At 59.6% G+C, this 56,994-nt stretch carries 51 protein-coding genes and 2 pseudogenes (2 of these 53 only partly in view); 23 read left to right on the forward strand and 30 right to left on the reverse strand.

From position 1 onward, the window contains the following. The 3 genes and pseudogenes from holA to RHP74_RS27365 form a co-directional block, all read left to right on the forward strand. Positions 1-476: the 3' portion of a DNA polymerase III subunit delta gene (holA, locus tag RHP74_RS27355; protein WP_077749946.1), read on the forward strand. 562 nt of this gene lie to the left of the window's left edge; the window shows 476 of its 1,038 coding nt (coding positions 563-1,038); its start codon lies off the left edge, out of view; the stop codon is at positions 474-476. Between the two features lie 205 nt (positions 477-681). Continuing rightward, positions 682-846: an alternative ribosome rescue factor ArfA gene (gene arfA / locus RHP74_RS27360; protein ID WP_003176285.1), complete on the forward strand. Its 165-nt coding sequence runs from the start codon at positions 682-684 to the stop codon at positions 844-846. Positions 847-908: 62 nt separating this feature from the next. After that, a pseudogene (locus RHP74_RS27365) lies at positions 909-2,230 on the forward strand (lytic murein transglycosylase). Positions 2,231-2,323: 93 nt separating this feature from the next. On the opposite strand, the gene RHP74_RS27370 reads toward RHP74_RS27365, so the two are convergent. The 13 genes from RHP74_RS27370 to RHP74_RS27430 all read right to left on the reverse strand — a co-directional run bounded on the left by RHP74_RS27370 (position 2,324) and on the right by RHP74_RS27430 (position 14,892). Then, on the reverse strand, positions 2,324-3,274 hold the full coding sequence (locus RHP74_RS27370) for an LD-carboxypeptidase (protein ID WP_311096731.1): 951 nt from the start codon (positions 3,272-3,274) through the stop codon (positions 2,324-2,326). A gap of 162 nt (positions 3,275-3,436) precedes the next feature. Next, positions 3,437-4,462: a lipoyl synthase gene (gene lipA / locus RHP74_RS27375; protein ID WP_010467371.1), complete on the reverse strand. Its 1,026-nt coding sequence runs from the start codon at positions 4,460-4,462 to the stop codon at positions 3,437-3,439. A 1-nt stretch (position 4,463) separates the two neighbouring features. Next, entirely contained in the window at positions 4,464-5,111 is a 648-nt protein-coding gene (lipB, locus tag RHP74_RS27380; RefSeq protein WP_010467370.1) for a lipoyl(octanoyl) transferase LipB, read from the reverse strand. Then, complete coding sequence (locus tag RHP74_RS27385; RefSeq protein ID WP_010467369.1) at positions 5,111-5,386, reverse strand: DUF493 domain-containing protein; 276 nt, start codon at positions 5,384-5,386, stop codon at positions 5,111-5,113. The genes lipB and RHP74_RS27385 overlap by 1 nt, the downstream gene beginning before the upstream one ends. Positions 5,387-5,466: 80 nt before the next feature. After that, positions 5,467-6,624, reverse strand: coding sequence for a D-alanyl-D-alanine carboxypeptidase family protein (locus RHP74_RS27390; protein ID WP_010467368.1), 1,158 nt, complete (start codon positions 6,622-6,624; stop codon positions 5,467-5,469). A gap of 181 nt (positions 6,625-6,805) precedes the next feature. Next, positions 6,806-7,816: a septal ring lytic transglycosylase RlpA family protein gene (locus RHP74_RS27395; RefSeq protein ID WP_311096732.1), complete on the reverse strand. Its 1,011-nt coding sequence runs from the start codon at positions 7,814-7,816 to the stop codon at positions 6,806-6,808. Continuing rightward, the gene (gene mltB / locus RHP74_RS27400; protein WP_010467366.1) at positions 7,816-8,826 is read right to left on the reverse strand and encodes a lytic murein transglycosylase B; all 1,011 of its coding nucleotides are present in this window, start codon (positions 8,824-8,826) and stop codon (positions 7,816-7,818) included. Before mltB ends, RHP74_RS27395 begins: the two co-directional genes overlap by 1 nt. Before the next feature lie 17 nt (positions 8,827-8,843). Continuing rightward, entirely contained in the window at positions 8,844-9,947 is a 1,104-nt protein-coding gene (gene rodA, locus RHP74_RS27405; RefSeq protein WP_049870746.1) for a rod shape-determining protein RodA, read from the reverse strand. A gap of 31 nt (positions 9,948-9,978) precedes the next feature. Then, entirely contained in the window at positions 9,979-11,874 is a 1,896-nt protein-coding gene (mrdA, locus tag RHP74_RS27410) for a penicillin-binding protein 2 (RefSeq protein ID WP_010467364.1), read from the reverse strand. A gap of 10 nt (positions 11,875-11,884) precedes the next feature. Next, a complete protein-coding gene (gene rlmH, locus RHP74_RS27415; protein ID WP_007937439.1) occupies positions 11,885-12,352 on the reverse strand; it encodes a 23S rRNA (pseudouridine(1915)-N(3))-methyltransferase RlmH in 468 nt (155 codons plus the stop codon). A 9-nt stretch (positions 12,353-12,361) separates the two neighbouring features. Further along, positions 12,362-12,856, reverse strand: coding sequence for a ribosome silencing factor (gene rsfS, locus RHP74_RS27420; RefSeq protein ID WP_010467363.1), 495 nt, complete (start codon positions 12,854-12,856; stop codon positions 12,362-12,364). Between the two features lie 73 nt (positions 12,857-12,929). Beyond that, a complete protein-coding gene (gene nadD / locus RHP74_RS27425) occupies positions 12,930-13,619 on the reverse strand; it encodes a nicotinate-nucleotide adenylyltransferase (protein ID WP_162179689.1) in 690 nt (229 codons plus the stop codon). A 1-nt stretch (position 13,620) separates the two neighbouring features. After that, the gene (locus tag RHP74_RS27430; protein WP_311096733.1) at positions 13,621-14,892 is read right to left on the reverse strand and encodes a glutamate-5-semialdehyde dehydrogenase; all 1,272 of its coding nucleotides are present in this window, start codon (positions 14,890-14,892) and stop codon (positions 13,621-13,623) included. 189 nt (positions 14,893-15,081) lie between these two features. On the opposite strand from RHP74_RS27430, the gene RHP74_RS27435 reads away from it, so the two are divergent. Together RHP74_RS27435 and RHP74_RS27440 are read left to right on the forward strand one after the other, a co-directional pair. Then, the gene (locus RHP74_RS27435; RefSeq protein ID WP_311096734.1) at positions 15,082-15,780 is read left to right on the forward strand and encodes a DNA-3-methyladenine glycosylase; all 699 of its coding nucleotides are present in this window, start codon (positions 15,082-15,084) and stop codon (positions 15,778-15,780) included. A 176-nt stretch (positions 15,781-15,956) separates the two neighbouring features. Next, positions 15,957-17,273, forward strand: a complete 1,317-nt coding sequence (locus tag RHP74_RS27440; protein WP_010467359.1) for a bifunctional DedA family/phosphatase PAP2 family protein — start codon at positions 15,957-15,959, stop codon at positions 17,271-17,273. Between the two features lie 53 nt (positions 17,274-17,326). Here RHP74_RS27440 and RHP74_RS27445 read toward each other — a convergent pair whose 3' ends face one another. The 5 genes from RHP74_RS27445 to RHP74_RS27465 form a co-directional block, all read right to left on the reverse strand. After that, the gene (locus RHP74_RS27445) at positions 17,327-17,905 is read right to left on the reverse strand and encodes a hypothetical protein (RefSeq protein WP_172791772.1); all 579 of its coding nucleotides are present in this window, start codon (positions 17,903-17,905) and stop codon (positions 17,327-17,329) included. Between the two features lie 87 nt (positions 17,906-17,992). Beyond that, positions 17,993-18,208, reverse strand: a complete 216-nt coding sequence (locus tag RHP74_RS27450; protein WP_229801704.1) for a hypothetical protein — start codon at positions 18,206-18,208, stop codon at positions 17,993-17,995. 112 nt (positions 18,209-18,320) lie between these two features. After that, a complete protein-coding gene (locus tag RHP74_RS27455) occupies positions 18,321-18,911 on the reverse strand; it encodes an LON peptidase substrate-binding domain-containing protein (RefSeq protein ID WP_010467356.1) in 591 nt (196 codons plus the stop codon). Positions 18,912-18,921: 10 nt separating this feature from the next. Next, the gene (locus RHP74_RS27460) at positions 18,922-19,638 is read right to left on the reverse strand and encodes an LrgB family protein (RefSeq protein WP_010467355.1); all 717 of its coding nucleotides are present in this window, start codon (positions 19,636-19,638) and stop codon (positions 18,922-18,924) included. Then, on the reverse strand, positions 19,635-19,997 hold the full coding sequence (locus RHP74_RS27465; protein ID WP_311096735.1) for a CidA/LrgA family protein: 363 nt from the start codon (positions 19,995-19,997) through the stop codon (positions 19,635-19,637). Before RHP74_RS27465 ends, RHP74_RS27460 begins: the two co-directional genes overlap by 4 nt. Before the next feature lie 197 nt (positions 19,998-20,194). On the opposite strand from RHP74_RS27465, the gene RHP74_RS27470 reads away from it, so the two are divergent. The 3 genes from RHP74_RS27470 to RHP74_RS27480 all read left to right on the forward strand — a co-directional run bounded on the left by RHP74_RS27470 (position 20,195) and on the right by RHP74_RS27480 (position 23,153). Then, complete coding sequence (locus tag RHP74_RS27470) at positions 20,195-20,650, forward strand: MaoC family dehydratase (RefSeq protein ID WP_010467353.1); 456 nt, start codon at positions 20,195-20,197, stop codon at positions 20,648-20,650. Positions 20,651-20,765: 115 nt separating this feature from the next. Then, positions 20,766-22,484: a C13 family peptidase gene (locus RHP74_RS27475; RefSeq protein WP_077749937.1), complete on the forward strand. Its 1,719-nt coding sequence runs from the start codon at positions 20,766-20,768 to the stop codon at positions 22,482-22,484. A gap of 27 nt (positions 22,485-22,511) precedes the next feature. Then, a complete protein-coding gene (locus tag RHP74_RS27480; RefSeq protein ID WP_010467351.1) occupies positions 22,512-23,153 on the forward strand; it encodes an oxidoreductase in 642 nt (213 codons plus the stop codon). Positions 23,154-23,270: 117 nt separating this feature from the next. Here RHP74_RS27480 and RHP74_RS27485 read toward each other — a convergent pair whose 3' ends face one another. The 4 genes from RHP74_RS27485 to RHP74_RS27500 all read right to left on the reverse strand — a co-directional run bounded on the left by RHP74_RS27485 (position 23,271) and on the right by RHP74_RS27500 (position 27,623). Next, positions 23,271-23,555, reverse strand: coding sequence for a YceK/YidQ family lipoprotein (locus RHP74_RS27485; protein WP_010467350.1), 285 nt, complete (start codon positions 23,553-23,555; stop codon positions 23,271-23,273). Beyond that, the gene (gene ubiX, locus RHP74_RS27490; protein WP_010467349.1) at positions 23,548-24,180 is read right to left on the reverse strand and encodes a flavin prenyltransferase UbiX; all 633 of its coding nucleotides are present in this window, start codon (positions 24,178-24,180) and stop codon (positions 23,548-23,550) included. Before ubiX ends, RHP74_RS27485 begins: the two co-directional genes overlap by 8 nt. Then, positions 24,177-25,526: a UDP-N-acetylmuramate:L-alanyl-gamma-D-glutamyl-meso-diaminopimelate ligase gene (gene mpl / locus RHP74_RS27495; RefSeq protein WP_083375679.1), complete on the reverse strand. Its 1,350-nt coding sequence runs from the start codon at positions 25,524-25,526 to the stop codon at positions 24,177-24,179. Before mpl ends, ubiX begins: the two co-directional genes overlap by 4 nt. 183 nt (positions 25,527-25,709) lie before the next feature. Then, entirely contained in the window at positions 25,710-27,623 is a 1,914-nt protein-coding gene (locus RHP74_RS27500; protein ID WP_010467347.1) for a sigma-54-dependent Fis family transcriptional regulator, read from the reverse strand. A gap of 316 nt (positions 27,624-27,939) precedes the next feature. Between RHP74_RS27500 and RHP74_RS27505 the strand changes: the two genes are divergently transcribed. The 12 genes and pseudogenes from RHP74_RS27505 (at position 27,940) to RHP74_RS27560 (ending at position 40,343) form a co-directional block, all read left to right on the forward strand. Beyond that, positions 27,940-29,460 carry an aldehyde dehydrogenase family protein gene (locus RHP74_RS27505; RefSeq protein WP_010467346.1) on the forward strand — a complete coding sequence of 507 codons (1,521 nt, stop codon included), beginning with the start codon at positions 27,940-27,942 and terminating at the stop codon, positions 29,458-29,460. 115 nt (positions 29,461-29,575) lie between these two features. Further along, positions 29,576-31,024 carry an ethanolamine permease gene (gene eat, locus RHP74_RS27510; RefSeq protein WP_077749222.1) on the forward strand — a complete coding sequence of 483 codons (1,449 nt, stop codon included), beginning with the start codon at positions 29,576-29,578 and terminating at the stop codon, positions 31,022-31,024. Between the two features lie 51 nt (positions 31,025-31,075). Next, entirely contained in the window at positions 31,076-32,470 is a 1,395-nt protein-coding gene (locus RHP74_RS27515; protein WP_311096736.1) for an ethanolamine ammonia-lyase subunit EutB, read from the forward strand. A gap of 8 nt (positions 32,471-32,478) precedes the next feature. Further along, positions 32,479-33,303, forward strand: coding sequence for an ethanolamine ammonia-lyase subunit EutC (gene eutC / locus RHP74_RS27520; RefSeq protein WP_195842058.1), 825 nt, complete (start codon positions 32,479-32,481; stop codon positions 33,301-33,303). Positions 33,304-33,423: 120 nt separating this feature from the next. Then, positions 33,424-33,882, forward strand: coding sequence for an N-acetyltransferase (locus tag RHP74_RS27525; protein ID WP_010467342.1), 459 nt, complete (start codon positions 33,424-33,426; stop codon positions 33,880-33,882). A 238-nt stretch (positions 33,883-34,120) separates the two neighbouring features. Then, positions 34,121-34,777, forward strand: a complete 657-nt coding sequence (locus tag RHP74_RS27530) for a DedA family protein (RefSeq protein ID WP_010467341.1) — start codon at positions 34,121-34,123, stop codon at positions 34,775-34,777. A 6-nt stretch (positions 34,778-34,783) separates the two neighbouring features. Beyond that, on the forward strand, positions 34,784-35,596 hold the full coding sequence (locus RHP74_RS27535; protein ID WP_010467340.1) for a zinc-dependent peptidase: 813 nt from the start codon (positions 34,784-34,786) through the stop codon (positions 35,594-35,596). Positions 35,597-35,869: 273 nt separating this feature from the next. Beyond that, entirely contained in the window at positions 35,870-36,397 is a 528-nt protein-coding gene (ppa, locus tag RHP74_RS27540) for an inorganic diphosphatase (protein WP_008052339.1), read from the forward strand. 230 nt (positions 36,398-36,627) lie between these two features. Beyond that, a complete protein-coding gene (locus tag RHP74_RS27545) occupies positions 36,628-37,374 on the forward strand; it encodes a S24 family peptidase (protein WP_102593823.1) in 747 nt (248 codons plus the stop codon). Between the two features lie 440 nt (positions 37,375-37,814). Next, a pseudogene (locus RHP74_RS27550) lies at positions 37,815-37,997 on the forward strand (type II toxin-antitoxin system RelB/DinJ family antitoxin). 314 nt (positions 37,998-38,311) lie between these two features. After that, a complete protein-coding gene (locus RHP74_RS27555) occupies positions 38,312-39,193 on the forward strand; it encodes a restriction endonuclease (protein WP_311100577.1) in 882 nt (293 codons plus the stop codon). A 49-nt stretch (positions 39,194-39,242) separates the two neighbouring features. Next, positions 39,243-40,343, forward strand: a complete 1,101-nt coding sequence (locus RHP74_RS27560) for a macro domain-containing protein (RefSeq protein ID WP_311096737.1) — start codon at positions 39,243-39,245, stop codon at positions 40,341-40,343. A 34-nt stretch (positions 40,344-40,377) separates the two neighbouring features. Here the strand turns inward: RHP74_RS27560 and RHP74_RS27565 are convergent, their stop codons facing one another. From RHP74_RS27565 to RHP74_RS27600, 8 genes are all read right to left on the reverse strand, one after another. Further along, positions 40,378-41,742: a DNA-processing protein DprA gene (locus RHP74_RS27565; RefSeq protein WP_409201942.1), complete on the reverse strand. Its 1,365-nt coding sequence runs from the start codon at positions 41,740-41,742 to the stop codon at positions 40,378-40,380. Next, a complete protein-coding gene (locus RHP74_RS27570) occupies positions 41,742-43,829 on the reverse strand; it encodes a RecQ family ATP-dependent DNA helicase (protein WP_311096739.1) in 2,088 nt (695 codons plus the stop codon). The genes RHP74_RS27565 and RHP74_RS27570 overlap by 1 nt, the downstream gene beginning before the upstream one ends. A 734-nt stretch (positions 43,830-44,563) precedes the next feature. Continuing rightward, positions 44,564-45,379: a YfaP family protein gene (locus tag RHP74_RS27575; RefSeq protein ID WP_282410596.1), complete on the reverse strand. Its 816-nt coding sequence runs from the start codon at positions 45,377-45,379 to the stop codon at positions 44,564-44,566. A gap of 3 nt (positions 45,380-45,382) precedes the next feature. Then, entirely contained in the window at positions 45,383-47,002 is a 1,620-nt protein-coding gene (locus RHP74_RS27580) for a DUF2300 domain-containing protein (protein ID WP_311096740.1), read from the reverse strand. 1 nt (position 47,003) lies between these two features. Continuing rightward, positions 47,004-51,569, reverse strand: coding sequence for an alpha-2-macroglobulin (locus RHP74_RS27585; protein ID WP_311100578.1), 4,566 nt, complete (start codon positions 51,567-51,569; stop codon positions 47,004-47,006). Further along, positions 51,566-52,168, reverse strand: coding sequence for a DUF1175 domain-containing protein (locus RHP74_RS27590; protein WP_186353740.1), 603 nt, complete (start codon positions 52,166-52,168; stop codon positions 51,566-51,568). The genes RHP74_RS27585 and RHP74_RS27590 overlap by 4 nt, the downstream gene beginning before the upstream one ends. Before the next feature lie 32 nt (positions 52,169-52,200). After that, positions 52,201-53,913, reverse strand: coding sequence for a DUF2138 domain-containing protein (locus RHP74_RS27595; RefSeq protein WP_010467334.1), 1,713 nt, complete (start codon positions 53,911-53,913; stop codon positions 52,201-52,203). Positions 53,914-53,950: 37 nt separating this feature from the next. After that, complete coding sequence (locus RHP74_RS27600) at positions 53,951-54,742, reverse strand: YfaP family protein (protein ID WP_102593818.1); 792 nt, start codon at positions 54,740-54,742, stop codon at positions 53,951-53,953. A gap of 507 nt (positions 54,743-55,249) precedes the next feature. Between RHP74_RS27600 and RHP74_RS27605 the strand changes: the two genes are divergently transcribed. From RHP74_RS27605 to dxs, 3 genes are all read left to right on the forward strand, one after another. Then, positions 55,250-55,492: an exodeoxyribonuclease VII small subunit gene (locus tag RHP74_RS27605; RefSeq protein WP_007894317.1), complete on the forward strand. Its 243-nt coding sequence runs from the start codon at positions 55,250-55,252 to the stop codon at positions 55,490-55,492. Continuing rightward, positions 55,489-56,391, forward strand: a complete 903-nt coding sequence (locus RHP74_RS27610; protein WP_010467332.1) for a polyprenyl synthetase family protein — start codon at positions 55,489-55,491, stop codon at positions 56,389-56,391. The genes RHP74_RS27605 and RHP74_RS27610 overlap by 4 nt, the downstream gene beginning before the upstream one ends. Before the next feature lie 92 nt (positions 56,392-56,483). Then, positions 56,484-56,994, forward strand: partial view of a 1-deoxy-D-xylulose-5-phosphate synthase gene (dxs, locus tag RHP74_RS27615; protein WP_010467331.1) — the start only. The gene runs 1,388 nt beyond the window's last position; the window shows 511 of its 1,899 coding nt (coding positions 1-511); its start codon is at positions 56,484-56,486; its stop codon lies off the right edge, out of view.

Below are 56,994 nucleotides of genomic sequence, written 5' to 3' on the forward strand. Positions count from 1 at the left end.
AACTCAAGCTGATGGCCGAAGGTGGACAGATCACCGTCGAAACCGTGCAAGCAGCAGTGGCCGACAGTGCGCGCTTCGATGTGTTTGGCCTGACCGACGCGATTCTCAACGGCGAAGCCGCCCATGCCCTGCGCATCCTCGAAGGGTTACGAGGTGAAGGCGTCGAGCCACCGGTGATTCTCTGGGCGCTGGCCCGGGAGCTGCGTCTGCTGGCCAACCTTTCGCTGCAATACAGCCAGGGTGTGCCGCTGGACAAAGCCTTCAGCCAGGCTCGACCGCCGGTCTGGGACAAGCGCAAACCGCTGATGAGCAAAGCCCTGCAACGCTATCCGGCACAACGCTGGGCGCAGTTGTTGCTGGAAGCGCAGCGGATTGATGCGCAGATCAAGGGTCAGGCTGCCGGGTCACCGTGGATGAGTTTGAGTCGGTTGTCTTTGCTGATGGCGGGCCAACGGCTGACGTTGCCTGCGGAGTAAGGTTTTTTGTGGCGAGGGAGCTTGCTCCCGCTGGGTTGCGAAGCGACCCCGCTTATCCCTGAAAGCAGGGGACCGCTGCGCAGTCCAACGGGAGCAAGCTCCCTCGCCACAGATATCATTGCCTACGCAATGTGGGGACTAGACAGAACCCCAACTTCAGCAGATTATTTCCCCCGCAAAACCCACTCAATCGAGAGATCTGATCATGAGTAAAAAGCCATCCAAGCATGGCCCCAACAAGGCCAAATCCATCATCGCCCAGCCACTGTTCCGCAGCCGTCAGGAACGAGCCGGCAAGGGCAAAGGCAGCTACCGCCGCGAAGCCTTCCAGTCTAATAGCTGGGAGGCTTCTTACTTTCTGGCGGCCTGAAAGGCAAGCCATCGCTCAACATGTTAAGGTCTGCACCTGATTCGTATTCCCTGGACCTGTGCATGCCCCTTTGTATTTCCCGTCGTTGGCCCCTGCGCCAACTGATCGCTGCCTCCAGCCTCATTTTGCTTGTCGCCTGCGCGGAAAAACCGACCGCCGCCGACGCCCAGCCGCTTCAGCCCCTTCCCGTATCGACAGCCCCTGCGGTCATTCCGCCCGTGGTGCCGACCGGTGAAAACCTCGACCTCCAGCCCACCCAGACCTTCGCCGAATGGCAGGCGGGTTTCCGCAAAGACGCGCTAACCGCCGGCATCCGCGCCGATCTCTTCGACCGCGCCTTCGCCAATGTCAGCCTCGACACCAGCGTGATCCGCGCCGATCGCAGCCAACCCGAGTTCTCCCGCCCGGTGTGGGAATACCTCGACGGCGCCCTGTCGCCGCTGCGGGTACGCAAAGGTCAGGCGCTGGTCGGCCAATACGCTGACATTCTGCAAAGCATCGAGCAGCGCTACGGCGTTGATCGCCAGGCCTTGGTGTCGGTGTGGGGCATGGAGAGTAATTTCGGGCAGTTCCAGGGCAACAAGTCAGTGATCAACTCCCTGGCGACCCTGGCCTACGAAGGCCGGCGTCCGGGCTTTGCTCATGCGCAACTGATCGCCGCCCTGCAAATCCTGCAACAAGGCGATATCGAACCGGAGAAAATGCTCGGTTCCTGGGCCGGCGCCATGGGTCAGACCCAGTTCATCCCGACCACCTACAACACCCACGCCGTGGATTTCGACGGTGACGGCCGCCGCGACATCTGGGGCAGCCCGGCCGATGCGCTGGCCTCGACGGCGCACTATCTGCAAAGCTCCGGCTGGCAGAAAGGTCAACCGTGGGGCTTTGAAGTGCAGCTACCAGGCAGTTTCAACTACGTCCTGGCCGACGGCACGATTCGCAAGAGCGTCGCCGAATGGCAACAGTTGGGGGTCTCGCTGCCTAATGGCGCCCAGGTTCCGGCAGGTTCCGAACACCTGTCCGCCGCCCTGCTGCTGCCGGCCGGTTATCGTGGCCCGGCGTTCCTGGTGCTCGACAACTTCGCGCAATCCTCAAGTACAACAACTCGTCGTCTTATGCATTGGCGGTGAGCCTGTTGTCCGAGCGCTTCAGTGGTGGCGGCCTGATCAACGGCACCTGGCCAAAAGATGACTTGCCGTTGAGCCGCACTGAGCGAATCGAACTGCAAAGCCTGCTGAGTGCGCAGAATTACGATGCGGGCACGGCTGACGGGATCATCGGCGCGAACACTCGCAAGGCGATCCGCAGTGCACAACAGTCGTTTGGCTGGCCGGCGGATGGGTATCCGACGCACAAGTTGCTTGAAGGCCTGCGTAACCGCTAAAAAGCTTCGCGGGCAAGCCTCACTCCTACGGGATCACACCATCCTGCAGGAGAGAGGTTTACCCGCGAAGACTTACTGACAGGCGCTATCGCACTACCGCTTGACGACCACATCCTGTTCCAACACCAATTCCTTCTTCCCCGCATCCAGCCGAACCAGCGCGCCCATCGGCAACGTCAGGTTCGGATCGCAATGCCCGCTGCGCCACCCTGCCAACACCGGTATCCGCAACGGCTCGAACGTCTGCTTGAACAACCGCTCCAGCGCAAACGTATCAACCCCAGCCACATCGCCCACCAGCACGCCGCGCAACTTGCCCAGCGTGCCGGCCAGGCGCAGATGAGTCAGCAAGCGGTCGATGCGATACAGCGGTTCGTTGATGTCCTCAATGAAAAGAATGACGCCTTCAGCCTCCATCTCAAATGGCGTGCCCATGGTTGCGGCAATCATCGACAGATTGCCCCCCAGCAACCGGCCGTGAGCGATGCCGGGCTCGATCGTGGTCAGCGGCCAGGCCACCGGGTGCGAAAGCACACTGCCCGCCTTCACCTGCCCTCTGAGCATGTTGAAAAACGAAGACTCGGTCGGTTTTTGCTTCTCGCCCAGCAAATCGGCATTAAGCAGCGGACCATGAAAGGTCACAAAACCGGCGTAACGGCTGATCGCCACGTGCAGCGCAGTGATGTCGCTGTAGCCGATAAACGGCTTGGCGTTGTTTTGCAGCAATTCGAAATCGATGCGATCGAGCAGACGCGGCGTACCGTAACCGCCCCGCAGGCAAATGATCGCGTCGACTTCCGTGTCGGAGAACGCGGCGTGCAAGTCATTGAGCCGCACGTCGTCGCTGCCGGCCAGGTAGCCATCCTGTTCGTACACCCCGGGAAATATCCGCAGCGCATAACCGCGAGCGCGCATCCAGGCAACGGCTTTATCGGTGTCCAGCCCGGCAGGCCCGGCGGGCGCAATCACGCCGATCAGCCCTTCCGAGGGCAAGGCCGGAACGGCTGAGTGAGGAAACAGCGTGTGGGTCGGTCGAACAGTCATCCATGAATCTCCCTGCGTGAAAAGCTTCAGCACACAGTAGTCAGGAACGGGGACAAACAGAAGAGGATCAATCGCCCCGCAGGTTGCAGGAAAAGACGGTTGCGGCCGTAGGCACGGCCAACAAAAACGCCCGCAAGGCTGAAAAGCCTTACGGGCGCTTTATTACAGAGACGACATCAATTCAGCTTTGACCAGCTTCGCCTGCTCGTCGGCGTGGTACGAGGAACGCACCAACGGGCCGGAAGCGACGTTTTTGAAGCCCATTTTGTAGCCTTCCTCGGCGAACCAGGCGAAGGTATCCGGATGCACAAAACGCTCCACCGGCAAGTGACTGCGCGACGGTTGCAGGTATTGGCCCAGTGTCAGCATGTCGATGTCGTGTTCGCGCATGCGCTTCATGACTTCGATGACTTCTTCGTCGGTTTCGCCCAGGCCCAGCATCAGGCCGGACTTGGTCGGAATGTGCGGCATCATCTGCTTGAAGCGTTGCAGCAGGGTCAGCGACCACTGGTAATCCGAACCCGGACGCGCAGCCTTGTACAGGCGCGGCACGGTTTCCAGGTTGTGGTTGAACACATCCGGTGGCTCGGCGGCGGTGATTTCCAGCGCAACGTCCATGCGGCCGCGGTAGTCCGGGACCAGAGTTTCGAGCTGCACGTTCGGCGACAGTTTGCGAATCTCGCGGATGCAGTCGGCAAAGTGCTGGGCACCGCCGTCACGCAGGTCGTCGCGGTCGACCGAGGTGATCACCACGTACTTGAGTTTCAGGTCGGCGATGGCGATGGCCAGGCTTTCCGGCTCATTGACGTCCAGAGGCTTCGGACGACCGTGGCCAACGTCGCAGAACGGGCAGCGACGGGTGCAGATGTCGCCCATGATCATGAAGGTCGCGGTGCCGCCGGAGAAGCACTCGCCGAGGTTCGGGCAGGACGCCTCTTCGCACACGCTGTGCAGCTTGTGTTTGCGCAGCAGGGCCTTGATGCGGTCGACTTCCGGCGAAACCGGGATGCGCACGCGGATCCAGTCAGGTTTTTTCGGCAGTTCGGTGGTCGGAATGATCTTTACCGGGATACGTGCAACCTTCTCGGCGCCGCGCAGCTTGACGCCGGCTTCAACCTTGGCACGCGGGGCCGGACGCTCGGTAACATCCAGCGTCGGGATCATGGTTTGCACTGCATCAGTAGTCATATCAGTCGATTCCGCCCGTTAGGGTCGTCTGCTCAGCATAGTCGAGGTGTTTGACGAGCTGCGCGCGCAGCCGGGCACTTACCTCGGCAAATTCAATCGATCCTGCGTGATCGCTCAGCTGGGTCATCGCCAGCCCGGCGTAGCCGCAGGGATTAATCCGTCGAAACGGTTCCAGGTTCATGTCCACGTTCAGGGCCAGGCCATGAAAGGAACAACCGTGGCGGATCCGCAGACCCAGGGAGGCGATTTTCGCCCCATTGACATAGACACCCGGCGCATCAGGCTTGGCCGCTGCGGTCACGCCATAGCTGGCCAGCAGCTCGATCAGGCAGTGTTCCATGCGGGTGACCAGGTCACGCACGCCGAAACCCAGTTTGCGCACGTCGAGCAACAGGTAGGCCACCAACTGGCCGGGACCGTGGTAAGTCACCTGACCACCGCGATCGACCTGCACCACCGGGATATCCCCCGGCAGCAGCAAGTGCTCGGCCTTGCCGGCCTGGCCCTGGGTGAACACCGGCGGGTGTTCGACCAGCCAGATCTCGTCCGCGGCATTGCTGCCACGTTCGTTGGTGAAGCGTTGCATGGCATGCCAGACCGGCTCGTAAGCCATCTGGCCGAGCTCGCGAAAGCCCAGCGTGCCAGACATCACAGCACCATGTGCACGAAACCGGTAGCCCGCAGTTCGCTGTTGATGTCGTACAGCTGGTCTTGACCGGTGGCGATGATGTGCAACTGGATGGTGGTGTACTTGCCGTTGCTGCTCTGGCGTTCGTCCACCCTTTCATCGTTGATCGTTGCGTGCTTCTTAACGATATCGATGATCTTTTGCTTGATGTCCACAATGGTGTCGCCGATCACTTTGATCGGGTAATCATTGGAAGGAAATTCGATCTTTGGCGCCTTTACTTCGGTATCTGTCATGGCGTAACGGCCTCGTAAGCCGTGGCAACGGACATGGCCCCGCTCCGGATTGGAACGGGGCCATGCAAGTCCACACTAATTCAGTTGAACAAGCCGTAGAAGAATAGACGGATGCTATCCCACATGCGGCGGAAGATACCACCCTCCTCGACAGCGTCCAGGGCGATCAGGTCGGCGCTATGCACCACTTTGTCGTCCAGTTTCACTTCGACTTTACCGATTACGTCGCCCTTGGCGATAGGCGCAACCAGTTGCGGGTTCATGGTCATGCTGGCGGCGAGCTTTTTCAGCTGGCCTTTTGGCAGGGTCATGGTCAGGTCTTCAGCCAGGCCGGCCTTGACTTGATTGGTGCTGCCTTTCCAGACAGGGGCCTGAGCCAGCTCGGCACCTTTCTGATAGAAGGTCTGGGTTTCGAAGAAGCGGAAACCGTAGGTCAGCAGCTTCTGGGTTTCAGAAGCACGGGCCACTTCGCTGTTGGTGCCGAACACCACGGCGATCAGGCGCATGCCATCACGTACGGCCGAAGACACCATGCAGTAGCCGGCTTCGTCGGTGTGACCGGTTTTCAGACCGTCGACGGTCTTGTCACGCCACAGCAGCAGGTTGCGGTTAGGCTGCTTGATGCCGTTCCAGAAGAACTCTTTCTGCGAGTAGATCGCATAGTGAGCCGGGTCTTCGTGGATGATCGCGCGAGCCAGCACCGCCATATCGTGAGCCGACGAGTAGTGCTCAGGGTTCGGCAGACCGGTCGGGTTCATGAAGTGGCTGTTGGTCATGCCCAGATCGGCCACGGTTTTGTTCATCATGTCGGCGAACGCGTCTTCGCTGCCGGCGATGTGCTCGGCGAGCGCAACACTGGCGTCGTTACCCGACTGGATGATGATGCCGTGCAGCAGGTCGCTGACAGTGACTTGCGAACCCACCTTAATGAACATCCGCGAACCGCCGGTACGCCAGGCGTTTTCGCTGACGGTCACCGGATCGTTTTCACCGATCTGGCCACGACGGATTTCCAGGGTCGCGATGTACGCGGTCATCAGCTTGGTCAGGCTGGCCGGTGGCAGACGCTGGTCACCGTTGTTCTCGACCAGCACGTTACCGCTGCTGGCGTCCATGAGTACGTAGGATTTAGCGGCCAGTTGTGGTGGCGACGGCATCATCTCGACCGCGAACGCGGCAGGCGAGAGGAGCAGCGGGACTAGCAGACACAGGCGTTTGGCAAAGGTGGTGATGTTCATCCGTTTCTCGAAATCGCTAATGGAAACTGCCCGAAGGCAAAACTAATCAGATGGCCTTCTAACGGGCCATCGCGTGTTCAGTTGCTCACTCAGAACCCTTGCCGGGCTTTTGTTCTTCAACGAGCCAACAACCAGGTCCACCCCCCAAACCGCAAGCGAACCGTCAATCAAGTACTACGTATTATTCGGCGGTGACCACGCTCGGCGAACCGAGATTGGCCAGGCGCACACTGTTCTGCACTTGCTGGATTTCACCCGGCGAACCGATCGGCCCCAGGCGCACCCGATGCAGCGTCTGTTGATTACGCACGATCGAGCTGATGAACACCGGAGCGCTCACCATCCCGCTGAGCTTCGATCTCAGGAGTTCTGCAGCGTCCGGGTTGGCGAACGCGCCCACCTGCAGATACTGGCCAGAGGCTGGTACAGAAGCGTTTTTTTTTGCATCAATCTGCACGGGCACCACGGCCGCCGCGTGTTGCTGCGGCGGTGGCGTCCATTTCTCGACGGTGCCCGCCGAAGCGGTAATCGTCGGCGCGGCATTTTGCGCTACTTGCGGTTCGTTGAGCATCAAAGGCGCCGGACGGCCCTTTTGTGCCCACCACTGTTGCGGATCGATACCCTCGACCTTCACCCGTGCGGTGCCGGTTTCGGCGTAACCGAGTTTTTTCGCGGCGGCGTAGGACAAGTCGATGATGCGGTCCGAGTAGAACGGCCCGCGGTCGTTGACCCGCAGGATCACGCTCTTGTGGTTGTCCAGGTTGGTCACCCGGACGTAACTCGGCAGTGGCAATGTCTTGTGGGCGGCACTCATGCCGTACAGGTCGTACACCTCGCCATTGGCGGTGTTCTGACCGTGGAATTTGGTGCCGTACCAGGACGCCGTGCCCGAGGCGACGTAGGTCTTGGATTCTTGCAGCGGAAAGTAAGTCTTGCCCAGCACGGTGTAAGGATTGGCTTTGTAAGGACCGGAGTGCAGGGTCGGCGTGGCATCCGGGATGCGCGATACGTCGACGTCCCACCATGGCGCGCCGTCTTTGTGCGCCCGGTTGATGTCCAGGCCAGGCGTTGCGCGCACGGCCGTTGAAGGCTTTTGCGTCGGCGCGCGGCTGGTCGAACAACTGGCGACCAGCACCGCCAACGCGGCGAATGCCATCAGCTTCAGGGGTTTATTCATAGGCAATGCCCGCATTACTTGACGCCCCGTGCTTGGACCAGCTGTTCAGACAGTTGATGTACCGCCATGGCGTACATCACGCTGCGGTTATATCGCGTGATTGCGTAAAAATTCTTCAGGCCCATCCAGTACTCCGGGCCATTGTCACCTTCCAGGCGGAAAGCCGTGACCGGCATATCATCGCGCAGCGCATCATGACTCGACCAGCCCAAGGCTCGCAACTCCCCGACCGTTTTAGTCGGCTCGATGCCTGTCGTCAAACCTTCATCCACTTGCTCGCCACGCACATCGGCGCGACTGACCACCGGCTCGCCGGCGACCCAGCCGTGACGCTTGAAATAACTGGCGACGCTGCCGATGGCATCGTCCGGGTTGGTCCAGATATTAATGTGGCCGTCACCGTCGAAGTCCACCGCATAGGCGCGAAAGCTGCTCGGCATGAACTGCGGCAAACCCATGGCGCCGGCGTAAGAGCCTTTGAGAGTCAGCGGATCGACCTGCTCCTCACGGGCCAGCAACAGGAACTCACGCAACTCCTTGCGGAAGAATTCGGCACGGGGAGGATAGTCGAAACCCAGGGTGGATAAAGCGTCGATTACCCGGAAATTGCCGGTATTGCGGCCGAAAAAGGTCTCAACCCCGATGATCGAGACGATAACCTGAGCCGGCACGCCATATTCCTGCTCGGCACGGGCCAGTACCGCTTCGTGCTGACGCCAGAAGTCCACACCACGGGCGATGCGCGCGTCGGTGATGAACATCGGGCGATATTCGTTCCACTGCTTGACCCGCTCGGCGGGTTTCGAGATCGCGTCCAGAATCGACTGCTTGCGCTCGGCTTCGCGGAACACGCCCATCAGCTGTTCACCGGCAAAACCGTAGTCGCGGGTCATTTCACCGACGAATTCGGCCACCTGGGGTGAACCTTCGTAATCGCCGGCCAACGCGTCCTGCGTTGTGCCAAGGATGCTTACCAGGCCGACCCATGGCGCGTATCGAGTCGCCCAGCCGCGCATTACTTGCATTGACATCTTCACCTTATTCAAACCTGTGCGATCCACTTACGATGGGTATGGATCGACATCAAAACCCCAAACGCTGACAGCAGCGTCACCAGCGAAGTTCCTCCGTAGCTAATGAACGGCAACGGCACCCCCACGACCGGCAACAGGCCACTGACCATACCGATGTTGACGAAAACGTAAACAAAAAACGTCATGGTCAGGCTGCCCGCGAGCAATTTTCCGAACAATGTCTGGGCCTGGGCGGTTATCACCAGCCCACGACCGATCAACAACAGGTAAATCAACAGCAGTGCGCAGATGCCCACCAGGCCGAATTCTTCGCCCATCACCGCAATAATGAAGTCGGTGTGGCTTTCCGGCAGGAAGTCCAAGTGCGACTGAGTGCCGAGCAGCCAGCCTTTGCCGAACACGCCGCCGGAACCGATGGCGGCTTTCGACTGAATGATGTTCCAGCCGGTGCCGAGCGGATCGCTCTCGGGATCAAGGAACGTCAGGACGCGCTGCTTCTGGTAGTCGTGCATCACGAAGTACCACATGGCCACAGACACCGGCACGGCGGCAGCAATCACGCTGAGAATCCAGCGCCAGCGCAACCCGCCCATGAACAAGACGAAGGCGCCACCGGCGAGAATCAGCAGCGAAGTGCCGAGGTCCGGCTGACGCACGATCAGGATGAAGGGCAAGCCGATCAGGAACAGACTGACCCCCACATGCTTGAGCTGCGGCGGCAAGGTGCGCTTGGACAAGTACCAGGCGATGGTCGCCGGCATCAGAATCTTCATGAACTCCGAAGGCTGGAAACGGATCACCCCCGGGATATTGATCCAGCGCGTGGCGCCCATGGCGTTGTGGCCCATGACGTCCACCACCACCAGCAACAGCACGCCGATCACGTAACCGACCGGCACCCAACGCGCCATGAATCGCGGCTCGAACTGGGCGATGACGATCATCGACACCAGGCCGATGCCGAACGAAGTGGCTTGCTTGGCCAGCAGGTCCCAGCTCTTGCCACTGGCCGAATACAGCACGAACAGACTGCCGGCGGCGAGGGTCAGCAGCAGGATCAGCAGCGGGCCGTCGATGTGCATGCGTTGCAGCAGCGTCGCACGGCGACGCATCACATCCTCACTGGAGAGGATGCGATCGAAATTACTCTTCACGGGCCGTAGCCTCCGCACTGATAGGGCTGGCGTATTCGGCCTTCAACCGACCGTCCTGGTCCAGAAGCCAGGCGTCCATGATCTGACGCACCACAGGCGCTGCGACGCCGGAACCGGACTCGCCGTTCTCGACCATCACCGACACCACGATTTGCGGGTTGTCAGCCGGTGCGAAGCCGACGAACAAGGCGTGGTCACGATGGCGCTCCTGAACCTTGGAGCGGTCGTACTTCTCGCCCTGCTTGATCGCGACCACCTGGGCCGTACCACTTTTGCCCGCGATGCGGTATTGCGCACCGATCGCCGCTTTGCGCGCCGTACCCCGGGCGCCGTGCATCACCTGCTGCATGCCATGGTTGACCTTGGTCCAGTCGGACGGGTCGCGCAGGATGATGTCCGGCATCGGGTTGTCATCCTTCGGCCGCTCGCCTTCGACGGTCTTGGCCAGGTGCGGACGGTTCCAGACACCCTTGCTCGCGACCAGCGCTGTGGCTTGGGCCAATTGCAATGGCGTTGATTGCATGTAGCCCTGACCAATCCCGAGAATCAGCGTTTCGCCCGGGAACCAGGCCTGACGCCGGGTTGCACGCTTCCACTCACGTGTCGGCATCAGCCCCGGCGACTCCTCGAACATGTCCAGCGAAACCTTCTGGCCGATGCCGAACTTGCTCATATACGCCGACAGCCGATCGATCCCCAGTTTGTGAGCCAGATCGTAGAAATAGGTGTCGTTGGACCGCATGATCGCCGTGTCGAGGTCCACGTAGCCGTCACCGGTACGGTTCCAGTTACGGTATTTGTGGTCATAGTTGGGCAGCTGGTAGTAGCCGGGGTCGTACACCCGACTTGATGCAGTCACGACACCGGCATCCAGGCCGGCAATCGCCACCGCCGGCTTGATGGTCGAACCCGGCGGGTACAAACCGCGCAGCACGCGGTTGAACAGCGGCCGGTCGATGGAATCGCGCAGCTCGGCATAGGCCTTGAAGCTGATGCCGGTGACGAACAGGTTCGGATCGAAACTCGGCGCACTGACCATCGCCAGCACCTCGCCGGTTTTCGGATCGAGCGCCACCACGGCGCCACGACGACCGCCAAGTGCGGCTTCGGCGGCTTCTTGCAATTTGATGTCCAGGCTCAGGACGATGTCCTTGCCGGGAATCGGATCGGTACGCTTGAGCACGCGCAATACGCGGCCGCGAGCGTTGGTTTCGACTTCTTCGTAGCCCACCTGACCGTGCAGCTCCGGCTCGTAGAAACGCTCGATGCCGGTTTTGCCGATGTGGTGCGTGCCGCTGTAATTGACCGGATCGAGAGACTTCAGCTCTTTCTCGTTGATCCGCCCCATGTAACCCACCGAGTGCGCAAAGTGCGGGCCCTGCGGGTAGTGACGCACCAACTGCGCGACCACTTCCACGCCCGGCAGACGGAACTGATTCACCGCGATACGGGCGATCTGCTCCTCAGACAGCTCGAACAGGATCGGCACCGGCTCGAACGGACGACGCCCTTGACGCATGCGCTTCTCGAAGATCACCCGGTCCTCGGGCGTCAGCTCCAGCACTTCGACGATCACGTCGAGCACTTGCTGCCAGTCACCGGACCGTTCGCGGGTCATGCTCAGGCTGAAGCTGGGCCGGTTATCGGCCACCACCACGCCATTGCGGTCGAAGATCAACCCGCGGGTCGGCGGAATCGGCTGTACGTGGACGCGGTTGTTTTCCGACAGGGTCGAGTGGTACTCGTACTGAATCACCTGGAGGAAATACAGCCGCGCGATCAGCACGCAGATCAGCAACACCACCGCAATAGCCCCGAACACGACGCGGCCACGCACCAGACGGGCGTCTTTTTCGTGGTCCTTGATGCGGATCGGCTGGGGCATGAGGGCAGAACTACTTGTGGTAAGGGTGGCCGGACAGAACTGTCCAGGCACGATACAGCTGTTCACCGATCAGAATCCGCACCAGCGGGTGCGGCAACGTCAACGGCGACAACGACCAGCGCTGATCGGCCCGCGCACAGACTTCCGGCGCCAGCCCTTCGGGGCCGCCGACCATGAAGTTCACCGTGCGCGAGTCCAGCCGCCAGCGATCGAGCTCGACCGCCAACTGCTCGGTGCTCCAGGGCTTGCCGTGGACTTCCAGGGTCACAACACGCTCATTCGGCCCGACCTTGGCCAGCATGGCTTCGCCTTCCTGACGGATGAAGCGCGCCACGTCGGCGTTCTTGCCACGGGTGTTGAGCGGTATTTCCACCAGTTCCAGCGCCAGCTCGGACGGAAGACGCTTGGCATATTCATGCCAGCCTTCTTCCACCCACTTGGGCATGCGGGAGCCGACGGCGATCAGTCGCAGTCGCACAGCGGTCCCTTATTGCTGGTCTTTGTTGAGCTTGACGAAGTGCTCATGGGTGTTTTCCGGACTGTGGTGAGCCGCGTTCAGAGCACGGCTCTGCTCTGCACCGGACCACAGACGCTCGAGGTCGTAAAACTGACGAGCCGAGGCGGTCATCATGTGCACGATGACATCATCCATATCCAGCAGCACCCAGTCGCTGTCGCCCTTGCCTTCTTCACCCAGTGGCTTGACGCCCAGGGCTTTGACGGCTTCGCGAACCTTGTCCAGCATCGCGCCGATCTGGCGGTTGGAGGTACCGGTCGCGATGATCATGTAGTCAGTGATGCTCTGCTTTTCACGAACGTCGATGACCTGGATGTCCTGGCCCTTCACGTCTTCCAGGGCGGCTACGGCCACCTTGACCAGCTCGTCACCTTTCAGAGGTTCAGTGGTGAGAACCGGCTCAGGCAGCGGGGCGCTTTTGAACGTGCCTTTGCGCTTTACTTTAGTTACGTCTTTGTTCGTCATATAAAACTCGTTTTGCTCGTATGTTCGGGCGCTTCAATACACGTCATTACGTGCCTGGAAGCGTGCCCTCTTTTCAGTTCGACGCACGGTAGAGACCGTGCGCATCGATGTAGGCCAGGACCGCGTCGGGCACCAGGAAACGTACCGACTTACCGCTGGCCAGCAGTTGACGGATCTGGGTGGCGGATACCGCGAGCGGCGTCTGCCAGACGAATGCAATCTGTCCGCTCGGCCCTTTGAGGGCCAGCGGGTCGCTCACCGAGCGTGCCGCCAACAGATTGCGCAAGGCATCCGGCGGTTCGCTGTCGGCATCCGGGCGTTGCAGCACCAGGATGTGGCAATGCTGGAGCAACTCTTCCCAGCGGTGCCAAGTGGGCAGGCCGCAAAATGCGTCCCAGCCCAAAAGTAGAAAAACCTGGTCAGAGACGGCCAGTTCGGCGCGCATCAGTTCCAGGGTGTCGATGGTGTAGGACGGTTTGTCCCGCTGCAATTCGCGGGCGTCCACCACCAACGGCGCCACACCGGCCACCGCGCACTCGACCATCGCCAGACGGTCCTTTGCCGACACCTGCGGCGTACCGCGATGCGGCGGCCTGGCACTGGGTGTCAGGCGTAACTCATCGAGCGACAGCGACTCGGCGACTTCCAGCGCACCGCGCAAATGGCCGATGTGCACCGGGTCGAACGTCCCGCCCAGCACGCCAATGCGTCTTGGCGCAGGCTCGCTGGCAGTTTGCGGTGCTGACGGTTTGAGGTCGCCCAAGTCAGACCGACGCCTGGCCGCGCAACTGGCCATCACCGACCACGATGTACTTCTCGCAGGTCAGACCTTCGAGACCCACCGGGCCGCGGGCGTGCAGCTTATCAGTAGAAATGCCAATCTCGGCACCCAATCCGTATTCAAAGCCATCGGCGAAGCAGGTCGGCGTGTTGATCATCACCGATGACGAATCGACCTCCGCCACAAAACGCCGGGTGTCGGCGAGGTTTTCGCTGACGATCGAGTCGGTGTGATGCGAACCGTACTGATTGATGTGTTCGATCGCCTGGTCCAGCCCGTCAACGACGCGGATCGAAAGAATCGGCGCCAGGTATTCGGTGCTCCAGTCTCCTTCGCTGGCCGCCACGGCATCGATGATCGCCCGGGTACGTTCGCAACCGCGCAGTTCGACGCCTTTTTCGCGGAACTGTGCAGCCATCGACGGCAGGAAATCCTTGGCAACGGCTTGATCCACCAGCAGCGTCTCCATCGCACCGCAGATGCCGTAACGGTAAGTCTTGGCATTGAAGGCGATGCGCTGGGCTTTCGGCAGATCGGCGTGGGCGCTGACGTAGACGTGGCAGATGCCGTCCAGATGTTTGATCACCGGCACGCGGGCATCGCGGCTGACGCGTTCGATCAGGCCACGGCCACCACGGGGCACGATGACATCGACGTATTCCGGCATGGTGATCAACGCGCCAACGGCCGCACGATCGGTGGTTTCGACCACTTGCACCACGGCAGCCGGCAGCTCGGCTTCGGCCAGGCCGCGCTGGATGCAGGCGGCAATGGCGCGATTGGAATTGATTGCCTCGGAACCGCCACGCAGGATCGTCGCGTTGCCCGACTTCAGGCAAAGGCTCGCGGCATCGATGGTTACGTTCGGCCGGGATTCGTAGATGATCCCGATCACGCCCAACGGCACGCGCATCTTGCCGACCTGGATGCCCGACGGCCGATAGCTCATGTCGCGAATCGCGCCGACCGGGTCCGGCAGTGCCGCCACCTGACGCAAACCGACGATCATGCCGTCGATGCGCTCCGGGGTCAGCGCCAGACGCTCAAGCAATGCCGGCTCAAGACCATTGGCGCGGCCTGCGGCCAAATCCAGTTCATTGGCAGCCGTCAGCTCGGCGCGTGCAGCGTCCAGCGCATTGGCAGCCGCCTGCAACGCGCGGTTCTTCTGCGCAGTGCTGGCACGGCCAATGACGCGAGAAGCCTCGCGGGCGGCGCGACCCAGGCGGGTCATATAGTCAAGAACGGACTCAGTCATGGTCTGTGGGGGTCTTTGCTAAGGTCTTGGTAAAGAGTAAAGCGGCAGATTATAGCTGTCGCGTCCCGGGACTAACAGCGGTGACGGGCGGATGGTCGAAATGGAGGGCAATTTGCCGACGTTCAGCCGGGATTAAGCTGCACATTGTTATCATCACGACTCAATCAGCCTTGATAAACACCGTTCATCATGTCCAACCTGACTGTTCGAGCGTCCGCTGCACGCCTGCCCATGGGGCTCCCGGACGCATTTTTTGACCGCGATGCGCAAACCCTGGCCCGGGATTTACTGGGCAAGGTCATCCGTCACCGGGTCGGCGACCTGTGGCTGAGCGCCCGGATTATCGAAACCGAAGCCTATTACTGCGAAGAAAAAGGCAGCCACGCGTCCCTCGGCTACACAGAAAAGCGTAAGGCTTTGTTTCTGGATGGCGGGCACATCTATATGTATTACGCCCGCGGCGGTGATTCCCTGAACTTCAGCGCCCAGGGGCCGGGCAACGCGGTGCTGATCAAATCTGCCTATCCGTGGGTCGACGAGCTAAGCGGGCCAGCGAGCCTGGCGCAGATGCTGTTGAACAATCCCGACGCCCAGGGTCGTCCTCGCCCGACGCAAAAGCTCTGCGCCGGGCAGACGTTGTTGTGCAAGTCGCTGGGGTTGAAGGTGCCCGTCTGGGATGCCAAGCGTTTTGACCATGATGTGTTGCTGGTCGAAGACGTCGGCCCGGCGCCTGCTCACATCATCCAGACCACGCGCCTGGGCATTCCCCACGGACGCGACGAACATTTGATGTATCGCTTCGTCGATGCGGCTTACGCGCCATATTGCACGCGGAACCCGCTACGACGGGGACAGGTCGAAGGTCGCGATTATTTTTTGCTGACTTGAAGATGGAAAATCCCTGTGGGAGCGAGCCTGCTCGCGATAGCAAGTATCAGGCGACATCGGTTTCGAATGTCCGTCCGCTATCGCGAGCAGGCTCGCTCCTACAGGGGACTTGTGGTGCCTGGAAGGTTGCGTGCGCGCCTTTCGAGCCCAATTGAACATCAGAGGGAGTTGTTTTTATGGGCCCATGGCTCGATAGCGTGACCGGTTGGCTGGCGGCTAACCCGCAATGGCTGGCCGCGGCGGTGTTCATCGTGGCATTCGTGGAATGCCTGGCGATTGCCGGGCTGATTGTGCCCGGCACGGTGTTGCTGTTCGCCGTGGCGGTACTGGCCGGCAGCGGGGCGCTGTCATTGAGCGAAACGCTATTGCTGGGGTTTACCGCTGGCGTGCTGGGCGACATCGTTTCTTACTTCATCGGTCGACATTTTCACCAGAATATCCGGCGCCTGCCGGGGTTACGCCACCATCCGGAATGGATCGCCGGCGCCGAGGCGTATTTCCAGCGATACGGTATTGCCAGCCTGTTGGTCGGACGTTTTATCGGCCCGCTACGCCCGATGCTGCCGATGGTTGCCGGGATGTTCGACATGCCGTTCCCGCGTTTCGCCGCTGTCAGTTTGCTGGCCGCCGCGGGCTGGAGCGTCGCTTACTTGCTGCCTGGCTGGGCCACGGGCGCAGCGATTCGCTTGCCATTGCCCGACGGGTTCTGGCCTGAGGCAGGAATCGTCGCCGGCAGCATTGCGGTAATGATCGGCTTGAGCGTGACCAGCAGCCTGCGCCGCCATCGCCACGCCACCGCCTATATAGCCGGCCTCGGCCTGTTAATTCTGGCAGGGCTGTTTATCGGCTACCCGCACCTCACCGCGCTCGACCAAGGCGTGATGACCCTGGTGCAGGAACATCGCAGCCCGATGCTCGATGAACTGGCCGTCACCTTCACGCTGATCGGCGAATTCCGAAACATGCTGGTGTTCAGCGCCCTGCTGACCGGCTTGCTGTTGCTCACCCGGCAGTGGCGCCAGGCGATTTTCGCCGGTGGCACCCTGCTCTTCACCGCGCTCGGCAACACGTTCACCAAACAATTTTTCGCCCGCGTGCGCCCGGAAGTACTGAGCGATCCGCTGACCAGCTACAGCATGCCCAGCGGCCACGCATCGGGCGCCTTCGCGTTGTTCCTGACCCTCGCCGTGCTGGCCGGTCGCGGTCAGCCGCCGCGGATGCGCCTGACCTGGTTGCTGCTGGGTTGTTTGCCGGCCCTGACAATCGCCCTGTCCCGGGTGTACCTGGGCGCACATTGGCCAACGGATATATTGGCCGGTGCGATGCTGGCGGCGTGCGTGTGTGCCGCCAGCTTGTGGCTAAGCCAGCGCCAGACACCGCTCAATGCCATGCCACCCAAGATCTGGTGGCTGGTATTGCCGGCGATGGTGGCGTTGTTCGGGTTCTTTGCATTGCGACATTTGCCGAATGCAATGTTGAGATATGCGTATTAGGCTGTTGCCTGATGAGGTACACGCCATCAGCTTGCAAAACTGATGGCGTTTTTTTATTTGCGCTCCTCACCCGGCTTATCAACAATCTTGATCACGAAGTTGACGGGATCATTGTTGAACGCATCATGCTTGGAGACATTAGGATCAACATCTTTAAAATGCACTTTCCCCTTGTCGTTTGCCAGATAGAGCGGCCGACCATTAAGCTCACTCACAAGCTGCACATACCCTGGACCGGCAGCAAAATCATCAAAACTCGCTTGGTCCACCCCATGCTTGCGTATCGAAAACCTGGCACCTTCCGAACCGCTATTCATATATAGATGACGGGTTCCGACATTAACCGTCAAATGACCACCTTCATAGGCGCCTCGAATAACGGCCAGCACTTCATACTTGCCAGCCTTGGGCACAAACTTCAACAATAGAGGCTTGTCATCCTCATGATCGGCGAGCGTCAGAATACTTGTGCTGTCGTCACTCGCCAATGCCACCTCCACGTCCAGGCGTTCGCGCCGGGTGATTCGCGGGTCACGCAGCCTAAGCTTCAGGCGCTGCTGGTTGAGCACCACCGGCGTGCCGTTGACGTAAAGGTTAGCGGTAAATGCACTGCTTTGATTTTCCAGGGACATCAATCACCTCAAGATGCTGTTCACTCAATTTTTTTCAGCAAGACGCGCAAAACCCAGTCCGTTGCCGAATAGTTTATAAGTCGTGCACTAAAGAGCCGTCGGAGCGTTTGAAGTCTCGACAGCAGTACCGGAGACTGGAAGTTTTACGCGCTTGCGCTTACGTCGAGCGACAACCATTGAATCGGCATAGTAAGCAGCGGCATCAATAATATTAGCCGTATTCGGATCGTTGCTCGCGTGCTTTAAAATATAGCGCCCGGCAATATCATCCCAGAACATCCATTCATCTTCATATAGCGTCATAACCACATCCATATAGTTAACCGTTATCCGCTCCATGCGAATAACTGCAAACTACTGACTGAGCTTTACGAAGACAATAGTGGCGAACCGAAGAACTTAATACAAAGTACAACTAGGCAAACAACTCACCTTGCAACTCGTCCAACAGCGCCTGGATCGCATCCAGCCGCTGCTGGGGATCATCGAGTTGCAGCAGGTCGATCTTGTCCACTTCGGCAAACGGCAGCAGATAGGCCAGCTGATTGGCCAGTGACTGTTGCCCGGTCGCTTCGGTGCCCATGTTCAAGGCTTCGACCATCGGGTGTTCGGCCAATGCCTTGAGCAGGGCGACCAGGTCCGCATCCTCATCCTGCAGCGGCTGTTCAGGTTCGTCTTCCAGCCACTCGACCTCAGCGACGGTCAATTGATCGCGCTGTACCTCGGTGCGCAACACATGAAAACGCCGCCCGCCCTGCACGCGAATGCCCAGCAGGCCATTGTCCTGTTGTTTGAAATCAGTGATCAACGCTTCGCAGCCGACCAGCGCATAGCCCGCAGGTGCGATGCCCACTTCTTCGCCGTCGAGAATGCACACAACGCCGAAGCCGACGCCCTTTTTCATGCAACTGCCGATCATGTCCAGGTAGCGCGCCTCGAAGATCTGCAAGTCGAGGATGCAGCCAGGAAACAGCACAGTGTTCAGCGGAAAAAGCGGCAAGCTCATAGACATATCCTTAAACCACCATCGACACCGCCAACGGCAGGAACACCGCCGTGGCCACGCCCATCAGACTCATCGCCAGCGCCGCGAAAGCGCCGCATTCTTCACTTTCCTGCAAGGCCACCGAGGTGCCGACCGCATGGGCGGTCATGCCCAGCGCCATGCCCCGGGCTTCAGGGCTGTGCACGCCCAGCCGGGTCAGCATACTCGGACCGAAGATCGCACCGATCACGCCGGTGATCAACACGAACACCGCGGCCAATGCCGCGACACCACCGATCTGCTCAGCCACCAACATGGCAATCGGCGACGTCACTGACTTCGGCGCCATGGTCATCAGGATCATGTGTTCGGCGCCAAACCACCAACCCAGCAACACGCCCATGCCCGTGGCAACCACGCCGCCTATCACCAGCGTAGTAAAAATCGGCCAGAACAACTGCCGAATGCGTCGCAGATTGAGATACAGCGGCACTGCCAGCGCAACGGTCGCAGGTCCGAGCAAGATGCTGAGGATCTCAGTGCTCTTGCGGTACTCGACAAACGTGATCCCACAGACCGTCAGCACACCGATCACCAACAGCATGGAGACCAGCACCGGTTGCAGAAAGATCCAGCGGGTTTTTTCAAAGGCTGCCAGCACCAGTTGATAAGCGCCCAACGTAATGCCGAGGCCGAACAACGGGTGATGAATCACCGAGTCCAGCGCACCCTGCCAATCGAGGATCATGAGCGATCTCCGCGACGGGCATGACGCTTGACCATGCGCTGCATCAGCACCCCGACAAACGCCATGGACAGCACCAGCGACAACACCAGCGCGCCGGCAATGGCCCAGAAGTCTGCGGCGATGTCCTTGGCGTAAACCATCACGCCCACGGCCGGCGGCACCAACAGCAAAGGCAAATAACGCAGCAGGCTGCTGGCGGCCAGGTTCAACGGCTCGCCGACTTGCCCGCGCGAAATCAGGTACACCAGCAACAGCAGCAGGCCGACAATCGGCCCGGGCAGTACCGGTAAAAACAAATGGTTGATGGCTGTGCCCAGCAATTGGAACAGCACCAGCCAGGTCAGGCCACGTAACAACATCCAGCATCTCCCGCACGCGCGCCCCACCAAAAAGGGGCCGGGCATTATAAGCACGTCAACGCTATGGATCGGCATTCGCCAAAAGCATGGTCAGTTGACCGGAGCAATTTGCCATGTTGATCTAAAGTGGTTCACAGGGAGGCCAAATCCCCCCACTCGAAAAACTATAAATCCGATGAAACCCAAGGAGAGTCTCAATGCCCTATGTTCCCGTTGCAGAGCTCAAAGATTATGTCGGCAAGGAACTCGGACGTTCCGAATGGCTCACCATCGATCAGGAGCGCATCAACCTGTTCGCGGAAGCCACAGGCGATTATCAGTTTATTCACGTCGACCCGGTCAAAGCCGCGCAAACGCCATTTGGCAGCACCATTGCACACGGATTCCTGTCGCTGTCGCTGATCCCGAAACTGATGGAAGACATCCTGATCCTCCCTCAAGGGGCGAAGATGGTGGTCAACTATGGCCTGGACAGCGTGCGCTTCATCCAGCCAGTAAAGGTCAACTCCAGGGTTCGGCTCAAGGTCGACATGAACGAAGTCATCGAGAAAAAACCCGGCCAATGGCTGCTCAAAGCCACCGCCACGCTTGAAATCGAAGGCTCGGACAAACCGGCGTATATCGCCGAGCCGCTGTCCCTCTGTTTCGTCTGACACAAGTCTGATTGCGAAACAGCTCACGCTGTTTCGCGCCGTGTCTCTGCCGTGTCTCTATAAATGCGACACATAGCTGCGGCATACTCCGTCGCATAATTGCCCGGATCCCGCTATGCGCTCACTTGCACTCCTCGCCCTGACCCTGTTGCTCACCGCTTGCGGCGACGGCGAATCGCTGCTGCCCCCGGATGCCCGCTTGCCGGACGGCGGGCGCTATCGCGGTGATCTGGTCAACGGCTTGTTGCAAGGCCAGGGCCGCATCGACTACCCCAACGGCAGTTGGTACGCCGGCGAGTTCGACAAGGGGCAATGGCATGGCCAGGGCGAGTGGCATGGCAGCAACGGCGAAGTCTATCGGGGCCAATTCAATCAAGGCCTGTTTGACGGCAAGGGCACACTGACCACCAGCGGCAGCAGCTACACCGGCGGATTCAAACTCGGCCGCCGTGACGGTGAAGGCACGCTAAAAGAAAACGCGATGACCTATCGCGGTGAATTCAAGGCCGATCAATATTCAGGGCTCGGGCGTCTCGAACTCGACGACGGCAGTTCCTACCAGGGCCAGTTCGCCAATGGCAAACCCAACGGTGAAGGGCAGCGCGGCGACGCCAGTGGCAATCAGTTCACCGGGCACTTCAAGGACGGTCAGCTGGAAGGCAACGGAACCTTCAACAGCGCCGACGGCGACATCTATGTCGGCGGCTTCAAGAACAATCAACTGCACGGCAAGGGCCGCTACGAAAACGCCGACGGCGATGTCTGGCTGGGCCAGTTCAAGGAAGGCTCGCTGAACGGCAAGGGCGAGTTGATCGGCGCTGACGGCAGTCATTACATCGGCCAGTTCAGCGACTGGCGCTTTACCGGCCAGGGTCGATTGAACCTGCCCGACGGCAGCTTCTACATCGGCCAGTTCGACAATGACAGCTACTCGGGGCGCGGCACCCTGGTGCTCACCGACGGCACAGTGCAAAGCGGAACGTGGGTCAATGGCCAGCGTGTTCGCGATGCCGACGGCAAGTTGCTGCCCGACACCCTGGAGCTCGGCTTGCTGGCCCAGGGCCGGTTACTCGATGACGCTCTGTCCAACGTGCCAGCCTCGACCCCGATGGTCGAGCTGTACACCTTGACCCTGGGCGGCGACGGCAAGCAGAGCGTGTTCCTGCGCGAGTCCGATTACGTCAGCAACATGCTCAGCAGCCGCTTCGGCGCCTTCGGCCAGATCCGCCTGGTGAACCATCGCGATCACCTCGTCGACCGGCCGATGGCCACCCGGGAAAACCTGCGCCGCGCCGCGATGACCCTGGCCGAACGCAGTGGCCCGGAAGACTTGATCTTCATCTACCTGACCAGCCATGGCAGCAGCGAACATGAACTGGTGCTCGACCAGCCGCGCATGGAGCTGGCCGACCTGCCGGCCGACGAACTCGCCGCCGTGCTCGCGCCCTTGAAGAACCGCGACAAGATTGTGGTGATTTCGTCCTGCTATTCCGGCGGCTTCATCCCCGCGCTCAAGGATGAACGCACGCTGATCATGACCGCCTCGCGCGCTGATCGGGTGTCCTTCGGTTGCTCGGAAGAAGCCAATTTCACCTACTTCGGCGACGCACTGTTCGCCCAGGCGCTGAACCAGACCGACGACCTGGAGCATGCCTTCAAGCTGGCCAAGGCCACGGTGGCAGAGCGTGAACTCGCTGACGGCTTCGAGGCCTCTGAACCGCAGCTCTGGGCGCCGAAAACGGTCCTCTCGCACTGGCAACTCTTGCGCAAACAGCAGGCACGAAAAGCGCTACAAAGTGTCTCTATCAGCAGCAAGGATGCAAAGAGCAACTAAGCTGAACAGTATCAAGGGGGAAACACTATGTACTTGACGCCTCAGCATGTACTGCTTGCCGGAGCTACCGGGTTGACCGGCGAACATCTGCTTGATCGCCTGCTCAATGAGCCAACGATTTCAAGGGTACTGGCCCCCTCACGCCGGCCACTGGCCGAGCATCCCCATCTGGAAAACCCGGTCGGCGACGCGGCGGCGTTTCTGCCGCAACTGAACGGTCGCGTCGACATCGCCTACTGCTGCCTCGGCACCACAATCAAGCAGGCTGGCTCCGAACAAGCCTTTCGTGCGGTCGACCTGGACATGGTGGTGGCGTTCGCCAAACGTGCACGGGAAATGGGTGCCCGGCACCTGATCGTGATCAGTGCCCTGGGGGCCGATCGCAGATCCTCGATTTTCTACAACCGGGTCAAAGGCGAGATGGAGTACGCATTGCGCGCGCAGGACTGGCCGCAGCTGACCATTTGCCGACCTTCGTTGTTGCTGGGCGATCGACTGGAACCGCGCACGGCCGAGCAACTCGTCGGGCCGTTGTCGCGCTTGATCCCTGGCAAGTACCGCGGCATCGAAGCCTGCCAACTGGCTCGCGCCATGTGGAGACTGGCGCTGGAAGAGCAGGATGGGGTACGGATTGTCGAATCGGATGAACTGCGCAAGCTAGGCAAATAATTCTTTGGTGTCTGAGAGGGCGCCTTCGCGGGCAAGCCTCGCTCCTACACAGGCAACGGAGAACCCGTAGGAGCGAGGCTTGCCCGCGAAGGGCGCACACCGATTCAAAGCCGAACGCTACAACCCGCCCGTCGCCTGGAAACTCACCCCGATCACCGTCAGCAATGACAACGGCAATAACAGCGTGTCGAGCAACGCGCTGGCCGGCAGGTCGACGCCGGGGTAGCTCGGCGCTTCGGCGCCGAACCGGTCCATCGCGCAGCAACCGCCATTCAGGGCATACAAATCCAGGCGCGTCCCCGCGTACACCACTGGCGCCCCAGGCTTGGCCGCGTCCAGCGTGCGCGCCGTGGCGCAGCCCCCCAATTGCAGGGCCAGCAGAACAATCAGCAGCTTATTCATCGCTGCTCAAATGGTGTTCGCCCCAGCGCGGCAGCATGTCTTGCGGGATGTTCAGCAGATTGAGAATCCGCGCCACGACAAAGTCGATCAAGTCATCGATCGTCTGCGGCTGATGATAAAAGCCCGGCGACGCCGGCAATATCGTCACGCCCATGTTCGACAGCTTGAGCATGTGCTCCAGATGAATGCTCGAATACGGCGCTTCACGCGGCACCAGAATCAGCTGGCGACGCTCTTTCAACGTCACGTCGGCAGCCCGCTCGATCAGGTTGTTGCAGGCACCGGTCGCGATCGCCGACAAGGTTCCCGTGGAACACGGCACCACCACCATCGCCGCGGGCGCACCAGACCCCGAGGCCACTGGCGACATCCAGTCTTCCTTGCCGTACACCTTGATCTGCCCGGCGGCCGCACCGGTGTATTCAGTGAGGAAAGCCTGCATCGTCTGCGGTTTGGCCGGCAGCGTGACGTCAGTCTCGGTAGCCATCACCAGTTGCGCCGCCTTGGAGATCAGGAAATGCACCTCGCGGTCTTCGCGGATCAGGCAGTCGAGCAGACGTAAACCGTACTGGGCGCCCGAAGCGCCCGTCATCGCGAGGGTGATGCGTTCCGGGCCGTTGTTCATTGCAGCGCCTCGGCGAGTTTGCCGTGCAGGCCGCCGAAGCCGCCGTTGCTCATGATCACCACGTGGGTGCCGGGCTGGGCCTGGCTCTTCACGCGCTCGATGATGCCTTCCAGAGAGTCGCTGACGATCGACGGCACCGTGCACAACGCGGCGGTCGCGCCCAGGTCCCAACCGAGGTTGGCGGGGGCATACCAGATCACTTGATCGGCATCGACCACACTTTCCGGCAAGCCGTCGCGGTGAGCGCCGAGCTTCATGGAGTTGGAGCGCGGCTCGATGATCGCAATCAACGGCGCATCACCGATGCGTTTGCGCAGGCCGTCGAGGGTCGTCGCAATGGCCGTCGGGTGGTGAGCGAAGTCGTCGTAGATGGTAATGCCGCGAACCTCGGCGACTTTCTCCATCCGGCGTTTCACGCTTTTGAAGGCGCTCAATGCAGCGATGCCCATCGACGGTACAACGCCGACGTGGCGAGCAGCCGCCAGGGTGGCCAGGGCGTTGGCGACGTTGTGCTGGCCGGTCATGTCCCAATCGACGACGCCTTGGGCGACGCCTTCGAACATCACTTCGAACCTGGAGCCGTCTTCGCTCAGCAGCTTGACCTGCCACTGACCGCCGGCACCGGTGGTTTGCACCGGGGTCCAGCAGCCCATCTCGATGACGCGCTGCAACGCTGGCTCGGTGGTCGGGTGAATCACCAGGCCTTCGCTCGGGATGGTTCGCACCAAGTGGTGGAACTGCCGCTCAATGGCGGGCAAATCCGGGAAGATGTCGGCGTGATCGTATTCCAGGTTGTTCAGAATGGCCGTGCGCGGGCGGTAGTGAACGAACTTGGAGCGCTTGTCGAAGAACGCGCTGTCGTACTCGTCGGCTTCGATGACGAAGAACGGTGTGTCACCCAGACGCGCCGACACCGAGAAGTTCTGCGGCACGCCGCCGATCAGGAAGCCCGGGCTCATGCCCGCGTGCTCCAGGACCCAGGCAAGCATGCTGCTGGTGGTGGTTTTGCCATGGGTGCCGGCGACGGCCAGGACCCAGCGACCTTGCAGCACGTGGTCGGCCAGCCATTGCGGGCCGGAGACGTAGGGCAGGCCTTTGTTCAACACGTATTCGACGGCCGGGTTGCCGCGCGACATGGCGTTGCCGATCACCACCAGATCCGGCGCCGGATCGAGTTGGGCGGGGTCGTAGCCTTGGGTCAACTCAATGCCCTGCGCTTCAAGCTGAGTGCTCATCGGCGGATAGACGTTGGCATCGGAGCCCGTCACGTGATGGCCCAGCTCTTTGGCCAGAACCGCCATCGAACCCATGAAAGTGCCGCAGATACCAAGAATATGAATATGCATAGTCGACCTCGTAAAACATGGCCGCAGGTTAGCGTAGGGAGGGGAAATTCGCACCTTTGTTTCGGGTCAACGCAAAACCCGCAGCAGCGAGGCTTGCCCGCGAAGGCCATAACACGATTCCGCCAGTACACCGCGTAATCGTTCTTCGCGGGCAAGCCTCGCTCCTGCAGTGTGACGGCGTGCCTAGCGGGCGATGCCGTGTTTGCGCAGTTTTCGATAGAGGGTGTTACGGCTGACGCCGAGCTGCTCGGCGGTATGGGTCATGTGCCAACGGGTCTGCTCCAGCGCATTGAGCAACGCCAGCCGTTCGGCATCGTCCAGCGGATGTTCGGAAGTCTCTTCAACGGCCACAACCGGCACCGGTCGAACCTGACGAATCATCACCGGCAAATCCTCCAGCCCGATCCGCCCGTCGTCACACAACGCCGCCAAGGTGCGCAGCACATTGCGCAACTGCCGCACGTTCCCCGGCCAGGCGAAACCCAGCAAGGCTTGCCGGGCCGGCTCATCGATCAGCACCGTCTCTGCGCCCGCTTCCTCGGCCAGCAGAAAATCAAGCAACTGCGATTTATCACTTCGCTCACGCAACGCCGGCAATGCGATCTCCAGCCCATTGAGCCGGTAATACAAATCCTCGCGGAAGCTGCCGTCCTGCACCCGCTCCAGTAAATGGCGGTGAGTGGCGCTGATGATCCGCACATTGACCGACTCCGGCTCGCCGCCAATCGGCACCACCTGACGATCTTCCAGCACCCTTAATAGCCGGGTTTGCAACGCCAACGGCATGTCGCCGATTTCATCGAGGAACAGTGTGCCGCCGTCCGCCTGCTGCAACTTGCCGCGCATGCCTTCCTTGCGCGCGCCGGTAAAGCTGCCGCCGCGATAACCAAACAGTTCGCTCTCGATCAGGCTTTCAGGGATTGCCGCGCAGTTAAGGGCGACGAAGGCCTTGTCGGCCCGCTGGCTGGCCTGATGCACGGCTTTGGCAAAGGCTTCTTTGCCGGAACCGGTTTCGCCATTGATCAACAGCGGCACGTCTCGCTCGAAAACTCTCAAGGATTTTCGGAAATCTTCCTGCAACGCGGCATCGCCCAGGCAGATGCCCGACAGGCGCGGACGCTCGGCAATTGTCGGACCTGGCACCACCGGCACCGGAATGCTGCGCGGCTGCCCGCGCAACACGGCAAACAGACTCCGCCCATCACGGGTGCGCAACGGCCAACTGGCGCTGGCGTTGACACTGGCGCGGCCGAGCAAGTCATCCAGCGAGCAATCGAAAAACGCCTCCACCGGCTTGCCCAGCAATCCACCGCGAATATGCCCCAGCAAGTTCAGCGCACTCTGGTTGACCGCGCTGATCCGCCCTTCCCCGTCGAACGCCAGCAAGCCTTCGCTGAACAGCCCGACGGATTCGGCTTGCAGGTGAAAGCGCAGCAACCATTGATTGTCGAAGTAGCGCAGGAAATAGCAGCTCTCGATCATCTTCGCCGAGAGATTGACCAGGGCCATGGTGTGGAACTGGCTTTGACGTGAGACTTCGTGACGCGCCGAGGACACATCGAGAACCGCCAGCAGCTCGCCGTGAGGGTCGAACACCGGGCTCGCCGAGCACGTCAGGCCGGTGTGGCGGCCGCGAAAGTGTTCATCCTGGTGAATGGTCAGCGACTGGCGCTCCACCAGGCAGGTGCCGATGCCGTTGGTGCCTTCGCAGGCTTCGCTCCAGTCGGCGCCAAGCCACAGGCCGGCGCGCTCGAAGATTTTCCGTTCGGCCGGTGCGGTGACGCAGTTGAGGATCACCCCACGGGCGTCGGTGAGCAGCACGGCGTGGCCGGCGCCGGAAAGTTGCTGATGCAGACTGGTCATTTCGCTGCCGGCGATGTGCAGCACTTGCTGCAAGCGTTCGCGGCTTTCCAGCACCCGGCCGTGTTCCAGCACCGTCGGCGCCATCGTCAGGGCCGGGTCGAGGTGATAATCCTCAAGGCAGCGCAGCCATGAACGTGCGATGGACGGGTCGCTGCCAGGACCGTGCAGGTGGGATTTGCCCTGGGTGACGGTCAAGACTTGTTGGGCATGGCGACTCAAATGATTGTCGTGCATTTCTTATTGTTCTCTCCGAGAGCTGTGCTGAACCCCATCAAGGGCTGACACACATCTTGTGGCCCAGCATCCTCCAGCCATCGGCGCATTGCAATGCTGGCAAGACCGCCCGGTCACAAGCTGTGCCACAAGCGGTACAAAGTGTCACGAGGGCTGTACCGATAGCGTCACAGACGCCGCCCGCCCGTCCGACAAAAAACGCGCAAGACCTTGATTTGCCTGACCTGCAGGGCAGTGGCCCGACCTTTGCTCTACGCTTATAGCAAGCGCACATGCGCTCTCCCTTATAAGCACAAAAAGCCAAGGAGAAATCACCATGCGTTACGCTCACCCCGGTACTGAAGGCGCTATCGTTTCGTTCAAGAGCAAATACGGTAACTACATCGGCGGCGAGTTCGTCGCGCCTGTCAAAGGTCAGTACTTCACCAATACCTCGCCCGTGAATGGCCAACCAATTGCCGAATTCCCGCGCTCCACGGCCGAAGACATCGACAAAGCCCTGGACGCCGCCCACGCCGCTGCCGATGCCTGGGGCGCCACGTCCGCCCAGGCGCGCTCGCTGGTGCTGCTGAAAATCGCCGACCGCATTGAACAGAACCTGGAAGTCCTGGCCATCACCGAATCCTGGGACAACGGCAAAGCCGTGCGTGAAACCCTCAACGCCGACATCCCGCTGGCCGCCGACCATTTCCGCTACTTCGCCGGTTGCATCCGCGCCCAGGAAGGCAGCGCCGCCGAGATCGATGGCAACACCGTGGCCTATCACATCCACGAACCGCTGGGCGTGGTCGGGCAGATCATCCCGTGGAACTTCCCGATCCTGATGGCCGCCTGGAAACTCGCCCCGGCCCTGGCCGCCGGTAACTGCGTGGTACTCAAGCCTGCCGAGCAAACCCCGCTGGGCATTACTGTGCTGATGGAGCTGATCGGCGACCTGCTGCCGCCGGGCGTGCTGAACGTCGTGCAAGGTTTCGGCAAAGAAGCCGGGGAAGCCCTGGCCACCAGCAAACGCATCGCCAAGATCGCCTTCACCGGCTCGACCCCGGTCGGCTCGCACATCATGAAATGCGCCGCCGAAAACATCATTCCGTCCACCGTGGAGCTGGGTGGCAAGTCGCCGAACATCTTCTTCGAAGACATCATGAAGGCCGAACCTTCCTTCATCGAAAAAGCCGCTGAAGGCCTGGTGCTGGCGTTCTTCAACCAGGGCGAAGTCTGCACCTGCCCTTCCCGCGCGCTGGTGCAGGAGTCGATCTACGACGACTTCATGAAAGTGGTGATGAAGAAAGTGCTGTCGATCAAACGTGGCGACCCGCTGGACACCGACACCATGGTTGGCGCCCAGGCGTCCGAGCAGCAATTCGACAAAATCCTGTCGTACCTGGAAATCGCCAAGGGCGAAGGCGCCGAGCTGCTGACCGGCGGCAAGGTGGAAAAACTCGAGGGCAACCTGGCGACCGGGTATTACATCCAGCCGACCCTGCTCAAGGGCACCAACAAAATGCGCGTGTTCCAGGAAGAAATCTTTGGCCCGGTGGTGAGCATCACCACCTTCAAGGACGAAGCCGAAGCCCTGGCCATCGCCAACGACACCGAGTTCGGCCTGGGTGCCGGCCTCTGGACCCGCGACATCAACCGCGCCTACCGCATGGGCCGCGCCATCAAGGCCGGTCGTGTGTGGACCAACTGCTACCACCTGTACCCGGCGCATGCCGCGTTCGGTGGTTACAAGAAGTCCGGCGTCGGCCGTGAAACTCACAAGATGATGCTCGATCACTATCAGCAGACCAAAAACCTGCTGGTGAGCTACGACATCAATCCGTTGGGCTTCTTCTAAACCGACTGTCGCAGGCAAGCCACTCTCCTTGTGGGAGTGGGCTTGCCTGCACATTGGGCCTTCGCTCCCACCCGGCAACCACGCCGGTCAAAAACAATAAGAACAGGTGAAACCTATGCCTAGCGATCAAGCCAGCGTGCAGCCGGCTACCTCCTCGGTCGACTTTGAAAAAGTCGGCTCCGACTATTTCCAACAACGGGAACTGAAAAAAGGTGCAGCAGGCTGGGTCCTGCTGGTGGGTCTGGGCGTGGCCTACGTCATCTCCGGCGATTACGCGGGTTGGAACTTCGGCCTGGCCCAGGGTGGCTGGGGCGGCATGTTTCTCGCTACGTTACTGATGGCGACCATGTACCTGTGCATGTGCTTCTCCTTGGCGGAACTGTCGTCGATGATCCCTACCGCGGGTGGCGGCTATGGTTTTGCCCGTAGCGCATTCGGACCGTGGGGCGGTTTTCTGACCGGTACCGCGATCCTGATCGAATACGCCATCGCTCCGGCGGCGATCGCGGTGTTTATCGGCGCCTATTGCGAGTCACTGTTCGGCATTGGTGGCTGGATGATTTACCTGGCGTTCTACATCATCTTTATCGCCATTCACATTTTCGGGGTCGGCGAAGCCCTGAAACTGATGTTCGTTATCACCGCCATCGCCGCGCTGGCATTGGGCGTGTTCCTGGTGTCGATGGTGCCGCACTTCGACGTCGCCAATCTCCTCGACATCCCGGTGACTGACGCCAAGGGCGCCAGCAGCTTCCTGCCTTTCGGCTACGTCGGCGTTTGGGCGGCAATTCCTTACGCGATCTGGTTCTTCCTCGCTGTCGAAGGCGTGCCGTTGGCAGCAGAAGAAACCAAAAACCCGAAACGCGACCTGCCCCGCGGCTTGATCGGCGCCATGCTGGTGCTGGTGAGCTTTGCCCTGCTGATTCTGGTCATCGGCCCGGGCGGTGCGGGCGCCAATGCACTGCTGACCTCGGGCAATCCGTTGGTCGAAGCATTGAGCAAGGCCTATGGCGGCTCGACCTGGATGGGCCACTTCGTCAATCTGGTGGGCCTGGCCGGGCTGATTGCCAGTTTCTTCTCGATCATCTACGCCTATTCGCGACAGATCTTCGCGCTGTCCCGCGCCGGCTACCTGCCGCGCAAACTGTCAGAAACCAACAAGAGCAAGGCGCCCGTACTGGCTCTGATTATCCCCGGCATCATCGGATTCGGCTTGTCACTGACCGGTCAGGGTGACTTGCTGATTCTGGTAGCGGTGTTCGGTGCGACCATTTCCTACGTCCTGATGATGGCGGCGCACATCACACTGCGCATTCGACGCCCCAAAATGGATCGGCCCTATCGCACGCCCGGCGGTATTTTCACCTCCGGTGTAGCGTTGGTGCTGGCTTGCATCGCCGTAGTAGCGGGTTTTCTGGTAGACCCACGCGTGGTGATTGGCGCCGCGATCATCTATGGAGTGTTAATTGCTTACTTTGCTTTCTACAGTCGGCATCACTTGGTAGCAGGCACGCCCGAAGAAGAATTCGCGGCCATTCAGAACGCTGAAAAAGCCCTGCACTAACGGCCAGAAATTACGGCGCAGGCCCTGCCTGCGCCGTCACGGAGAATCTGTATGGCAAGTTTTGCTCACACGGTCGGCGCCCTGACCTTCCGTTTCGATAGCCTCAAGGACGTCATGGCCAAGGCCAGTCCGGCGCGCTCCGGGGATTTTCTGGCCGGCGTCGCCGCCCTCAACGATGGCGAGCGAGTAGCTGCGCAAATGGCCCTGGCTAACATTCCGCTGACTCACTTCCTGCAGGAAGTACTGATTCCCTATGAGGCTGATGAGGTCACCCGACTGATCATCGACACTCATGACAAACATGCGTTCATGGCCGTCAGCCACCTCACCGTCGGCGGCTTCCGCGACTGGCTGCTGAGCGACGCGGCCGACGAACAGAGCCTGCGCGCCCTGGCGCCCGGGCTGACCCCGGAGATGGTCGCCGCTGTCTCGAAGATCATGCGTGTGCAGGATCTGGTGCTGGTGGCGCAAAAGATTCGCGTGGTCACGAAATTCCGCGGCACGATGGGCTTGCGCGGGCGTTTATCCACGCGCCTGCAACCCAACCACCCCACCGACGAACCGGCCGGCATTGCGGCGAGCATTCTCGACGGCCTGCTGTATGGAAACGGGGACGCGATGATCGGCATCAATCCGGCCACCGACAGCATCGCGTCGATCTGCGCCATGCTGGAAATGCTCGATGCAATCATTCAGCGCTACGAAATCCCGACCCAGGCCTGTGTGCTGACCCACGTCACCACCTCCATCGAGGCGATCAATCGCGGGGTTCCGCTGGACCTGGTGTTCCAGTCGATCGCCGGCACCGAAGCGGCCAACGCCAGTTTCGGCATCAACCTGAATGTCCTGCAGGAAGGTTACGACGCCGGGCTGAGCCTGAATCGCGGCACCCTGGGCCAGAACCTGATGTATTTCGAGACCGGCCAGGGCAGTGCCCTGTCAGCCAACGCCCACCACGGCATCGATCAACAGACCTGCGAGACCCGTGCCTACGCTGTGGCGCGTCATTTCAAGCCGTTTTTGGTCAACACCGTCGTAGGATTCATCGGCCCGGAATACCTCTACAACGGTAAACAGATCATCCGCGCCGGCCTTGAAGATCACTTTTGCGGCAAGCTGCTCGGCGTACCGATGGGCTGCGACATCTGCTACACCAACCACGCCGAAGCCGATCAGGACGACATGGACACGTTGCTGACCCTGCTGGGCGTTGCCGGGATCAACTTCATCATGGGCATCCCCGGCTCCGATGACATCATGCTCAACTACCAGACCACCTCGTTCCACGACGCCCTTTACGCCCGCCAGACCCTGGGCCTGAAACCGGCGCCGGAGTTCGAACAATGGCTGGCGAGAATGGGCATCCTGACCCAGGCGGATGGCAAGATTCACTTCGGCGACAGCCTGCCGCCGGCCTTCCGTCAAGCCATGGCGCAATTGGGATGAGCGTTGAAATGGATAAACCACCTGTTGACCCAGAGAATCCGTTGCTGGAGCTGCGTCGCCTGACCCCGGCGCGGATTGCCCTGGGCCGCACCGGCACCAGCATGCCGACCAGCGCGCAACTGGATTTCCAGTACGCCCACGCACAAGCCCGGGACGCGGTGCACTTGCCGTTCGATCATGCCGGGCTCAGCTCGCAACTGGCCGAGGTCGGGCGCGAGAGTTTGCTGCTGCACAGCGCCGCCACGAACCGGGACAGTTACTTGCAGCGGCCCGATCTTGGGCGAAAGTTGAGCGATGAATCGGCGCAGACCCTGCGCGAATACGCGCAGGCGAACCCGGGTGGCGTGGATCTGGTGATCGTGGTCGCCGATGGCTTGTCGGCGCTGGCCGTTCATCGCCATACCTTGCCGTTTCTGGCGCGGATGCAGGAGCAAATCGAGGCTGAAGGCTGGTCCGTTTCACCGGTGGTGCTGGTGGAACAAGGGCGGGTCGCGGTGGCCGACGAGATTGGCGAACTGCTCGGCGCAAAAATGGTGGTGATCCTGATCGGTGAACGCCCGGGTCTCAGTTCGCCGGACAGCCTGGGTTTATATTTCACCTACAATCCAAAGGTCGGGCTGACGGACGCCTACCGCAATTGCATCTCCAATGTCCGGCTCGAGGGCCTGAGCTACGCAATGGCGGCACACCGCTTGCTGTACCTGATGCGCGAGGCTTGCCGCCGCCAGCTGTCGGGGGTCAATCTGAAGGACGAAGCCCAGGTTCAGACGCTGGAGTCGGACGCAGGTGCGGACATGAAAGGTAATTTCCTACTGAGCCCGCCGAATGCCTGAACCGTTTCCGCATTGCGTTTCTGTTCCGGTTTCAGGCAGGATCGATGCACGGCTGCCCGAGTGAAGAACCGTTCGCCGTCAGAGCACGTGAAGACAGCCACTTGAAGACGAGACCTATCGATGCGGATTATTCAAGCGACCCTCGAACACCTGGACCTGCTGACCCCGTTGTTCGTCAAATATCGCGAGTTTTATGGCTCCTTGGCTTATCCAGACTCCTCCCGGGCATTCCTTGAAAAACGTCTGCGCCGCAAGGAATCGGTGATCTATCTGGCGCTGGCCGATGACAAAGACAAGCTGATGGGTTTCTGTCAGTTGTACCCGAGCTTTTCGTCCCTTTCGCTCAAGCGCGTGTGGATCCTCAACGACATCTATGTCGCTGAAGACGCCCGCCGTCAGCTGGTGGCCGACAACCTGATTCGCACCGCGAAGAAAATGGCCAAGGAAACCAATGCCGTGCGCATGCGCGTTTCCACCAGCAGCAACAACGAAGTGGCGCAGAAAACCTACGAATCCATCGGGTTCAAGGAAGACACCGAGTTCAAGAACTACGTATTGCCGATCAGCGACGAGCTCTGATCCTGACTTCTGTGATGAGGGAGCGCGCTCGTTCATCACAGAAAGGGTTATTTATTGTCACCAGACTTCCGGCCGCGCCATAGACATCCCCCGCTACAATCTCGACGCGCGTTTCACCACTCAGCCCGTATAATGCCGGCCTTTTCGGCTTGTAAGAAAAACTACACTCGTCTGTAGGCTTTCGCGAAGTCATCCGCACAGGCCTGCTGAGTCCGGCCGTCACCACAGGTGCCCCTCCATGGATTTCAACCCGATCGACCTTATCCTGCATCTCGATGTTTACCTCGATTTGCTGGTGAACAACTACGGGCCATGGATCTACGCCATCCTGTTTCTGGTGATCTTCTGCGAAACCGGTCTGGTGGTGATGCCCTTCCTGCCGGGCGATTCGCTGCTGTTCATCGCGGGCGCCGTTGCGGCCGGCGGCGGCATGGACCCGGTGTTGCTGGGCGGTTTGCTGATGCTCGCAGCGATCCTCGGTGACAGCACCAACTATGTCATCGGCCGAACAGCGGGCGAACGCCTGTTCAGCAACCCGAACTCGAAAATCTTCCGTCGCGACTACCTGCAACAGACCCACGATTTCTATGACAAGCACGGTGGCAAGACCGTGACCCTGGCGCGCTTCCTGCCGATCATCCGCACTTTTGCACCGTTCGTCGCCGGCGTCGCCAAAATGCCTTACCCGCGTTTCTTTGCCTTCAGTGTCCTCGGCACCATTCTGTGGGTCGGCGGTCTGGTGACCCTGGGTTACTTCTTCGGCAACGTGCCGTTCATCAAGAAAAACCTTTCGCTGCTGGTGGTGGCCATCATCCTGCTGTCGCTGGTACCGATGATCATCGGCGTGGTCCGCAGCCGTTTCGGCAACGCCGCGTCCAAAACCCAATCGCGCTGACCCGCGATGTGGTCCCTGAGCGCCTGGCGTCGCCGGCGCATCCTGGCCAGACACCCGATTGCCGACGACGTGTGGCAGCGGGTGCGCCATCACTTGAGTTTTCTTGACGGCATCAGCGCCGCCGAAGACCAATGGCTGCGTGAAGCCTGCGTGCTGTTCCTGGAAGATAAACACCTGACCGCCCTGCCCGGCGTCGAACTCCATCAGGAACAACGCCTGTTGCTCGCCGCTCAAGCGCAACTGCCACTGCTGCACCTGGGCGATCTGAACTGGTATCAGGGTTTCCACGAAATCGTCCTCTACCCCGACGACTTCCTCAGCCCCCAACGGCATCGCGATGCCAGCGGTGTCGAACACGAGTGGGACGGCGAACACAGCGGCGAAGCCTGGCAGCAAGGCCCGATCATCCTGGCCTGGCCCGGCGTGATGGCCAGCGGTGGCTGGGAAGGCTACAACCTGGTGATCCACGAGCTCGCGCACAAACTCGACATGCTCAACGGCGACGCCAACGGCTTGCCGCCGCTGCACCCCGACATGCGGGTCAGCGAGTGGGCCAAGGTCATGCAACACGCCTACGACGACCTCAATCGGCACCTTGACCGCAATCCGGACGCCGAAACGGCCATCGATCCCTATGCGGCGGAAAACCCCGCCGAATTCTTCGCCGTCACCAGCGAATACTTCTTCAGCGCTCCGGATTTGCTGCACGAGGCGTATCCTCAGGTCTACGAACAACTGAAACTGTTTTACCGCCAGGACCCGCTGGCCCGGCTACGGCAACTTCTGGCCGAGAACCCGGTCTATCAGGCACACGACTAGTGCCCAGCCTCACCGATACGTTGCTCTTTTGACGAGTGGTCGTTGTGGTCAGGCAAGGCGCCGCGACGAGTCATAGCTGGCTATGGCGAGGAGCGGCAACGCAGCATGACCGCAACGGACGCCGTCAAAAAGCAACAGTATCGGTGAGGCTGGGCACTCGGGTCTACACGACCTCTGGCACATAGCAACGGTGGCGGAATATGCCTATAATCGCCGCCACTTTTTGGTCAATCCGGCCAAGTGTTTTTGGTCAACTAACGGGGGCACCGCCCAATGAGCTACAGCAAGATTCCGGCTGGCAAAGACCTGCCGAACGACATCTACGTCGCGATCGAGATCCCGGCCAACCACGCGCCGATCAAGTACGAAATCGACAAAGACAGCGATTGCCTGTTCGTTGACCGTTTCATGGCCACCCCGATGTTCTACCCGGCCAACTACGGTTACATCCCGAACACCCTGGCCGACGACGGTGACCCCCTCGACGTGCTGGTCGTTACCCCTTACCCGGTAGCGCCAGGCTCGGTGATCCGCGCTCGTCCGGTCGGCATCCTGAACATGACCGACGACGGCGGCGGCGATGCCAAAGTCATCGCAGTCCCACACGACAAGCTGTCCCAGCTGTACGTCGACGTGAAGGAATACACCGACCTGCCACCCCTGCTGATTCAGCAGATCGAGCACTTCTTCGCGAACTACAAAGATCTCGAAAAAGGCAAATGGGTGAAGATCGAAGGCTGGGCCGGTGCAGATGCCGCTCGCGACGCCATCACCAAGTCGGTTGCTGCCTACAAAGGCTGAGACGCCACTGGCCTCGCGCCTGTGACGACTTGAAAAAAACCCCGGTTGATCCGGGGTTTTTTGTGGGCGCCTATCAAGGGCCTTTTAAACGCTGCGTTTAATTTCAGAACGCTACGTTTTTTCTTGTTTAATTTGTTCCAAATACGTCTTACATCCGGTCGTAAATTTCCCTCGAAATTTGAACGGCTCGTTTATTCAAAGCCCGGCGCAGCAGCCGTAGACTCGTGTTTATGAAAAAGAACACTAGCGGCCCACGGTTTAAAGCGCTCCTCGAAAAAGCGAAAATAACGACGACAGGTTTTGCCGCTTTCTTCGACACAGAGCCGCAAAATATCCATAACTGGTACACCCGCGGTGTGCCCGCCTACCGCATGGAAGAGGTCTCCAGATTACTCTCGGTAAACAGTGACTGGCTCAAAACAGGTGAAGGCCCACAAGACTCCAAACACCTGCGCCTTCTCGACGAGGCCGGCAACACCTTCGACGCCCAGGCCATTCGCGGCATCTACACGGTGGTCGAGCCCTCCGACGTCAAACTGCCCCTCTTCAAGGAAATCCCCATCGCCCCGGGGTCCTGTAAAACCCACGTCGCCGAAGACCCCGGCCAATTCATCCGCCTGCCCAAAAGCCACCTCGACTCCCTGGAAATCAAATACACGGATGTCTTCTGCGTCCACATGATCGGCAACGGCATGGGCGAGCGCATTGAGGACGGCTCCACCCTCGCCATCGACCGAGGACTGACCAAAGTGATTGACGGGGAAATCTATGCCATCGAGCACGACGGGATGCTGCGGATCAAATACCTGCACCGGATGCCGGGCAACGCCCTGCGGCTGCGCAGCTACAACAAAGCTGAACACCCGGATGAAATCTTCAATGCCGAGCAGATCGATAAGCAGAACATCAGGGTGTTGGGGTGGGTGTTCTGGTGGTCGACCCTGAACAAACGGCGGCCGGCGGTGCCATTTTTGTAGCACCGCGCCGTACTCATCGCGAGCGCCCCCACAGGTACTGCGCAATCCATGCGGGAGCGAGCCTGCTCGCGATGAGGGCGGAACATTCACGCTAAAATTCCGGGCGGGTCACTTAATCCCGAGCTCCGATAGCTCTAAGACACACACCGCACTGGGAATTCCCCAAAAAAATCAGTATGCTGCGCCCCACATTTGCGCATCAACCCGCCCCGCGGCTCTGATCGCACCGACAAGGCAGATGACTTTCTCGCCGAGTCCCACAGCCGGACGCAAGATCCGGGTGTACGTTTTGAAGGCTGGTGAGGTTTACCAAAAATGAACCAAGCCAGTCCCCGAGAAGCCGGCCACAAGCCGGCTTTTTAATGTCTGGAAGAAAGTTCGCCTGTCATCTGAAAAGCAGGAATGATCGGTTGTCTGGCTAGGCGCTGCGTTTGCTAGAAATGGAAAAGCTCGGTTTAAAGCCTTCTGAACTTCTGCGCTAATCCCTTCAATACGTCGTCGAGCGCGGTAAATTGCCCTTCAAGGCTGCATTACTTAGCGAAGAGGATGAAGCGCTTATCGCAGTGGTCACCGAACGTCTTACCGCCCCTCAGCGAGTCAAGGTAAGCCTGGATGACCTATAGCCTCGAATTTGATCGTCGCGCGTTGAGAGACTGAAACAAACTGGGTGAACTTTACGACAACAGTTCAAGAAGTAGCGTGCTGAAATACTTGAAAATCTTTGCATTGAAGCGCGAAATTTATTGAGCAAGGATGTTCCGTAGGACAAAGCCACTGGTATACACAGTGGCTAACTGTTTATCAGTGACAGCAACTCCCTGCGCGGGCTAGCTGAGCGGACGTTAATTTATACTCAGCCAATCAGCACAAAACCGTAGCCATCACAGGGAAGCGTCCATGTCCGTTCCAACTTACGATCAGTTCATCGAGCCTAATCCTGCGGTTTCTCGCTACGAAACCCGATGGAACTCCCGCTCAGGAAGCTTATGAAGCTGCAGCAAAAATGTTGCAACTGACGTTAGAGCAGCGAGAAGAAATGATCGCCAGTGGGCAGACGACCTATAAAAACAGAGCGGGCTGGGCACATGATCGGCTCAAGCGTGCCGGCCTTTCCAGCAGTGCTAAACGTGGGTATTGGAAATTGACTGATGCCGGTATGACCTACGCCAAGGAACATCCAGCCCCTCTGCCGGCCGGCGCAGTGGAGCATTTAGCCATTGGCTATATGAATGTGAAGCTGAAGGTTGCACCTGACGCGACACCGCTTGATGACGAAACACCTATTGAACCTGACGTCACCTCCGCCACCGCCAGCCCGGATGATCGACTTGAACAAGCCCTCCAGGAATTGCGCGACGCTACAGCGGCCGATCTTTTGGATAACTTGCTACAGGTCAGCCCCAACCGCTTCGAAGTGACTGTGCTGGATGTGCTTCATCGCCTGGGATACGGCGCTAGTCGCAATGACCTGCAGCGTGTCGGCGGCTCTGGGGATGCCGGCATCGATGGAATCATCTCGCTCGATAAGCTGGGGTTGGAGAAGGTTTACGTTCAAGCCAAGCGCTGGCAGAACACGGTGGGTCGCCCTGAGCTGCAGGCATTCTACGGCGCACTCGCCGGGCAAAAGGCTAAGCGCGGGGTGTTCATCACAACCTCTGGTTTCACCGCACACGCGGTCGACTTTGCTAAATCGGTGGACGGGATTGTGTTGGTAGATGGCACGAGACTGGTGCATCTGATGATGGATCATGAGGTAGGTGTTACATCGCGACTGTTGCGGTTGCCGGCGCTGGATCGTGATTATTTTGATGAAGAGTAAATAGAACCTATTGACGACATGGCCCATTTTTCCGTGGATTGTATTTCCAATGATCAGATTTACCCAAGGCAACCTTCTAGAAGCCGAAACCGAAGCCCTCGTCAATACGGTGAATACTGTGGGTGTGATGGGCAAAGGTATCGCGCTGATGTTCAAAGAGCGCTTTGTGGAGAATTACCGTCTGTATTCGGTGGCCTGCAAGGCTGGCGAGGTTGAGACAGGCAGGGTTCACGTAACCGCAGTCAATGAACTGGAAGGCCCACGCTGGATTGTTAATTTTCCTACCAAACGTCACTGGCGATCGGCGTCGCAGATGGCATGGATAACAGAAGGCTTACACGATCTACGTCGGTTTTTGATTGAAAACCATGTGAAGTCCGTGGCGGTTCCACCGCTAGGGGCCGGTAACGGGGGTTTGAAATGGCCAGAAGTCCGAGAGCAGATTGTTGATGTATTGAGTGATCTGGATGTCGATGTGTTGGTGTTCGAACCTACCAATCAGTATTCGAATGTCGCTAAACGTAGCGGCGTGGAAAAACTTACGCCTGCTCGCGCACTCATCGCCGAACTGGTTCGGCGCTACTGGGTTCTAGGTATGGAATGCAGCCTGCTTGAGATTCACAAACTGGCCTGGTTCCTGGTGCGTGCTATTGAAAAGCAGCCGAACACCGAGAATCCGCTGAACCTGAAGTTTGTTGCTCATAAATATGGGCCGCATGCCGATCGACTGGAGCATCTGCTCAATAATCTGGATGGCAGCTACCTCCATTGCGACAAGCGAATCAGTGATGCCGGTATCACCGATGTGATCTGGTTTGACCAGGAGCGCAGAGCCTTTCTGCAGAGCTATTTGAAGACGGAGGCCAAGGAGTATTCCGAAGCCTTAGAGTGCACCGCTGAGTTGATTGACGGCTTCGAGTCGCCATTCGGCATGGAATTGTTGGCGAAGGTCGATTGGTTGTTGAGCCAAGAGGCGGTATCCCCGACTACTCCTGCAGTGCGCGAAGCATTGAAGCATTGGGGTGGCGGAGTTGATGCTGCCGCTCGCGAGAATAGGATTTTCGACGAGCCAGCGCTTGATATCGCACTCAAGCGTCTGACATCCAGAGCTTCAGGCCTTGCCCTTCACTCAACCAGTCAAAATGACTGAACAGCCTCTCCGGGACGATTAACCACCCTTGGCGCTACTTAACCAACTCCGATCGCTTAACGACGTAACCCACAGGCTTCTTTTGTTTTTCGATAACACCCTCATCAACGAGGCGCTGAAGCCATGCTTTCGCTTGTCCACTTGTGACATTTAAAGCAGCGGCAATATCAGCATCCTTTGTCGGTGCTTTCAGTAGTTTTTTAATCAGTTCCCTTACCGTTGAAAATAGTAAATCAGCATGATTAATTTCTACTCCATCGACGGGGTCTACTACGTCAGACAAAACTTGCAATGTCGATTCAGGCGCATATCTGTCGGCACCAGTATTCATGGGTACTAGATGTTCACGAGGCGCTTCCAGCAACGGTGGTGACTCCGTTATTAGCTCATGCACCAAAGAACCAATTTCATTAGAGGGCGATAATGAAAGTTCGGGCTGCAGGGGGGGGGCAGCGCTAGAAGCCTTGATCGCGAATATTTGGTTAAACGTTTCGGCATTCTGAGGGTTCGGCCAAAGAATCGCCCCCTTACCACTTAAAGCATCAAGGCCAACAGATGGCTCACCCGTTGAGCGAACAAATACAGGCACATACTGAAGCTTATCCAATTGCTCCACGGCACCAGCCCATGTCCCACCTTTGTTCAGGTCGGTATTAACGACTAAGGACGCATCTGCCAACGCATAAATGAGTTTATTACGCTGCATAGCATGACCAACGTTGAACCCGGCATTAGGATCATAAGCAGAAACGAGAACTAAGTTTCCATCACGCAAGGAATTCCTTTCCTCACGACTCATAGCAGTTCGCTCTAGGTTTTCCGCGAGAACACCAATGACCTTGCCCCCCGACTGCAATGCTCCCCGCATTGCAGCCAGATCTGCCCCCTTGGCCCCTCCAGATATAAGCGTTCTGTTGGCACAAGCTGCCAGCCCACCGATGGACATGGTGTAGTCGACCAACGCATCGTCGATTTTCCTCGAACCAACAACAGCGAGCCCACCAGTTTCAAGTAGGGAAATATCCCCACACCCGTAGAGTACCGCTGGCGCATCAGCACGAAGGCGAGCTTTAAGGCGCCGTGGATATTCAGCGTCAGCACGACTGACGACCCAAATAGCGCGCGTTTGCCATCGCTCGACTACCTGGCTCAACAAAAAGCCACGCCCCAGCAACCGCTTTAGCCGACTTTCATCAGCTACTGGCCGACATAATCGTAGTATCTCAGCGGATTCCGGGGTAAGAAGATCGGCAGGTTGTTTCTGGATCTGATGTAAATGACTGGCTAAACGCTTGTATTCGGCAGGCGATAGTAGGTCTGGTGATTGCACGTCACGGCTAACAATTAACGGTGCTGTGAGCAGCAGTATCGCCTGCGTATTGGGTGAAAGAGGTGACATCATTCATCGTGGCCAGTTAGTGAAAGGGCCATAGGCCAAACTTCATCGCAACCGGCTTCTCGCAACAGCCAAGCTGCGACAGTTAGAGTCCATCGAGAATTGACGATGTCGTCAACCAAGAGCACCGGTCCCGCGTGAATTATCTGATCGATTTTAAGCGACCCATCAATGTTTCGGGCCTGCTGAGTAGAATTTGCCATGGTTTTTTGCTCTGGCCTGTCCTCCGTCTTCGCGAGGACATTGTAAAAAGGTAGGCCTAACGCACTGGCTAGTCTTTTTGCAAAATTGGGTACGATCTCTGGATGCTTCAGAGACGGAATAGCAGCAACCCATTCTGGAGCTGGATTAGGCCCCCAGTTTTTAATCATTTCGACACATGCCTGAACAAGCTCATCGGAAAAATAGCCGTCAAGACTATTATCTCGCACAATGCTGCCCCAACCGGCGTCTCCCCATACACAAAGAGCCTTACCGGGCTGGGCTTGACGATTAGCCGGAATCAGCCCCCTTATGCCATACAGCGGCATCCCACCATCAGGCCACTTTTTGCGAGGCTCGATGGGAAGACTCGTACGCCGCAGGAAGGCAACCGCAGCTTTAACTAGGACAGGATTCACGGCACTAGGCAATGGAGGTAAAGCTGGCTTGTTGACCGTACCAGGGACTCCGTCCAATGCATTAATCAAAAACGCCATATGTTGGCCAAACGGTAACCCGACATAGTCCCTCATCTGTTGGTGTTCGCCCTGTCGCAGCGAGGTAAGCCGCTCTGCACGATCCCAAAAGCTTTGATTCAGATTTGCCGCGGTAAGTTGCCACTTAGCACCTTGTTTAGCGATAGGCGCTGGCGCCTCCAGTGAAAGCAAAGCCACTGTTTTTTCGACCCGGCCCTTACTCAGATTGACTTTGCTGAGCAACTCCGGAACAGATAGGCCATCAGGTGCATCTTCAAGCGCACCTAGAACCTCCGCGACCTCCTCTTGCGTCGGGAAAGCGCTACGGATAAACCAATCGGTGATTTCAGTCTCCTCCTCACCACTGAGTAACACACCGTAGGCGGCATCCAACGCACGCCCCGCACGACCAACTTGCTGATAGTAAGCGACGACGGAACCTGGCATTTGGTAATGGATCACGAATGCCAGATCGGGCTTGTCGTAACCCATGCCCAACGCCTGTGTAGCGACAAGAGCCTTAACCTCGTTGTTAGACAGGGCTAGCTCAAACTCCTCACGACGATCGCCAGTCTGCCCAGTATAGGCTTCGACGTTAAAGCCTTGAGATTTCAACCACCCCGTAACCTGAAGGGCATCTCGCACGGTCAATGTATAAATGATGCCGTGCCCATCCAATGCGGCCAACCGTTCAGCCAGCCATGCAAGACGCTCTTCTTGGCGAGGAAGGCGGATGGTTTGTAACGAAAGCGATGCACGATTGAGATCTCCACAGACAACCTCAATGTTGGGACCAAGCACCGCCTTTAAGTCTTCCATAACCCGATTGTTCGCCGTAGCGGTGGTAGCTAGCAAACGTAGGTTCGGAGGCATGATTTTGACCATCCGCTCCAGCAATCGATAGTGGGGGCGGAAGTCGTGCCCCCAATCTGAGATGCAATGCGCCTCATCGATAACTAGCAGGGAGATTTGTGCAGCGATCAGCGCCAAAACCTGGGTACGGAAACGATCATTAGCGAGGCGTTCGGGCGATATCAGGAGAATATCAATGCCACCAGCAACAAGCTGGCGCTCAATCGCAGCCCAATCCTCCCTGTTGTCTGAGTTGATCGTGGCTGCTCGAACGCCCATTCGCTCTGCCGCTACAACCTGATTTCGCATCAACGCCAGCAATGGCGAAATCAATAACGCAGGTCCAACACCAGCCTCCCTAAGCAGCTTCGTAGCAATGAAATATACGAAACTTTTCCCCCAACCGGTTTTCTGAACGACTAATAAGCGTTCCTTGCCCTCAACGATATGGCGTATTGCCTCTTCTTGGCCATCCCGAAAAGAAGCATCGGGTCGCCCTGAACCTAAACGCAGAAGTTCCAAAGCACGCGCAGCGTTATATTCCATGGTATTGCTCTCCATTTGTCGTCGCTTGTGTAATTGCTGATCAACTGAGTAAGGTTCGAGTCATCCACGACAACCTCCTAATGCTCCTCACGGTTCGTTAGCTCGCAACGATCGGAAAGCAGAAGCCCTCAATGCTGCGCATACCCTACCAGAGCGGATCGGACGTTGTAGGCTACTTTGAGCCGGTTTCATTCAAGAAGTACCTTCACGGCGAATATCGCACCGACCTTATAGTGGAAGGTGGATAGCCTCAGCTCCTCGAAAATCCTCTCTGCGGGAAAAATTTCGCAGCAGGGCGATGAAGAAAAAATTGTAATTAAAAGCGACGTGAAATTTAACCGCCATGAAAATACCGTTTGTTTTCAACATATTACTTAAAAATTCGGACCAAAAACTGGGGGGAGGGTTGTTGCCTGAAAGTGAGTCATTATCGAATGATCCTTCATCATCACCCCACGAAGTCCCCGGCCGAAAAATGCTCAAATCAGCGCTCACTGGTAAAGCAAAAGGCATTCATTGAAGGAGATGAAGTGCTTGTAGCGGTGGCTACAGAACGGCTTGCAGCACCTCAGCGAGTGAAAGCCAGTCTGGACGATCTTGACTGTTCAGCCTCGGTCTCACAAAAAGCATGAAAATTCCAAAATTGGTCAGCAGCCTGCTGACCAATTCCATCTGTCTTCATTCAGACAATTGGATAGCAAGCCACTGCCCAATTTAATTTTCCACAGCACCGCTGCGGCTTTCCTCCCTCACGGATAACTAAACCCCTTAACCAACGTCAACTCCCCCACCGCCCGCATCGGCACCAGGAACGTCTCCATCTTCTCATTCGGCGTCCCTTCCTCCGTAATCACCGTCACCTGCGCCGTGGTCAGCGCTTGAACCGCCTCTTCCTGCCCGTCCTCATCACTCCGATACCCACCCCCGAAGTAATTCACATACACCAAATACTGCCCCTTGATTGGCGCCGGCATGGCGAAGATTTCCGGGCCGTATCCCGTCGTCACGTCGACATCGAGCGCAGCGCCATTGGGAACAGCGCGGTCGCCGTACCAGATGTGGGCGCCATCAGGCGTGATGAGGTGCAGGTCCAGATCCGTCCCATCGCTGTCCCAGGCCAGCAGCACGCGCAACTTGGCCGGCGTAGCCCCACCACTGACATTAAGAAACTGCGTCCGAGCCCGTTGCTGCCCATCAGGGCTGCGAACTTCAACGCTGTTGCTGCCATTGGGAAACGAGAACGGTCGATCAAAACGCCCAGACGGATCAATCTTCAGCGGCATGCTGACGCCGTTGACGATCAACCGCCCAGGTTCTCTGGACTTTGGCGTGGCGTTGATCTGCCCGGTGATACGGGCGGTATTGGCTTGGCCGACCGGCGTGTTCACCGAGGAGGCTGGATAGTTAACGGTTTGACGAAAGTTTTCACCTTCACCTTCGGACGCGCCAGTGCGCCAGCCGCCGACGGGCGTATTGAGTTTCACGCCACTCTCAGCCGCAAAAACTGCGGGCAATACACAAAAAGAACAAAGGAACAGGAAGACCTGTGGATAACGGAGTTTCATGGCCTATTCCAGCAAGAGGTGGCGGGCGAGCCCTTCGATGTAGGTTTCATCCTGGCCGTTGGGGTGTGCTTCGAAGGCCAGGTGCAGGTATTCGTGGGTCAGGTCGAGACGGTCTTGCAGTGACAGCACGCCGCGCACGTAGATGCGCTGGCGTTCGCGGTCGACGTAGGGGCGGCCGAAGGCCAGGCGGCAGACGGCGAAAGTGCTGACGTCGTTGTAGCCGACCTCGCTTTCCAACTGCGCACGCCAGCCGCGGCGTTGCTTTAGTAGCCAGTCTTGCGCGGCGGGCAACGCTTCGCAGGAGGCGACGGGGTTGTCCCAGCGGCTGAGGCTGGCGCGCGGGTAGGCGTGCAGCAGGATGGCGTCGTAGCGCTGGCCGGCGTTGGCTTGTTCGATGGCGTGCTGCCAGGAGAGTTTGTCCGGGCCGGGTTGGTCGGAGTGATAGGTGACGCTGGTGCCGGCGAGGACGAGGTCGCTGGTCCAGGCGGCGATGTGGCGTGACTCGGCGGTGGCCGGGCGTGGGGCGACGCGTTGGCGGTTGCTGCTGTCGTCGATGCTCAGGCAGTCGCCGTGGCGGGTGGCGTTTTGCAGCAGATAGGTTCTGATCGCGACAGCCAGGGCTTTGGCGGCTTCAATGGGTTCGGGTTTGGCTTCCCTTTGCAGGACGCGGGCGACGTATTCTTCACGGTCGAGTCGAGCGACGAGTTTGCCCTTCAGCAAAAACAGTTCGCCGTCGCTGTGGATATCGAGTTGATTGCCGTTGGCGAATTCGACGCGATAGTCGCCCAGCAGAGGCCCGGAAGAAACAACCCGATCCCCCGCAAGAACACGCCCGATCGGATAACGGGAAAACAGACCGACTTCGACGCAACGTCCCGCATCCAAAGGCCACTCAACCGGCAACACAGAAGCCAACACCCCACCGTAGTGACGCAAGACCATTTGACTGGTCCCCCGGCCGCCCGCCCAGATCGGCGTACCGTCCGCCGTCCATCCGGCAAACCCGCCCTGACGCGACGCAGGGTCCTGATCGCCCAACCAGCTCCAGGTTTTCACCCGCAACCGGCCACCGAGTTCGCCGACAACATTGCCGTCAGCGGCGCTTAGCACCACATCGAGCAACACCCGCCGCGCCTGATCCTGCGCCGGCATCACGGCCAGCACTTTCAGCAGTTCAGCCACGGAAACTCGCGTAGAAGGCTGCAACGAAGGTAGGTTCAGCAACCATTCCGGCGCCTGCCGTGCTTGCCAATAATCCCGCCAGCCAGCCTCAGAAATACCCAATCGCGCAGGCTCAAAGTACAAGCCACATGACTTCACCAACGCCTGATCGCGCTCGATCTTGCCGCCAGCAGCGCAGCAATACACTTCCTCTTTCGACTGCCCGCGACACTCGTAAGCGGGCTCACGAGCGCCGGTGTCCACCAGCCAGCCGTACACAAACAACTTCCACAAACTGCCGAGCGGTGCCTGCACATCAGCAGGCAATGGCGCACGTGAAATCACTTGAGTCTGGCTTAACGAAATCAACTCACCCTTGAAGCCCAGACGCAGCGGCTCCTCCTGCGCTGTCGCCAGCGCAGGGATCAAACACAGCAGCCACCAGACCAGCGGTCGGGTCATGTCAGTTGACCGTGACCTGGCCGAAGGCCGGTTTCTGTTCCTGGGCTTTATGCTGCGGCGCGTAGACCTGAGTGAAACGCACCGGCGGCAGGTTGAATTGGCCTTTCTGCGAGAAGCGGACCAGATGTCGCAGGCGCAGCTCGCCGCTCAAGGCATCGACTGGAATCGCATAAGCCATCTGGCCCGGCTCGAAACGCGCTTTCTCCAGCGCGGTCGGCTCGGTGCCGGCCTTGCCCATGAGCTTGATGCCCCACGTCGTGCGTTCGACATCGGCGCCCGGGGGCAGCGGCACTTCGAGCATGCCGTAGCGCAGCGGTTTGGCGGCTTTGCTGGTGATGATCACTTCGTCCAGGTACAGGCTGTCGCTGGACAACGGCTGGGTGCCGACGGCTTCCAGTTTGAAGGTGAAGGCTTCGTCACCCGGCACCAGACGCGACAGGCGACGGGTGATGGTCACGGCCATCGGATCGACCGGTGGTTGTTTGGTCTGGAAGCTCAATGCCGCTCGCAACGGCCGTTCTTGCGTCCCGGTCAGCGACAACACCGCCGGTACGGGTGAAGCGCCCTGCCACGTCCAGTACATTTCACCGGTAGCACCGTGTTGTTTTTTCCAGCCTTCACCCGGCGCCAGTGCGATGGTGGGCGAGGCCTGCTCGATGCTGCGTTGCAACCAGGTCAGCGCCAGAGCGCGCTCCAGGGTCGATTGCTGCGGCAGCAAACGCTGCAACAACGCTTGCGCACGAGCCTGATCGAAGGGTTGTAGCGACAGGTTCAAGGCTTCGGCAAATGGCTGAGAACTGACCGCCAAACGCTGCTGGGCATCCGGCAGTTGACGATTGAATGCGTCCGGCAGAGTCACCTTCGATTGCTTCGCCAACGAGGCAGTCAGCGCACGAGCAGTCGCCAAGCCAAGCGCCGAATCAGGATCGCTCATGACAAGGCTGTCCTCGCCATCTTCCATCAGATTCGCCGCGCTGCCCTCGCCTGCTTTCGCCAGGTCATCCATCAACCCACTGAGCAAGGTGTTGACCGGCAATTGCATCTGCCTGGCGAACGAAAGAATCAGCGCCCGCTGCAGCAACGGCGTGTTTTTCGCCTGCTTGGAATACACCTCCAGCACCCGCTGCCAATGCTCCGGCGGCAGGCTCAGTTCCAGCGCTTTGCTGGCGTGCCAGTCGGCGTAATAGGCGTAGGCAGTGAGGAACGCATCCGGCTCGCCGGCCATGCCCCACCAGGTGAAACTCGCCGACGGCCCGGCCATTTGCACCAGGCGCAGACGGCTGTTTTGCATGATCAGGCGCAAGCGATCGCGGATCTGCGGGTTCGACGACAAGGTCGGGTACGCAATGCTCAATGGCAGCAAACGACTCGCGGTTTGTTCGACGCCACCGTATGGATAGCTCAGGAGATCATCGAGCGCCGAGCGGAACAGCGCTTGCGGACTGTCATCCAGACGCAGGCGAATATCCGTCGCGTCCGCCGGTAAGGTCAGCGGCGTGTCACCGCTGGCCACGTCCAGGCTTTGGCTTTGCGTGACCTGCCAGCCTTCGCCGGTCGCGGTCAGGCGCACGGCGAGGGCGTCGGCGGTTTTGCCGTCCTGCACCAGTTCGGCGGTCCACTCGCCGGAGGTCAACGCGAACGCCGGCAGCGCGATGTAGTTGATGCCGTTGTTCAGGGTCACCGGCACGCGCTGTTCGGCGCCGCCGTAATGGATCACCAACTCGGCCTTGACCGGTTTTTCCGCCTGACTGAAGGCGAACACACCGAGATCCGGTTTGTCGCCATTGCGGAATTGGGTCGGGCCGCTCCATTTCAGGTACAGCGGTTTCTCCGAGCGCAGGAATTGCTTCTTCTGCCCGACCTGCCCGTCATCGGCGATGGCTCGGGCAGTGATGCGCCAGCGGGTCAGCGAGTCCGGCATCTTGAAGGTGAAGCGGGTTTTGCCGTTGGCGTCGGTGATCAACTCAGGTTCCCACGCGGCGGTGTCGACGTCTTCACGGCGCGGCCGTTCCAGCACTTTCACCCCGCGCTCGCTGCGGTTGGCTTTACCCGGTGCGCCAGGGCTGCCCGGCAACGCAACGTCGTAGCTGATGAACGACAGGCTGGCGCTGGTGCGCACGTTGTTGCGGCGTGGGTGGTAGAAAAATTGGTCGATGGTCGGCGCGACTTCCGGTTGCAGCGCGTAGACCATTTCATCGACCACGCTGACCGTCAGGTGTGCCGGAATCGGCTTGCCGGCGAACTGGGTAGTCAGGTCCACCGACACGGTATCGCCCGGCTGGTACGCCTCTTTATCAGTGGCAATGGCCACGTCGATCTGCGGCGCGATCACCTTGATGCCGGCGTTCTGGAAGCTGTACTGACCGCCCTTGGTGTACAGCACCGAGAAGGTCAGGTTCGGCGCGAAGGTGTCCTTCACCGGGATGCGCGCGCGGTATTGGGTGTCGCTGAGTTTTTCCATCTTCAGCCAGTCGCCGCCCTTGGACAGCAACGCCGTGGACTCGACCTTGTCACGCTCCAGCGACAGCAATGCATCGCTGACGGGCTCAGGGAAAGTGATCAACGCCAGGGCTTCGTCGCCCGCCTTGTACTCGGGTTTGTCGAGGACGATTTCCACGGTGCCGGGCACGGCTTTGACGCCATCGCCGGTCACCGAATGGCCGGTGGCGCCGACGACTCGGCCATGGTCATCCTTCAACGTCAGGTTGTAGGTGCCTGGACGGTCGAAGGCCAAGGTGAAGCTTTTATCCGTCGCGGCGAGTTTGCCTTCGCCGGTGCTCTGATCCTCCAGACGTACCCAAACGTAGCTGCCCGGTGTGACGGCTTTGGTCTGCTCGCTGCCCCCTTCATTCAAATAGCTGAACGCAACCTTGTCACCCACTGCACTGAAGCGCTGCGGTGCACTCAAGCGGAAACTCGCGGCGCCACGGTCGATGAGGATTTCCTTGGTGGTCTTGACCCGATACGCCGCGCCATCGCTGGCAAACACGGTGAGCATGTAACGGCTCGGTTTCTCGGCGGCCGGCAGGTCGAGGGTCGCGTTGCCTTTGCTGTCGGTGGTCAGTTCGGTGCTGGTCAGCTCCACCGGGAATTGCCCGAGGTATTGCAGTTCGTTGTCGACCATCGACAGTTGCTGGGCGCGCAGACTCAGGCTCAATTTTGCGTTCGCCACCGGTTTGCCGTCCGGGTACAGCAGCACCAGGCTGCCCTTGACCGGTTCGCCGGTGCGGTAATCCTGCTTGGCCAGGTTCAGCGAGATTTCGAAATGCGGCTTGATGTATTCGGCCACGCGGAAGGCGCTGCTGTAGGCCTGGTCCTTGTAGCTGAAACGCAGTTCATAACCGCCGGCCACAGCGTTATCCGGCAACTGGAATCGGCCTTGGGTGCCAGCCTTCGAATCAAGCTTCAGCGCCAGCGATTGCAGGGCCGTGCCGGTGGCATCGAGTACCGTCACGTTGACGTCGGCAGCGGTCGGTGCCACGGAATCCCGGGCGTTCTTGAACTCGCGACCGACGATTTTCAGCGACACCCAATCCCCCGGCCGATACAGCGGCCGGTCGGTGAAGGCATAGAGTTTGGTGTCGTAGATTTCGCTGTCGTAATAGAAGTTCTCGGAGACAAACACCCCACCCTCTTCGTCCTCGCCAATCACGAACGAACGCTCGGGGCTGACGTGTTTCAGGCGCAGCAAACCATCGGCATCGGTGGCGCCGCTGCTCATCACGCCGAGGCCATCGGTCCACAGCACATTGACCTTCGGCACCGAACTGCCTTCGTGCTTGCGCGCAGCCCAGACCACCAGTTCATCACCGGCAATCTTGCTCACGGCCACAGTGTTGGAAACGAACACCATGGTGGTCGCACGGTACTTGCCGATCAGCGCTTCCACCAGGTACAGACCGGGTTTCAAATTGCCCAGCGGAATGTACACGTTGCCCGGCGCGACGCTGACGAACTCACTGGAAGAACCGGCCAGATTCACACCGGTAGGTGGCTGGATCGGTTTGGCTTGCCACAGCGGATAACGGAACTGGCTGACCACCGGCAAACCCGGAATCAGCGCGAATTGCGGCTGAGCGTCGTAAGGCGTGGGTGCGGCAATCGCGCTGCCCATCTTCAGTTCCGGCACTTCCTCGGTGACTTGTTTACGGGACTCGTAGGAAAACGCCCGCTGCATCACCCGACGGGATTTTCGGTACCAGTTGTCCCACAGGTACGCGAGGGTATTCGACAACCCTTCGCCCTTGAACTGGCCGTCGCTGACCACGCGGTGCAGGTTCTTCTGGCGCTTGAGGAAATCCAGCGGCTTGTCGATCCGATACACGCGAATGTCGGCGCCGCCGTAAGGCTCCATGCGGAACCGACGGTAATCGCGTCCCGGCGCTTCGAGACGCACCATCGCCTGTTCATCACTGGCGAAACTGCTGTCCGCCAGCAGGAAAAAGCTTTCACCGGCCACCGGCGTGTAGCCGCTCGGCTCGACGGTGTCTTCGGCGTTCACTGCCGAAAACGGCAGCACCAAAACCAACAGCAGAGGCAGGAAACGCAACATGCGGGCACCGATCATTGGGAGAGAAAGTTCAGTCGATAGACGCCGATGAAGTTGGGGTTGGCTGCGTCGGGTATCCATCGGGTGTCCTTCCATGTCATGAGTTGCTGCAGGCTCGCGGAACGCATGCCGTTGTCAGTGGGGGTGGTGGTGCCGGTGTGATAGGCAATGAAGCGGCCCATCCAGATCATCAGGTGCTGGTCGTCGCCCTGATCGAAAAACATCAGGTCGCCGGGTCGGGCTTGCGCCAGATCGCGACCGACCAGATGGCTGTTGAACTGAATCAACTTGATCGCGTTGACGTACGGCCCGACCTTGCCGCCGCCCTGCTGCCACTGCTGGGCGAGGCTGCGTTGGGCCTCGCTCAATTGCAGTTCCGGCGGCAGGTAGCGGTTGCTCAGGCCATTGCTGCGCAGCCATTTGTCGTCATGGACTTTCAGCGCTTCGTTGGCGGCGAAGCGCACCAGTCCGGCGCAGTCCTGCTGATACCAGCGCGGGCTGGGGCCTTGGGTCAGCTGCTCCTGGGCGATTCGCACGAACCAGGCGCGAAACACCTGGGATTGCTGCGGATCCAGCGCTGCGGCTTCTCCAGCAAACGCGCGACTGCCCAGCAACATCGCCAGCAGGCCGAGGCCTCGGATAAGTGCGGTCACAGCGCTTTCCACTCCAGCGGCAGCCACTGCCAATGGCCGTCAGGCTCGCTGCCTTCGGGCAAAGTCAGGGCGTACTTGCCGTAGCCGCCGAGCTTGCGCAGTTTCGGGATCAAGTAGGTTTGCGCGGCGTTGTAGAACACCGGCTCCATGTCCTGCGGCAGGCTGTCGAGGGTTTCCTGCTGCATCAGTTGCGCCATGGATTCCGGGCCGAAGTAGACCGGCATCAGCAGGTCTTTCGGCACCACATCAGCCATCGGCGGGAAACGTTTGTCGAGGGTGCCGAGGGCCTTGTCCACGAGCTTGTCATCGAGGGAGAACAGCAACGTCGAACCGTGACGCGCCAGGCTGACTTTCATGAACGCCTTGCCGGTGATCGCGTCAGGGTTCTCGGCGTCCTTGGCTTTGTAGGGACCGAAGTTGGAGCTGACCTGACGCTGCCACTGATGGCTTTGGCCTTCCTGTTTCTCGACCACCGGGAACGCGTGTTCTTCGACGTTGCCTTCATAGGCGCCAACCATCGAGCCGAACAGGTTGCCCAAGTCACCGTCGAGTTTGGCGCTGTCGTCGTCATTCAGGCTGGCCACCAGCAACGGCGTGTACAACCGCGAATCGGCGTACCAGCACAGTCCGGCGGCCCCGGCCATGTGTTCGGTCAGCGCCTGGGCGACGGATTCTTCGGCGCCGAGTTTCACCAGCAGCGGTTTCTGCTGTTCGGCGGCGAGCGGCAGGGCCACGCAAGCGCTGGCGCCCATTGGCATGGCTTGCCAGATCGGTTTGAAATCGAAGTCCGGCTGGTTGTCCAGTTCGTCCATGGCGAGGAAGCTGTGCCAGCCCTTGTCGTCCATGTCGAAGCGCAGGCCGGCGAAATTCGGGATGAAACGCTGGTAACCCATGGCCAGGACGCTCGCGTTGACCGACAGGCGTTGTTTCACCTCGGGCGCGCGCGGTGGCAGGCCGAAGGCTTCGGGGAACAGTTTGTCGCCGTTGAGCAACGCGGCGATGGACTGGGTCGAGACGCTGCCCGGTTCTTCCGAAGCTCCGCCTTCTGAATCGTAGAGTTTGGTCGGGTTGGACAGCACCACCAGTTTGTCGCCATGGGAGGCGAACAGCAGCGCCTTGCTGGCGTTGTAAGTGAGTTGATAAAGCGTCACATCGTCGGTGCCGACTTTCACTGTGGCAACGGTGGTCAGCTGCGAATCATCCAGCGCCACTTTCGCCAGCGGCTCCAGCACCTTGGCCAGCCCACCGCGATCCATCACCAACAAAAAGTCTTTCAGACGGCCGTCCGCCCCGCGCCATAACGCCACATCCGCCGGTTGATCGAAGAGCTGCTCGATCAAACTGTCCTGCAACTTCAGGTCATGTTCGTAAATGATCCGCCGCAGACTGCCGATCAGGCCGAGGCGATCCGCATGCGCTTCGTAATAGAAGACGAAATCCTCGGTCAGGGTTTCCTTGAGGAACGGCACCGCCAGCAAGTCTTTGGGCAATTGGCTCAGGGAATGGGTTTCGAGCAGACCGTCCGGGCGGCTCATGCCCAGCTTGTCGCTGGCCAGTTCGGCCGGTGGCGCCTTGGGTTTGTGCATGAACCAGCCTAAGCCAGCCGCGACGCCAGCCACCAGGATCAGCCCGACCAGTAGCGCCGGCCAGCGGCGAGGAGTTTTGGCAGCTGGCGTTTCGGCGGCCGGAGAAACAGTGTTATCGCTCATGTTCACAAAACCCGATGTCATCCGTGGAGCGGGATGCTTAATAGTTGAAAGTCTTGACCAGCAGCAGGTCACCGATGGCCCGCAGGGGCACGATGAAGGTCTCGCGTTTTTCGTCGACAGTATTTTCGTTGAGCACCAGGTTGATCTGCGAGGTGATCACCTCGTTCTGGTTGCTGGTCTCCTCGAAGTTATAGCCGCCGCTGCCGAAGTTGCCCCAATAGTTCACGTAAACCAGATAGGTGCCATGCATCGGCGCGGTCATGGTGAACATTTCCGGGCCGGGGCCATCGACGCCGTCCGGATCCAACCCGCCGCCATTGCTCATCGCCGGGCGAGCCCAGAACGCGTGTTGGCCGTCGGGGGTAATGATGTGCAGATCGAGTTCGGCTTTCGGGTCATCCCAACCCAGCACCACGCGAATCCGCGCCGGGGTGCGCAGGTTGTTGGCTTCATAGAATTGAACACGCTTGAGCGATTTGCCTTCAGAGCTGCGCACTTCGACGCTGTTGGAACCGGCGCCGAACGCATACGGCCGGGCGAATCGCCCCTGGTCGTCGGTGTACAGATTCAGGGGATTGCCGTTGACGGCCAGCGTATGAGGCCCGCGTTGCGTGCCGATGGCCTTGAGCTGGCCTTGGATCATCGTGCGATTGCGCTGCACGCCCCGGTCGATGGGCGGCGTCGGATAGGCGACTTGAGGATATTCGCTGCGGTCCAGCAGGCCGTTGAAGCGCCAGCCGCCCACCGGCTCCGACAACTCAGCCGTCGGCTCGGCCCAGGCAGCGGTCGCGAAGACCAACGCCATCAGCACCAGAAGAAATGAACGCATGTGACGCCTCCTGCCATGCATAACGAAACCTTGCACCCGATCCTCGGCGCGTTACAGATCCTAAAACTGCGTTTCGTCAGAAAGACCCGTGACTATTGGGTCGTAGAAGGCGCGAAGGTTAGCCATTTGGCGGTTTTTTAACAATCGGATACATCTATATTTGCGGTAGGAATCACGCTCATTTGAGTCCGTGAGCCGAATAGCGAGTTTATTCGGCTCACGAGATGAGCCGAATAATCCCCATCACTCACAGAAGCGACATTCCTTTGTGGCGAGGGGCTTGCCCCCGCTCGGCTGCGCAGCAGCCGTAAATGGCTGAATGCGGTCTTCCTGAAAACCCTGGGTAAATGGTTTTGGGGCTGCTGCGCGACCCAGCGGGAGCAAGCTCCCTCGCCACAAGGGGTGTTTTCAACTTGCGATCAAGGCTCAAAAACCCGCCCTCATTTGCCCATAACCCCCATGTCTGCTAGTGTCGCGCCGGTTTAACGTCAACCGGAAATAGCCGCCATGGCCCGCAAAAAAGCTGCACTGGATTTCGAACAATCCCTCGCTGACCTGCAAACGCTGGTGGAGCGACTGGAGAACGGCGAATTGTCGCTGGAAGACTCGCTGACGGCTTTCGAGCAGGGCATCGGTCTGACCCGCGATTGCCAGGCGGCGCTGGCCCAGGCCGAGCAAAAGGTTCAAGTGCTGCTCGAGCGTGATGGCGAGCTGGCCGAGGAACCCTTCGACGCGGATCAGCCGGAATGATTGCTGCGTATTCGGCGACCAGCCAGGCCCGCGTCAACGCTGCACTGGAAACCCTGTTCAACGCACCGAGCCCTGAGCTCGCGCGGTTGTACGAAGCCATGCGCTACAGCGTGATGAATGGTGGCAAACGGGTTCGCCCGCTCCTGGCCTACGCCGCGTGCGAAGCGCTCGGTGGCAAGGCTGAGCAAGCCAACGGCGCGGCCTGCGCGGTGGAGCTGATTCACGCGTATTCCCTGGTACACGACGACCTGCCAGCCATGGACGACGACGATCTGCGTCGCGGCCAGCCGACCACTCACAAAAAATTCGATGAAGCCTGCGCGATCCTTGCCGGTGACGGCTTGCAGAGCCTGGCGTTCAGCGCCCTGCTCGACCCGCGCCTGAGCACGTCGGACGCGGCTCTCACCTCAGATCACCTCCGCCTGCAGATGGTCAGCGCCCTGGCATTGGCGGCAGGCCCGGCCGGCATGGTCGGCGGTCAGGCCATCGACCTTGGTTCGGTCGGTCTGAAACTTGACCAAAAAGCCCTCGAAACCATGCACCGGCACAAGACCGGCGCGCTGATCGAGGTCAGCGTCAAACTCGGCGCCCTGGCCAGCGGCCGTGCCGAGAAGGACGAACTGAAGTCCTTGCAGACTTATGCACAGGCCATCGGCCTGGCGTTCCAGGTGCAGGACGACATTCTCGACGTCGAAAGCGATACCGAAACCCTCGGCAAACGCCAGGGTGCCGACATCGCGCGCGACAAACCGACCTACCCGGCCCTGCTCGGCCTCGACGCGGCCAAGGCCTACGCCCTGGAACTGCGCGATCAGGCCCTGCACGCACTGCGACCGTTTGACGCGGCAGCCGAGCCATTGCGCGATCTGGCCCGCTACATCGTCGAGCGACGCAGCTGACGGCGTATCCGCCAAGTTAAAAGCAACGCGTGGGCAGGGGGCGATGCATCAGGTAAACTGCCGCATCTTTTATACCTATAACGATTCGCCTGATGCCCACGACGTTTCATGAGATTCCCCGCAAGCGCCCGACCACGCCCCTGCTCGACCGTGCCAACACGCCGGACGGCCTGCGCCGGTTAGGCGAAGCCGAGCTGGAAACCCTGGCCGATGAGTTGCGCCTGGAGTTGCTCTACACGGTCGGTCAGACCGGCGGGCATTTCGGTGCCGGCCTGGGCGTCATCGAGCTGACCATCGCGTTGCATTACGTCTTCGACACCCCGGACGACCGGCTGGTGTGGGACGTGGGTCATCAGGCCTATCCGCACAAAATCCTCACCGGCCGTCGCGAGCGCATGGGCACCCTGCGCCAAAAGGACGGCGTCGCTGCCTTCCCGCGTCGTTCCGAGAGCGAGTACGACACCTTTGGCGTCGGCCACTCCAGCACTTCGATCAGCGCAGCGCTGGGCATGGCGATTGCCGCCCGCCTGCAGAACAGTGATCGCAAGGCCATTGCCGTGATCGGCGACGGCGCACTGACCGCGGGCATGGCCTTCGAGGCGC

The organism is Pseudomonas sp. SG20052, assembly GCF_031766055.1.
In the GTDB taxonomy this organism is placed as follows: Bacteria; Pseudomonadota; Gammaproteobacteria; order Pseudomonadales; family Pseudomonadaceae; genus Aquipseudomonas; species Aquipseudomonas mandelii.

What these genes read in the sequence shown, in the direction of transcription:
- RHP74_RS27390 (WP_010467368.1), bottom strand. Translation starts at nt 6,624, where the DNA reads ATGAACATCACCACCTTTGCCAAACGCCTGTGTCTGCTAGTCCCGCTG.
- RHP74_RS27610 (WP_010467332.1), top strand. Translation starts at nt 55,489, where the DNA reads ATGATTGCTGCGTATTCGGCGACCAGCCAGGCCCGCGTCAACGCTGCA.
- RHP74_RS27575 (WP_282410596.1), bottom strand. Translation starts at nt 45,379, where the DNA reads ATGAAACTCCGTTATCCACAGGTCTTCCTGTTCCTTTGTTCTTTTTGT.
- rsfS (WP_010467363.1), bottom strand. Translation starts at nt 12,856, where the DNA reads ATGACGAACAAAGACGTAACTAAAGTAAAGCGCAAAGGCACGTTCAAA.
- RHP74_RS27505 (WP_010467346.1), top strand. Translation starts at nt 27,940, where the DNA reads ATGCGTTACGCTCACCCCGGTACTGAAGGCGCTATCGTTTCGTTCAAG.
- RHP74_RS27460 (WP_010467355.1), bottom strand. Translation starts at nt 19,638, where the DNA reads ATGATCCTCGATTGGCAGGGTGCGCTGGACTCGGTGATTCATCACCCG.
- eutC (WP_195842058.1), top strand. Translation starts at nt 32,479, where the DNA reads ATGGATAAACCACCTGTTGACCCAGAGAATCCGTTGCTGGAGCTGCGT.
- RHP74_RS27570 (WP_311096739.1), bottom strand. Translation starts at nt 43,829, where the DNA reads ATGGAGAGCAATACCATGGAATATAACGCTGCGCGTGCTTTGGAACTT.
- RHP74_RS27480 (WP_010467351.1), top strand. Translation starts at nt 22,512, where the DNA reads ATGTACTTGACGCCTCAGCATGTACTGCTTGCCGGAGCTACCGGGTTG.
- arfA (WP_003176285.1), top strand. Translation starts at nt 682, where the DNA reads ATGAGTAAAAAGCCATCCAAGCATGGCCCCAACAAGGCCAAATCCATC.
- lipA (WP_010467371.1), bottom strand. Translation starts at nt 4,462, where the DNA reads ATGACTACTGATGCAGTGCAAACCATGATCCCGACGCTGGATGTTACC.
- mpl (WP_083375679.1), bottom strand. Translation starts at nt 25,526, where the DNA reads ATGCATATTCATATTCTTGGTATCTGCGGCACTTTCATGGGTTCGATG.
- ppa (WP_008052339.1), top strand. Translation starts at nt 35,870, where the DNA reads ATGAGCTACAGCAAGATTCCGGCTGGCAAAGACCTGCCGAACGACATC.
- RHP74_RS27605 (WP_007894317.1), top strand. Translation starts at nt 55,250, where the DNA reads ATGGCCCGCAAAAAAGCTGCACTGGATTTCGAACAATCCCTCGCTGAC.
- RHP74_RS27450 (WP_229801704.1), bottom strand. Translation starts at nt 18,208, where the DNA reads ATGACGCTATATGAAGATGAATGGATGTTCTGGGATGATATTGCCGGG.
- eat (WP_077749222.1), top strand. Translation starts at nt 29,576, where the DNA reads ATGCCTAGCGATCAAGCCAGCGTGCAGCCGGCTACCTCCTCGGTCGAC.
- lipB (WP_010467370.1), bottom strand. Translation starts at nt 5,111, where the DNA reads ATGTCTGGCACGCTGGGCTTTCGCGAGCTCGGCCAGATGGCTTACGAG.
- RHP74_RS27515 (WP_311096736.1), top strand. Translation starts at nt 31,076, where the DNA reads ATGGCAAGTTTTGCTCACACGGTCGGCGCCCTGACCTTCCGTTTCGAT.
- RHP74_RS27430 (WP_311096733.1), bottom strand. Translation starts at nt 14,892, where the DNA reads ATGACTGAGTCCGTTCTTGACTATATGACCCGCCTGGGTCGCGCCGCC.
- RHP74_RS27435 (WP_311096734.1), top strand. Translation starts at nt 15,082, where the DNA reads ATGTCCAACCTGACTGTTCGAGCGTCCGCTGCACGCCTGCCCATGGGG.
- mrdA (WP_010467364.1), bottom strand. Translation starts at nt 11,874, where the DNA reads ATGCCCCAGCCGATCCGCATCAAGGACCACGAAAAAGACGCCCGTCTG.
- RHP74_RS27585 (WP_311100578.1), bottom strand. Translation starts at nt 51,569, where the DNA reads ATGATCGGTGCCCGCATGTTGCGTTTCCTGCCTCTGCTGTTGGTTTTG.
- RHP74_RS27470 (WP_010467353.1), top strand. Translation starts at nt 20,195, where the DNA reads ATGCCCTATGTTCCCGTTGCAGAGCTCAAAGATTATGTCGGCAAGGAA.
- ubiX (WP_010467349.1), bottom strand. Translation starts at nt 24,180, where the DNA reads ATGAACAACGGCCCGGAACGCATCACCCTCGCGATGACGGGCGCTTCG.
- RHP74_RS27440 (WP_010467359.1), top strand. Translation starts at nt 15,957, where the DNA reads ATGGGCCCATGGCTCGATAGCGTGACCGGTTGGCTGGCGGCTAACCCG.
- RHP74_RS27595 (WP_010467334.1), bottom strand. Translation starts at nt 53,913, where the DNA reads ATGAGCGATAACACTGTTTCTCCGGCCGCCGAAACGCCAGCTGCCAAA.
- RHP74_RS27395 (WP_311096732.1), bottom strand. Translation starts at nt 7,816, where the DNA reads ATGCGGGCATTGCCTATGAATAAACCCCTGAAGCTGATGGCATTCGCC.
- RHP74_RS27370 (WP_311096731.1), bottom strand. Translation starts at nt 3,274, where the DNA reads ATGACTGTTCGACCGACCCACACGCTGTTTCCTCACTCAGCCGTTCCG.
- rodA (WP_049870746.1), bottom strand. Translation starts at nt 9,947, where the DNA reads ATGCGTCGCCGTGCGACGCTGCTGCAACGCATGCACATCGACGGCCCG.
- RHP74_RS27590 (WP_186353740.1), bottom strand. Translation starts at nt 52,168, where the DNA reads ATGTTGCTGGGCAGTCGCGCGTTTGCTGGAGAAGCCGCAGCGCTGGAT.
- RHP74_RS27445 (WP_172791772.1), bottom strand. Translation starts at nt 17,905, where the DNA reads ATGTCCCTGGAAAATCAAAGCAGTGCATTTACCGCTAACCTTTACGTC.
- RHP74_RS27385 (WP_010467369.1), bottom strand. Translation starts at nt 5,386, where the DNA reads ATGACAGATACCGAAGTAAAGGCGCCAAAGATCGAATTTCCTTCCAAT.
- RHP74_RS27475 (WP_077749937.1), top strand. Translation starts at nt 20,766, where the DNA reads ATGCGCTCACTTGCACTCCTCGCCCTGACCCTGTTGCTCACCGCTTGC.
- RHP74_RS27565 (WP_409201942.1), bottom strand. Translation starts at nt 41,742, where the DNA reads ATGTCACCTCTTTCACCCAATACGCAGGCGATACTGCTGCTCACAGCA.
- RHP74_RS27525 (WP_010467342.1), top strand. Translation starts at nt 33,424, where the DNA reads ATGCGGATTATTCAAGCGACCCTCGAACACCTGGACCTGCTGACCCCG.
- RHP74_RS27485 (WP_010467350.1), bottom strand. Translation starts at nt 23,555, where the DNA reads ATGAATAAGCTGCTGATTGTTCTGCTGGCCCTGCAATTGGGGGGCTGC.
- RHP74_RS27500 (WP_010467347.1), bottom strand. Translation starts at nt 27,623, where the DNA reads ATGCACGACAATCATTTGAGTCGCCATGCCCAACAAGTCTTGACCGTC.
- RHP74_RS27530 (WP_010467341.1), top strand. Translation starts at nt 34,121, where the DNA reads ATGGATTTCAACCCGATCGACCTTATCCTGCATCTCGATGTTTACCTC.
- RHP74_RS27535 (WP_010467340.1), top strand. Translation starts at nt 34,784, where the DNA reads ATGTGGTCCCTGAGCGCCTGGCGTCGCCGGCGCATCCTGGCCAGACAC.
- mltB (WP_010467366.1), bottom strand. Translation starts at nt 8,826, where the DNA reads ATGCAAGTAATGCGCGGCTGGGCGACTCGATACGCGCCATGGGTCGGC.
- RHP74_RS27600 (WP_102593818.1), bottom strand. Translation starts at nt 54,742, where the DNA reads ATGCGTTCATTTCTTCTGGTGCTGATGGCGTTGGTCTTCGCGACCGCT.
- RHP74_RS27545 (WP_102593823.1), top strand. Translation starts at nt 36,628, where the DNA reads ATGAAAAAGAACACTAGCGGCCCACGGTTTAAAGCGCTCCTCGAAAAA.
- RHP74_RS27465 (WP_311096735.1), bottom strand. Translation starts at nt 19,997, where the DNA reads ATGTTGTTACGTGGCCTGACCTGGCTGGTGCTGTTCCAATTGCTGGGC.
- RHP74_RS27580 (WP_311096740.1), bottom strand. Translation starts at nt 47,002, where the DNA reads ATGACCCGACCGCTGGTCTGGTGGCTGCTGTGTTTGATCCCTGCGCTG.
- RHP74_RS27455 (WP_010467356.1), bottom strand. Translation starts at nt 18,911, where the DNA reads ATGAGCTTGCCGCTTTTTCCGCTGAACACTGTGCTGTTTCCTGGCTGC.
- RHP74_RS27560 (WP_311096737.1), top strand. Translation starts at nt 39,243, where the DNA reads ATGATCAGATTTACCCAAGGCAACCTTCTAGAAGCCGAAACCGAAGCC.